At 71.7% G+C, this 57,671-nt stretch carries 36 protein-coding genes (1 of these 36 cut by a window edge); 9 read left to right on the top strand and 27 right to left on the bottom strand.

Going from position 1 to position 57,671, the window contains the following annotated elements:
• From ACZ4VK_RS28370 to ACZ4VK_RS28360, 3 genes are all read left to right on the top strand, one after another.
• Positions 1 to 1,357, top strand: the 3' portion of a protein-coding gene (locus ACZ4VK_RS28370; protein ID WP_468357872.1) for an AAA family ATPase. 1,397 nt of this gene lie to the left of the window's left edge; the window shows 1,357 of its 2,754 coding nt (coding positions 1,398-2,754); the start codon falls outside the window, past its left edge; it ends in the stop codon at positions 1,355 to 1,357.
• 145 nt (positions 1,358 to 1,502) lie between these two features.
• Positions 1,503 to 1,670, top strand: coding sequence for a hypothetical protein (locus ACZ4VK_RS28365; RefSeq protein ID WP_468358032.1), 168 nt, complete (start codon positions 1,503 to 1,505; stop codon positions 1,668 to 1,670).
• Between the two features lie 522 nt (positions 1,671 to 2,192).
• Positions 2,193 to 3,251: a helix-turn-helix transcriptional regulator gene (locus ACZ4VK_RS28360; RefSeq protein ID WP_468357869.1), complete on the top strand. Its 1,059-nt coding sequence runs from the start codon at positions 2,193 to 2,195 to the stop codon at positions 3,249 to 3,251.
• 42 nt (positions 3,252 to 3,293) lie between these two features.
• On the opposite strand, the gene ACZ4VK_RS28355 is transcribed toward ACZ4VK_RS28360, so the two are convergent.
• The gene (locus tag ACZ4VK_RS28355; RefSeq protein ID WP_468357866.1) at positions 3,294 to 4,271 is read right to left on the bottom strand and encodes an alpha/beta hydrolase; all 978 of its coding nucleotides are present in this window, start codon (positions 4,269 to 4,271) and stop codon (positions 3,294 to 3,296) included.
• Positions 4,272 to 4,616: 345 nt separating this feature from the next.
• On the opposite strand from ACZ4VK_RS28355, the gene ACZ4VK_RS28350 reads away from it, so the two are divergent.
• On the top strand, positions 4,617 to 5,639 hold the full coding sequence (locus ACZ4VK_RS28350; RefSeq protein WP_468357863.1) for a helix-turn-helix domain-containing protein: 1,023 nt from the start codon (positions 4,617 to 4,619) through the stop codon (positions 5,637 to 5,639).
• Between the two features lie 76 nt (positions 5,640 to 5,715).
• On the opposite strand, the gene ACZ4VK_RS28345 is transcribed toward ACZ4VK_RS28350, so the two are convergent.
• Positions 5,716 to 6,588 carry a helix-turn-helix domain-containing protein gene (locus ACZ4VK_RS28345; protein ID WP_468357860.1) on the bottom strand — a complete coding sequence of 291 codons (873 nt, stop codon included), beginning with the start codon at positions 6,586 to 6,588 and terminating at the stop codon, positions 5,716 to 5,718.
• A gap of 218 nt (positions 6,589 to 6,806) precedes the next feature.
• Here ACZ4VK_RS28345 and ACZ4VK_RS28340 point away from each other — a divergent pair, with 218 nt between their 5' ends.
• A complete protein-coding gene (locus ACZ4VK_RS28340) occupies positions 6,807 to 9,569 on the top strand; it encodes an ATP-binding protein (RefSeq protein WP_468357857.1) in 2,763 nt (920 codons plus the stop codon).
• Here ACZ4VK_RS28340 and ACZ4VK_RS28335 read toward each other — a convergent pair.
• The 21 genes from ACZ4VK_RS28335 to ACZ4VK_RS28235 form a co-directional block, all read right to left on the bottom strand.
• Complete coding sequence (locus ACZ4VK_RS28335) at positions 9,496 to 12,381, bottom strand: ATP-binding protein (protein ID WP_468357854.1); 2,886 nt, start codon at positions 12,379 to 12,381, stop codon at positions 9,496 to 9,498. The genes ACZ4VK_RS28340 and ACZ4VK_RS28335 overlap by 74 nt on opposite strands.
• 228 nt (positions 12,382 to 12,609) lie before the next feature.
• Entirely contained in the window at positions 12,610 to 13,446 is an 837-nt protein-coding gene (locus tag ACZ4VK_RS28330) for an alpha/beta fold hydrolase (RefSeq protein ID WP_468357851.1), read from the bottom strand.
• Positions 13,447 to 13,631: 185 nt separating this feature from the next.
• The gene (locus ACZ4VK_RS28325; RefSeq protein ID WP_468357848.1) at positions 13,632 to 14,357 is read right to left on the bottom strand and encodes an alpha/beta fold hydrolase; all 726 of its coding nucleotides are present in this window, start codon (positions 14,355 to 14,357) and stop codon (positions 13,632 to 13,634) included.
• 47 nt (positions 14,358 to 14,404) lie between these two features.
• Positions 14,405 to 14,719, bottom strand: a complete 315-nt coding sequence (locus ACZ4VK_RS28320; RefSeq protein ID WP_468357845.1) for a GNAT family N-acetyltransferase — start codon at positions 14,717 to 14,719, stop codon at positions 14,405 to 14,407.
• 46 nt (positions 14,720 to 14,765) lie between these two features.
• On the bottom strand, positions 14,766 to 15,491 hold the full coding sequence (locus tag ACZ4VK_RS28315; protein WP_468357842.1) for a GPR1/FUN34/YaaH family transporter: 726 nt from the start codon (positions 15,489 to 15,491) through the stop codon (positions 14,766 to 14,768).
• Between the two features lie 13 nt (positions 15,492 to 15,504).
• Positions 15,505 to 17,391, bottom strand: a complete 1,887-nt coding sequence (locus ACZ4VK_RS28310; protein ID WP_468357839.1) for an amidohydrolase — start codon at positions 17,389 to 17,391, stop codon at positions 15,505 to 15,507.
• The gene (locus ACZ4VK_RS28305) at positions 17,388 to 18,341 is read right to left on the bottom strand and encodes an alpha/beta hydrolase (RefSeq protein ID WP_468357836.1); all 954 of its coding nucleotides are present in this window, start codon (positions 18,339 to 18,341) and stop codon (positions 17,388 to 17,390) included. The genes ACZ4VK_RS28310 and ACZ4VK_RS28305 overlap by 4 nt, the downstream gene beginning before the upstream one ends.
• A gap of 120 nt (positions 18,342 to 18,461) precedes the next feature.
• Entirely contained in the window at positions 18,462 to 19,295 is an 834-nt protein-coding gene (locus ACZ4VK_RS28300) for an alpha/beta fold hydrolase (protein WP_468357833.1), read from the bottom strand.
• 150 nt (positions 19,296 to 19,445) lie between these two features.
• A complete protein-coding gene (locus ACZ4VK_RS28295) occupies positions 19,446 to 20,870 on the bottom strand; it encodes a dihydrolipoyl dehydrogenase family protein (RefSeq protein ID WP_468357830.1) in 1,425 nt (474 codons plus the stop codon).
• On the bottom strand, positions 20,870 to 21,454 hold the full coding sequence (locus tag ACZ4VK_RS28290) for a Dps family protein (RefSeq protein WP_468357827.1): 585 nt from the start codon (positions 21,452 to 21,454) through the stop codon (positions 20,870 to 20,872). The genes ACZ4VK_RS28295 and ACZ4VK_RS28290 overlap by 1 nt, the downstream gene beginning before the upstream one ends.
• 87 nt (positions 21,455 to 21,541) lie before the next feature.
• Positions 21,542 to 22,063, bottom strand: coding sequence for a DoxX family membrane protein (locus ACZ4VK_RS28285; protein ID WP_468357824.1), 522 nt, complete (start codon positions 22,061 to 22,063; stop codon positions 21,542 to 21,544).
• Between the two features lie 5 nt (positions 22,064 to 22,068).
• Positions 22,069 to 22,731 (bottom strand): hydrolase, encoded by a 663-nt coding sequence (locus ACZ4VK_RS28280; protein ID WP_468357821.1) that lies wholly within the window; start codon positions 22,729 to 22,731, stop codon positions 22,069 to 22,071.
• 719 nt (positions 22,732 to 23,450) lie between these two features.
• Positions 23,451 to 24,764 (bottom strand): TIGR02679 family protein, encoded by a 1,314-nt coding sequence (locus ACZ4VK_RS28275; RefSeq protein WP_468357818.1) that lies wholly within the window; start codon positions 24,762 to 24,764, stop codon positions 23,451 to 23,453.
• Positions 24,761 to 28,894, bottom strand: coding sequence for a TIGR02680 family protein (locus ACZ4VK_RS28270; protein ID WP_468357815.1), 4,134 nt, complete (start codon positions 28,892 to 28,894; stop codon positions 24,761 to 24,763). The genes ACZ4VK_RS28275 and ACZ4VK_RS28270 overlap by 4 nt, the downstream gene beginning before the upstream one ends.
• Positions 28,891 to 30,204 (bottom strand): TIGR02678 family protein, encoded by a 1,314-nt coding sequence (locus ACZ4VK_RS28265; RefSeq protein WP_468357812.1) that lies wholly within the window; start codon positions 30,202 to 30,204, stop codon positions 28,891 to 28,893. Before ACZ4VK_RS28265 ends, ACZ4VK_RS28270 begins: the two co-directional genes overlap by 4 nt.
• Complete coding sequence (locus tag ACZ4VK_RS28260; RefSeq protein WP_468357809.1) at positions 30,201 to 31,757, bottom strand: TIGR02677 family protein; 1,557 nt, start codon at positions 31,755 to 31,757, stop codon at positions 30,201 to 30,203. Before ACZ4VK_RS28260 ends, ACZ4VK_RS28265 begins: the two co-directional genes overlap by 4 nt.
• Before the next feature lie 117 nt (positions 31,758 to 31,874).
• Complete coding sequence (locus tag ACZ4VK_RS28255; protein ID WP_468357806.1) at positions 31,875 to 36,413, bottom strand: sacsin N-terminal ATP-binding-like domain-containing protein; 4,539 nt, start codon at positions 36,411 to 36,413, stop codon at positions 31,875 to 31,877.
• Positions 36,400 to 39,279, bottom strand: coding sequence for a pPIWI_RE module domain-containing protein (locus tag ACZ4VK_RS28250; RefSeq protein ID WP_468357803.1), 2,880 nt, complete (start codon positions 39,277 to 39,279; stop codon positions 36,400 to 36,402). The genes ACZ4VK_RS28255 and ACZ4VK_RS28250 overlap by 14 nt, the downstream gene beginning before the upstream one ends.
• A 54-nt stretch (positions 39,280 to 39,333) precedes the next feature.
• Positions 39,334 to 42,780 carry a pPIWI_RE_Z domain-containing protein gene (locus ACZ4VK_RS28245; RefSeq protein ID WP_468357800.1) on the bottom strand — a complete coding sequence of 1,149 codons (3,447 nt, stop codon included), beginning with the start codon at positions 42,778 to 42,780 and terminating at the stop codon, positions 39,334 to 39,336.
• Positions 42,773 to 43,969, bottom strand: coding sequence for a pPIWI_RE_Y domain-containing protein (locus ACZ4VK_RS28240; protein WP_468357797.1), 1,197 nt, complete (start codon positions 43,967 to 43,969; stop codon positions 42,773 to 42,775). The genes ACZ4VK_RS28245 and ACZ4VK_RS28240 overlap by 8 nt, the downstream gene beginning before the upstream one ends.
• Positions 43,966 to 45,387, bottom strand: coding sequence for a PD-(D/E)XK nuclease family protein (locus tag ACZ4VK_RS28235; protein WP_468357794.1), 1,422 nt, complete (start codon positions 45,385 to 45,387; stop codon positions 43,966 to 43,968). Before ACZ4VK_RS28235 ends, ACZ4VK_RS28240 begins: the two co-directional genes overlap by 4 nt.
• Positions 45,388 to 45,730: 343 nt before the next feature.
• Between ACZ4VK_RS28235 and ACZ4VK_RS28230 the strand changes: the two genes are divergently transcribed.
• The 4 genes from ACZ4VK_RS28230 to ACZ4VK_RS28215 are packed head-to-tail and all read left to right on the top strand — an operon-like array spanning position 45,731 to position 50,656.
• Entirely contained in the window at positions 45,731 to 46,630 is a 900-nt protein-coding gene (locus ACZ4VK_RS28230) for a hypothetical protein (RefSeq protein ID WP_468357791.1), read from the top strand.
• A gap of 53 nt (positions 46,631 to 46,683) precedes the next feature.
• Positions 46,684 to 47,808: a hypothetical protein gene (locus ACZ4VK_RS28225; protein ID WP_468357788.1), complete on the top strand. Its 1,125-nt coding sequence runs from the start codon at positions 46,684 to 46,686 to the stop codon at positions 47,806 to 47,808.
• Complete coding sequence (locus tag ACZ4VK_RS28220) at positions 47,805 to 49,316, top strand: hypothetical protein (RefSeq protein ID WP_468357785.1); 1,512 nt, start codon at positions 47,805 to 47,807, stop codon at positions 49,314 to 49,316. The genes ACZ4VK_RS28225 and ACZ4VK_RS28220 overlap by 4 nt, the downstream gene beginning before the upstream one ends.
• Entirely contained in the window at positions 49,313 to 50,656 is a 1,344-nt protein-coding gene (locus ACZ4VK_RS28215; RefSeq protein WP_468357782.1) for an AAA family ATPase, read from the top strand. The genes ACZ4VK_RS28220 and ACZ4VK_RS28215 overlap by 4 nt, the downstream gene beginning before the upstream one ends.
• A 79-nt stretch (positions 50,657 to 50,735) precedes the next feature.
• Here the strand turns inward: ACZ4VK_RS28215 and ACZ4VK_RS28210 are convergent, their stop codons facing one another.
• The 4 genes from ACZ4VK_RS28210 to ACZ4VK_RS28195 form a co-directional block, all read right to left on the bottom strand.
• Positions 50,736 to 51,839 (bottom strand): tyrosine-type recombinase/integrase, encoded by a 1,104-nt coding sequence (locus ACZ4VK_RS28210; protein WP_468357779.1) that lies wholly within the window; start codon positions 51,837 to 51,839, stop codon positions 50,736 to 50,738.
• 202 nt (positions 51,840 to 52,041) lie between these two features.
• Complete coding sequence (locus tag ACZ4VK_RS28205) at positions 52,042 to 55,350, bottom strand: hypothetical protein (RefSeq protein ID WP_468357776.1); 3,309 nt, start codon at positions 55,348 to 55,350, stop codon at positions 52,042 to 52,044.
• A gap of 95 nt (positions 55,351 to 55,445) precedes the next feature.
• Positions 55,446 to 55,766 (bottom strand): hypothetical protein, encoded by a 321-nt coding sequence (locus ACZ4VK_RS28200; protein ID WP_468357773.1) that lies wholly within the window; start codon positions 55,764 to 55,766, stop codon positions 55,446 to 55,448.
• A 402-nt stretch (positions 55,767 to 56,168) separates the two neighbouring features.
• On the bottom strand, positions 56,169 to 57,503 hold the full coding sequence (locus ACZ4VK_RS28195) for a class I SAM-dependent RNA methyltransferase (RefSeq protein ID WP_468357770.1): 1,335 nt from the start codon (positions 57,501 to 57,503) through the stop codon (positions 56,169 to 56,171).
• Positions 57,504 to 57,671 lie beyond the last annotated feature (168 nt).

The following is a 57,671-nucleotide window of genomic DNA, read 5'->3' as shown; positions in this document are numbered from 1 at the left end:
GACGCTCCTGCTGGGCGTCGCCGAAGCCACCGCGGCCGGGGCTCCGCACCTGGCCCTCAGCGCTCTGAGCACCGCCGCGACGTCCGTCTACAACTCCGGGTCGCCGTTCTACCGGGATGAGCTGCGGCGGATCGGCGATCTGCTCGGCAAGGACGACGATCCCGCCGCCCGCGCCTGGATCCGGGCGGTCATCGATCCCCATCGCGATCGGCCGTGTCTCGTACGGCACTTGGAGGAGGGACTTTCCGCGCTGTCGCACGAGGAATCACTCGGAACACTCACGGCGCTCGGCGGCACGTCCTGGATCCTGGACGACACCGAGCAGGCCGTGCGCATCCTGGGGCGGACCTTGGACGTCCTCCGGCGCGCCGGAAGCGCGGGCACGAACGCGACCGTCGCCCAGGCGCTCGCCCTCGCCCTGTTCGAGAGCGGATCGTGGACGGCGGCCGGGGAAGCGGCGGACGAGGCCTTCTGGATGGCGGCGGAAGCGGGAGCCGACAACGTGACCGTGGGCGCCCGCGTCCTCCGGGCCACGCTGAGCGCTCTGCAGGGCGACCACGCGGCGGCGCGGAAACAGGCGATGGAGGCCGTACGAGGCGTGGACCTGCGCAGATCCCTGAGCCTTCAGGTCCGCCACCGCCATGCGCTGGGCATGGCCGCGTTCGCCGCCGGTGACCACGCAGACGCCTACGAGCAACTGCGCGCGACCTTCACCCGCGACTTCCGCCCCGCTCCCGTCCACTACCACGCCTCCCTCTACTACCTGGGCGATCTGGCCGCCGCGGCGGTCCGCGCCGGGCGAACGGACGACGCGCGCACGGTCGTCGACGCCGTGGCACACCACCTGGAACCGGAAAGGTCCCCCCGGCTGGCCGCCGTCCTGCACCGGGCCGCTGCTCTGCTGACCGACACCGACGAAGCCGAAACCCACTTCCGCGCGGCCCTGGCCGACTCCACGACCGACTGCTGGCCGGTCGAAAAGGCATTCGCCCACCTCGACTTCGGCGAGTGGCTACGCCGGCGCCGCCGCACCGCCGAGGCCCGCCCGCACCTCAGCGCGGCGCTGGAGTGTTTCCAGCGCCTCGGCGCCCGCCCGTGGACCGACCGCACCGCTGCGGAACTCCGGGCCGCCGGAGCCCCGGGAGCCGCGACCGCGATCCCGGCGGGCGAGCTCACCGCGCAGGAACGACAGATCGCCGAACTGGCCGCCCAGGGCTTGACCAACCGCGACATCGCGGCTCGGCTCTACCTCTCGCCCCGGACCGTCGGCTACCACCTGCACAAGATCTTCCCCAAGCTCGGCATCCACTCCAGGGCCCAACTCCGCGACGCTCTCTCGCGGGATCCGCAGCGCTGACCGGGTGCCGCGCGAACGCCGTAGGGGTGGTGCGTCCGCGCGCCACCCCGCCTCTGCCCGGTCGCTCCTCGCGGACGGACTCCAGCGGCCCGCGGGGATCGGAGACGTGGTGGTCATCCCGTGACACCGGTCCCGTCCGGAGTCGATCCGCATCCTCCTCAGGACCCGTGCCGGGGCGGCGCTCCTCGCCGCCCCGGCCTCCGCGGTCATGGACTTCCTGCGCCGGTCCGACGCGCTGGTGCCGCCGGGCACCGAGCACCATCACATCGATCTGGACCGCATCGTCGACCGGCTCACGGCCGACAGCGAGTGAGACGCCGCCCGGGATGCCTGTGACACTGCGGGCACCTCGCGCCCCGCCTGGGGACCGCGCCACCCGATGAGTGCGTCCCGTCGGATGTGCGCGTCCTCTTCCCGGAGCCATCGCACCAGGCAGCCCGTCTCGCACGGCTGCTCTGAAGAACCGTCAACCTACTGATGCCTCTTGAGTACGCCGTTTGCCAGAGTGGGGGACGTGAGGGCCGCCTCGGGCGGCACGTCATGCACACGGAAGAGGCCTCATGTCCACCACTGAACCGGCGCTCGACGCGACCGCGAGCCCCCCGTCCCTCCGTGCACCCGGCCCGGCCGAGTGGCGGAAGGCCCTCGACGGCCTCCAGGGCGGCGACGCCCCGGTCGCGGACCCCGACGTGAAGGACCTGTCCTTCACGGGCGTGCCGTCGGGCAGGGTCTCGATCCGGTTATTCCGCCCCACCCGGGCACGAGGCCCGAGGGCCCGCGCCGCCGTCCGGCACGGCGGCGAACTCCTCCACGAAGCGCCGCACTCCCGCCGGCCATGTCCGACATCATCCGCAGCCGCGCCCGGCGATCGGAACCGGGCGCTTCCGATGGGGAGGCCCGTGTGCTGCTGGTCGATCTGAGAACCGTGGAACCTCGCGAGCGAGCGGACCTGTTTCATCACGCGCTGACGGATTCGCGGGTGCCGAACCACGTCGTCCACGAAGAGCCCGACACGGGCATCCACGCGCGCATGGAAGCGTGGCGGGTGGGCGACCTGGACTTCTTCTCCACCCGTAACTCGGGCTTCGAGGTGCGGCGGACCGAGCGGCACGTCCGCCACCATCGGAGCCATCCCATCGTCGCCGTGTCGCTTCAGCCCGAGGGTCTGCACCGCGCCGAAGTGGCAGGTCGAAGGCGGCTGTTGGGGCCGGACGACATCTGCGTCTTCCACGAGTTGTCGGCCCGGGCCTACGGCTGGTCCGGCGACGGGTCCTCCCAGGCCATCATGTTCGACATGGACCGCCTCGGCGTGCCGGTGGACACCGTGGTGAGGGCCTCCCTCCAGTTGCGCGCCAGCCCGCTGTACGACCTGGTCCTGCAGCACCTGCGCGGCGTGTGGCGCGATCCGGGCCGCCTGGAGGCCGATCCCGGCGCGCCGGCTCTCGCGAGTGCCACCACGGACCTGGTACGCGCGCTGCTCCTGTCGGCCGCGCACATCGAGGAGACCGTCGCGGTCACCACGGCCATGGACGACACGCTGCTCACCCGGGTCCTGGCCTACGCGCGCCGCCATCTGGCGGATCGCGAGCTCACGCCCGAGCGGATCGCGGCCGAGCACGCCGTCTCGGTGCGCGGGCTCTACCTCCTGCTCAGCAAGGCAGGCATCAGTCTGGAGCAGTGGCTGATCACGGAGCGGCTGACGAAGGCGCGGCAGATGCTGGCCTCCCCACGCTACGACCGTCTCACCGTCGCGGCGGTCGCCGCCCGGTGCGGGTTCCGCAGCCCGAGCCATTTCAGCCGTCGCTTCCAGGCGGCGTACGGAATGTCACCGAGCGAGTGGAAGCGGCAGCGGGGCAGCCTGTCCCTGGACGGTCCGGCGGCCGACGTGAAGTGACCGGCCCGGCGGTGCCGACAGGCCACCGGGCGTCCGGCGTGGTCAGACGGCGTGCAGGGCGGCGTACAGGGTGTCCGTCACCTGCACCCTGGCCGCCTGGGAGGCGTGCGTGTCGCGGAGCAGGTCGAACAGCACGAATCCGTGGATCGTCCCGTGGTAGCGCATCGACACGACCGGGACATCGGCGTCCCTCAGGTGCGCCGCGTACGCCTCGCCCTCGTCGCGGAGCACGTCGGCCTCGGCGACGAGGACGAGCGCCGGCGGCAGACCTCGGAGCCGGCGGATGGGCACGCGCAGCGGGGACACGGCGCCCTGCGTCCGGCTCTCCGGGTCCGGCGCGTACTGCTGCCAGTACTCGGACATGGCGGCGCGGGTCAGGAAGTACCCGTCCGCGAACTCACGGTGGGACGGGGTGTCCATCGCCGCGTCCGTCACCGGGCAGACCAGCACCTGGTGGCGGAAGCTCGGCCCGCCGCGATCCAGCGCCACCAGGGTGAGGGCGGCCGCGTGATGAGCGCCCGCGCTGGCACCGACGACCGCCATCCTGCTCCCGTCCAGCCCGCATTGCGTGCCGTGGCGGGCGATCCACTGGGCGACGGTGTGCGCCCGCTCGACGGCGCTCGGATGCCGACCGTCCTCCGGTACGTCGTACTCGGGGACGACCACGGCGGCGTCCGCTCCGAGGACGAGGTCCGTCACCAGGAAGCGGTGCGCGTAAGCGTCGGTCAGCATCCAGCCAAGACCGTGCAGGTACAGCACGACGGGGAGCTGTTCGTCGCTGCCGGCGGGGCGGAGGATCCGCACCCGGATCCGGCTGCCGTCGCTTCCCGGCAGGGCGAGCCACTCCTCCTCGACGTCGGGCTCCTCACCGCCGCCGCCGTCCCACAGGGCCGCCATGCGCGCCCGGGCCGCGGCGGCGTCACCCGTCGCGGACGTGGGGCACGCGTAAGCCGCGGCGAAGGCCCGCGCCCGTCGTTCGAGGACGGGCGTCGCCCGGTACTGCGGGACATCTGCTTCCAACGGAACTCCTGCGCGGGGGGCGGGTCGAGGGACGGCAGCGGAGCGGCTGCCCGTCCGCGGCCGGGCGGACAGGCATCCGGTGCCGGAAATTCGCCTGCCGGCACGCGCCACCCACCCTAGGGTCCCCCTGGCGGCGTACGGGCGGAGCCACCGTACTGACGCATGCCGCTGAGTGCACACTTCGGGTACCGCCCAGACCTTCGCCTCCCGTGCGCGGCGAGTGCAGTCAGATGACCTAACGCCTTCCCGACGCACCCCCGGAGCATGGAGGTGGTTCGTGAAGGGTGCGTCCGTTCCCCCTCTCGCGCACCACGCACCGATACGGGACGGCTGGAGGGAGTCCTCATGAGCGCTGCACCAGGAAGGGCCGTCATCCCCGGCACCCGGGCGACCGGCGATGTCGCAGGGGAGGTTTCGCGATGGCTGGCACCCGTCCTGGAGCGGACGCGGCAGGACCGGCCCGCGAGCGGTTCCGTGGCCCTGCGTCACTTCGGCTACCTGCGGCTGGTCATCTGCGAGTCGGGTCCGCTGCACCTCACCCGGGGCGAGGAGTCCGTCGCCCGGGACGCCGGGGACGCGATCGCCGTGCTGATTCCGCGGAGCGGGTCCGTGCGCCTGGTCCAGGACGGCCGTGGTACCCACGTGGAGAGCGGGCAGCTGGCGCTGATCGATCTGCGCCGGGCCTTCTCGGTCGAGCAACGGGAGCGAGCCCGGATCCTGTTCTTCCGCCTCCCGGCCCACGCCCTGCACGTGCCGGTGAGTGCCCTGCGCACCGTCACCGCCCGCCCCCTCGCCCTGACGGACGGAGTGACCGCGCTGCTGGCGCCCCTCCTCCTGGGCCTGGACGAGTCGGCCGCCCGGATGCCGGCCGCGGCGGGCGAGCGGCTCGGGGGCATCGTCACCGAGCTGGTGGCCGCCCTGGTCCACGAGTTCGCCGAGGCGACCGAGGCGGGGGACCCGTCCGATCGCACGGGCCGCCGTCAACTGATCGCCAGGATCCGGGAGCACATCGACCGGCATCTCGACGACCCCGACCTGTCCGTGGAGCGCATCGCCGCCGCGCACCTGGTCTCGGTCCGCTATCTGCACCGTCTCTTCGAGGGCGAGGACGTCACGGTGAGCCGGCTGATCCTGCGCCGGCGGGTCGAGGAGTGCGCCCGGGAGCTCGCCCGGCGGGCACGCGTGAACCCGTCCGTCTCCGTGGTGGCGTCCCGCTGGGGCTTCCGCAACGCGGCCCACTTCAGCCGCGCCTTCAAGGCCGTCCACGGGTACCCGCCGCAGGAGTGGCGGCGCCGGGTGGCCGGGGCCGGGTCCGCCGCGCTCACCGAACCGGGCCCGGCCGGCGTCGAGCCCCCGGCGGCAGCCTGAAGCAGGGCCCGCCTCGAAGGTCCCGTCGTGAAGGTCCCGTCGCCCCACGCGGGCGTCGGGACCTTCGTGTCACCCGTCAGCCGTCGGCGTTCCGGGGCTCCCAGGGCAGCCGGGTCCGGTCGTCCCGCCAGTCGCTGGGCGGGACGCCGTACGCCGCGCGGAAGCTGCGGCTGAAGTGCGTGGCACTCGCGAACCCCCAACGCCTCGCGACCGCGGCCACCGTGGTGTCGTTCGACCCCGGGCGACCGAGCTCCCGCCGCGCCTCCTCCAGACGGCGGTGCTGGATCCACCGGCCGATCGTGCTGCCATGGCTCTCGAAGAGCCTGTGGAGATAGCGCACCGAGATGTGCTGGGCCGCGGCGATCGACGCCGGGCTCAGTTCCCTGTCCCAGAGATGGGCGTCCACGTGGGACCGGATCCGTCGAATCAGGTCCTGGCGGTCCTGCCCGCGTTCCCGGGGACCGGAGTCGACCTCCTCGACAGCCAGCAGGGTCACGAACTCTGCCACGCCGCCGGCCAGATGGAGTGCCGTCCGGGGCGTGTACCCGGACGGGACGCCGACCAGTTCCCGCAGGAGGGGAACGAGCAGCGGCGCCACGGTGCCGCCGGCGAACGGGGCCCTCCGGCCGAGAGCCCGTGTCTGGGCGTCGGTGAGCGTCAGGGCGCGGCGCGGCATCCGCACCAGGTGCAGCTCGAAGGCCTCGGACTCATGGAGGGCGAAGCGTTCCGCCGGGTCGCATACGAAGAGCTCTCCCGCCCGGCAGGGTTCGACCGCGTCCCCGCGGATCAGGGTCGCCTCGCCGGAGGTGTGCAGGCCCAGCACCAGCTGCGGTTCGGCCGCGTCGTCGTCCGGCTCGCAGACGTAGGACTGTGCCGCGCCCCGGACCGTGCTCACCTGGAGGAAGCCGAGTGCGGTGCGGGTGGTGGCGGGTGCGAGTGTCAGGCGCATGGGACCCCCTGGTCGGAGCGTTCGTACGGGTGCCGGGAACGTTCCGGCGTCTGGCTCCGGGCGGCGCGCGGGTCCAGGGCGCTCAGCCTGGGGTGCTCGCGCCTGTGGGCAGAAGGCCGTTCGGCCCTCTCTGCGGACAGGGGCATGGGCCGTGCGCACGGGGGCATCGCGGCGGTGGCACGCTGGCCGGGCGGCAGCGGCACGAGGAGGCGATATCCGTGGAAAGCGGCCTGGGCGACACGGCACTGGTCGGGCGTCAGCGCGAGCGCACGCTGCTTGAGCGGTCCCTGGAGGGGGCACGCTCCTCGGCGGGCGGCTCGGCGACGGTGCTGCGCGGCGACGCCGGCATCGGGAAGACCGCCCTGCTGGACTGGACGGCCGAGCGCGCCGAGCACCGCGGCTTCACCGTCCTGCGGGCCAGGGGAAGCGAGGCGGAGGTCGGTATCGCCTTCGGAGCGCTGCACCAGGTGCTCGGTCCCCTGCTGGAGCGGACTCACGCGCTTCCCCCGCAGCAACGGGCCGCCCTGGAAAGGGCGCTGGGGCTGCGGGAAGGGCTGCCCTCGGGCGGTTTCATGGTCGGCGCGTCCGCCCTCGCCCTGCTCGCGAACGAGGCGCGCCGGCGACCCGTGCTCATCCTGGTGGACGACCTGCACTGGGTGGACTCCTCCAGTGCCGCCGTCTTCCTCTTCCTGTACCAGCGGATCACCGGCCTGCGGACGGTCATGGTGTGTTCGAGCCGCCCCGGCGACCCCGCGCTTGACGGCTGGCCCGCGCACCCCGTGGACGTCGAGGCGCTGTCGGGCGAGGAGTCACGGGCGCTGCTGCGGCGCTGGCACCCCGCGCTTGCGGCCGGCACCGCTCGACGGGTGATGGCCGAGGCCGCGGGCAATCCGCTGGCCCTGGCCGAGTTGCCCGGCCAGCTGGCGGGCGAGCACCGCAGGGGCATCGTGCCGCTGCCGGAGCGGCTGCCGCTCGGACAGCGGCTGGAGGCCCTGTACGTACGACGGCTGCGCGCGCTTCCCACGGAGGCGTCGAGGGTGCTGCTGCTCGCCGCCCTGGACACGGCCGGAGGCGCCATCCGGGAGCCCGCCTCCGGCCCGGACCGTGCGGAACGGGTCCTCGGGCCCATCGAGGCCGGCGGGCTGGCCGGCCTGGATCACGCCGGGCGACTGGTCTTCCGGCATCCGCTGGTGCGCAGCGCCGTGCTCGCCTCCGCCTCGCCGGCCCAGCTGCGGGCGGCCCATCGGACACTGGCGGGGCGGCTGGCCGAGGACGACCCGCGCCGGCTGCTGCACGAGGCCGCCGCTGTCGAGGGGCCTGCCGAACCGCTCGCCGCGCGGCTGCAGGAAGCCGGGACGCGCATCGCGCTGCGCGGTGGTGACGCGGAAGCCGCCCTGCTCCTTGACCGCGCGGCGGCCCTCAGCGCCGACTCCGAGGCGCGGGCGCGCCGGCTGACCTGGGCGGCCGTGATGTCGGCCCGGGGCGGGCGTCTCGCGTACGCCGCGCGACTGGTGGAGGAGCTCAGGCGCGGGCCGGTGCCGCAGGACATCGCCCCGCTGTTCGCCTACGCGGTCGTGTACGTCGACCAGAGCCACCATGTCGACTTCGCCTCGTCGTTCTCGCTGCTGCCGCGGGCCCTGGCCGCGCTGACCGCCCCCGGCGCGGTGGGTGTGCCGGGCTGCGGAGACCTCGTGGAGCAGATGTTCTTCAAGCTGCTGCTGGCGTCCACGTACACGGGCGACCCCCGGGGCTGGGAGACGCTGGAGCGGCATCGCGATCACGTCTCGGCGGCCGCCCGGCTGTGCCACCGCGCCTGGGCGGACCCGCCGCGCACCGCGCACGGCGCCGAGAAGGAACTGCGGGCGACCGTGGCGCGCATGACTGCCCGACAGGAGACGGGCAGCGCCTGGCTGCTGCTGTGGGCGGCCGCGGCGGTGGACGGCGCCGATCCGGATCTGTGGCGCCTGTTCAGCGGGGAGCACGCGTACGCGACTCAGGGTTCGATCGCGAAGGCGCAGTGCTACGCGGCGTTCCAGCACGGCCGTTGGGACGCGGCGGAGGACTGCCTGCGGAAGGCCGACGCCGCCGAGGAACTCGGCTATCACACCAACGCCCTGCTCTTCCGGCACTACTACGCGTACTTCCTGGCGGGCCGCGGCGACGAGCGGGGACTGCGGGAAGTGCGGGAGCGGATCGAGCCGACGGCGGCCCGGGCCCGGCTGCGGTTCGTCACGGACCATCTGGACCATCTGGAGGCGCTGGCCGCTCTGGCACACGGCCGGCACGAGGAGGCGTACGTGCGGCTGCGCCGCTTGACCGCTCCGGGCGAGCTGCCGGGCGAACCGACCTGGATCCACCTGCCGTTCTTCGATCTCGTGGTCGCCGCCCTGCGGTGCGGTCGCCGTGCGGAGGCGCGCGCGCAGGTCGCGGCGGCACGGGCGACCCGGATGGACGAGATCTCGGCCCACCACGCCTTCCTGCTGGCCGCGGCGACCGCGCTGGTGGCCGACGGCGACGAGGCGGACGCGGCGTACGCGGCGGCCTACGCGGTGCCGGGCTCCGGCCGGTGGGTCTTCGAACGGGCGCGGCTGCGGCTGGCCCACGGTGCGTGGCTGCGCCGCCGGGGGCGGCGGGCCGAGGCGGACGAGTTGCTGCACGCCGCGTTGCGCACCTTCCGCGAGCTGCGGGCCGCGCCGTGGGCGGAGCAGTGCCGGTCCGAACTGCGTGCCGTGGGCGGCCTGCCGGAGGACGCCCCGGCGGCCGAGGCCGGCGCGCTCACCGCCCAGGAGCTGCGCATCGCCCGGATGGTGGCCACCGGACTGACGAACAAGGAGGTCGGCGCCGCGCTGCACCTCTCGCCGCGGACGGTCGGATCGGCCCTCTACCGGATCTTCCCCAAACTGGGGATCACCTCACGGGCGGCCCTTGCCCGGGCGCTGTCGGTGCCGCCAGAGCGCGCGCCACTCCGGCACGGGTCGTGATGCCCAGCTTGGGGAAGATCCGGTAGAGGTGTGCGCCGATGGTACGGGGGGACAGCCCGAGCCGCTCGCCGATCTGTCGGTTGGTCAGGCCGTCGGCGGCCAGCGCGGCGATCCGCGACTCCTGTGCCGTGAGCAGCGGATGCGGCCCGGCCGGGGAGCCGGGCCGTGCGGTGCGCGCGACCGCCGCGTCGTGTTCCCGCGCGGCCTGTTCGGCCCAGGGGGTGGCCCCGAGGCGGGTGAAGCCGGCGAGCGCGGTGGCGCAGTGCGCGGCGGCGGCCTCGTCCCGGTGGTGTCGCCCCAGCCATCTGCCGTGCGCGAGCCGGGCCCTGGCCAGGAGAAAGGGCCGGTTGTCCGCGCCGGGCGCGGCGTACACGGCCGCGTAGCGCTGCTCCGCCTGCTCGTCGTCCGCGGCGAGCGCCTCGGCGACGGCGACGAGGAGGGCGTGGTGAGGCGCGACGCCGGCGATTCCGGCAGCCCGGACCGCCCGCAGATGGTGCCGGGCCTGGGCCCCGCGCCCGCTGTCGACGGCGGCCTGCACCCAGTCGACCAGCGAGAGGTGGAAGCCCGGGCTGCGGGACGGGACGACACCGGGCAGGGTGAGGGTCCGGGCGTGCTGCCAGGCCTCCTCGGCCCGGCCGTGGGCGAGGGCGCACGACAGCCTCAAGGCGGTCAGCCGCTCGGTGACGGCACGCAGCCGCCGGATGTCGGCCGACGCCCTGAGCGCGGCCTCCAGCTCGGCGAGCCCGGCCCGGTCGCCGCGGGCGGCCAGGACTTCGGCCACGTTCATCAGGAACAGTGTCTCGTTGAACACGTGCCCGCAGGCGGCCGAGGCCTCCGCCCCCTGGCGGGAGGCGGCGAGGCACGCGTCCCAGCGGCCGTGCAGGAAGTCGTCGTGGGCGCGGACGACATCGAGGAACGCCTGCGTGGCGTACGCGCGGGGCCGCGCGAAGCGGCTCCACAGCTCGTCGTGCTCGCCGACCACGTCCAGGGCGACGGCCGTCCACATCAGCAGCCAGGCGGCGGGGGTCTCCCGGTCCCGCGGCAGCGCGGCGATCTCCGCACGCAGCCGGTCCCGTACGTCGTGGACGGTGTCGTACGGCCCTGCCCAGGCGCGCCGGCACAGCACCGCCGGCTCGGACCTGTCCGCGACGCGGTGTTCGACGGCGTCCCACGCCCGCTCGTCCCCGGTGAACACGGCGACGACGACGAGCAGGAAGAACACCGCGTCGTGCAGGGACGCGAACGGCGATGCGGCCTCCGGCGCGGCCGTCTCGTCCAGGGCCCCGGGGAGCAGCTCGATCGCCCGTGTCGGGTCGCCGTCGAGCTGGAGCCGGGTGTAGGCGATGGCGAAGGCGTGCGCGGCGGCGGGTTCGGGCTTTCCCGGGCGGGCCTCGGCCTCGGCCTCGGCGGCGAGTTCCACCGCCAGGCGCAGGTGTCCGCTGCGTGCGGCGAGGGCGGTGGCCGCGACGAAGCGCGCCACCCGGCTCGCCGTGTCGGGGCTGAGGCCGGCCGCCCGCGCCATGGTGCGGGCCGCTTCCGTCTGCGCGCCCCCGGCGGCCATCCGGTCCGCTTCCTCGTGCACCAGCGCGGCGAGTTCGCCGTCGGTGCCGACGGCGGCGGCCGCCAGGTGCAGGATCCGTCGGGGACTCGTAGGGGGCAGGACGTCGGCGAGCAGCCGGTGTGCAGCCCGGCGTTCGGCGGGCAGGGCGAGGTGGACCAGACCGGCCCGCACCAGCGGATGGTGGAACTCCAGGCGGTCGGAGTCCGGATCGGCGTACGCCACCCCCGTGGCCTCGATGTGGCGCCGGAACTCCGGCCAGCCGGCGCCCTCCACGCGTTCCGCCGCGTCCCGCAGCACCGTGGCCTGTTGAGCGGAGGAGCCGCCGAGGGCAGCGGCCAGCAGCAGATGGCGGCTGCTGCCCGGCAGCGCGCTCAGCCGGTCCTCGTACAGGCGACCCAGGCGTTCTCCCAGGGGTAGTTCGCCGAACGGCCCGGTCATGCCGCTCGCCGACGGTTCCTCCAGGTGAGCGGGGTCCTCCGCGACCGCCGCGCGGATCCGTGCGGCCAGCTCGTGCAGCGCGAGCGGGTTGCCGCCGGCCGTGTGCAGCACCCGGCGGCGCGCTTCGTCGGGCAGCCACGGCTGGAGGGTGCGCAGGAGTCGTTCGGCCTGCTGCTCGTCGAGCGGCTCCAGGTCGATGACGCGTCCCGGCGTCCCCTCGGTGCCGTCTCCTTCGGCCGGGCCCGCGACCGGATCGTACGGGCCGGCGGCTGCCGTGTGCCGCGTCGCCCCGATCACGACGACGGGCAGCCGGGACAGGCGCGCCTGGACGTGTCCGAACACGGCGGCGCTGGACGGATCCGCCCACTGGAGGTCGTCCAGGAGCACGACGACGGGATGGCGCGCCGCGGCCTGGGCGAGCAGGGTCAGCGCGGCGCCGGCCACGGCGGGTCCCGCGGGGGGTGTGCCCTCTCGCAGACCCAACGCCTTGTCCAGCGCCTCGCGTTCGTCCTGACTGAGCGTCTGGACGTCGTCGAGCAGCGGCCAGAGCACCTGGTGCAGCGCGGCGTACGGCAGGCGCGACTCCGCTTCGGCGCCGGTCATCCGCAGCACGCGCAGCCCCGCCCGCCGGGCCGCCGCCTCGGCCGCCTTCAGGAGCGAGGTCCTCCCCATGCCGGGGTCGCCGCGCAACAGGAGGGAGGTGCCGGTGGACCGGATGTCCGCCAGCGCCGAGTCGATGACCGTGAGGTGCGCGTCCCGTCCTGTCAGGACTGGTACGGCCCTGTCGTCCTCGGGCATGCTCACGGCGCTCATGATCTCGTTCCCCGCCCTCCGCGCCGATCATCGCGGCCCCCGCCGTATCGTCCGGCCGCCTGATCAGTAGATCAGACGAGGAGAAAAGAGCGGGAATCGTGCGCGCTTGGGGCCCGCCCGACACGAGCGGTCGGTGAGCACGACCTTGCTGCAGCGCGGCAGCCGGGCCGGTTCCCCTGGCTGCCGCGCTGCCGTGCGCTCACTCCGTGCGAGCCGGCGGGGAGGGCGTCACTTCGCCAGGAAGGCGAGGAGCGCGGTGTTGACCTCCTCCGCGTGGGTCCACAGCAGGCCGTGCGGGGCGCCCTCGATCTCGACGTAGTCGGCGGAGGGCAGCGCCTTGTAGAAGGGGCGCGCAGTGCCCTCGGCGGGCAGGATGCGGTCGGCCGTGCCGTGCAGGACCAGGGCGGGCACGTCGATGGCGGGGATGTCGGCGCGGAAGTCGGTGTACCAGGTCGACGGCGCGGCGGAGGCGGCGAAGGAGCCGCCGCCGGCCGCGGTGTTCCAGCTGTTGCGGACCGCTTCCTCGCTGATCCGGGTACCAAGGTTCTCGTCGAGGTTGTAGAAGTCGTTGAAGAAGGCCGTGTAGTAGGCGTAGCGGTCGGCCTTGACAGCGGCGACGACTCCGTCGAAGAACTCCTTCGGGGCGACGCCGTCCGGGTTGTCGTCGGACTTGAGCAGGCAGGGCTCCAGGGAGGCCAGGAAGGCGACCTTGGCGACGCGGGCGGAGCCGTACGCGGAGACGTAGCGGGCGACCTCGCCGGTGCCCATGGAGAAGCCGACGAGGACGGCGTCGTTCAGGTCGAGGGTCTCCATCACGGTGTTCAGATCGGCCGCGAAGGTGTCGTAGTCGTAGCCGGTCGTCGGCTGGGAGGACTGCCCGAAGCCGCGGCGGTCATACGTGATCACGCGGTATCCGGCGTCGAGCAGCGCGGCGCTCTGGCGTTCCCAGGAGTGGCCGTCGAGCGGGAAGCCGTGGATGAGGACGACCGGCTGACCGGCGCCGTGGTCCTCGTAGTAGAGATCGATGGGGGTGGTGTTCTCCTGGCCCACGGTGATGTACGGCATGGGTGCTTCCTCGTTTCGCAGTGGATGGTCCGTGACTTGGTGCGGTACGGAACGCCCCGACGCTACGGTCGGGGACGGACCGCCGTTTGTCGTGCCACGCACGACGTCTTGCCCAGGAGTGCAGCGTCCTCACGAGCGGCGGTCGGCACCGCGCCGCGCCGCGCCGGACGTGCCCTGGCTGTGCGTCAGGGGGCGGTGGACCGGACCGCCTCCTGGATCAGTTCGGCCACGGCCTTGGGCTGGGAGAGCATGACCAGGTGCGACGAGTCGACCTCGACGGTGGTCATTCCGGCCCGCTCGTAGCCATAGCGCTCCACGTCCGGGTTGATGGTCCGGTCGGACGTGGCGACCAGACCCCACGAGGGCTTGGTCTTCCAGGCCGCGACCGGCGCCGTCTCTGCGAAGGCCCGTGCGGCCAGGGGGCGCTGGGAGACGGCCAGAACCGCGGCGAGCCCGGGGTCGACGTCCGCGGCGAAGATCGCGGGGAACCTGTCGGCCTCCACCGACACGTCGGTGCCGTTCTCGGCGGAGCCGGGCACCGGGAACGGGGTGTAGACGAGCGCGTCGGCGAGACCGGAGTCGGGGAAGCGGCCCTGCAGCTCGCCCAGGCTCTCGCCCTCCTCCAGCGCGTAGCCCGCGAGGTACACCAGGGCGCGGACGTTGTCCTCCGTGCCGGCGAGGGTGATGACGGCACCGCCGTAGGAGTGGCCCACCAGGATCACGGGGCCTTCGACGGCACGGACGACCGAGGCGATGTAGGCGGCGTCGTCGATCAGGCTGCGGTTGGGCACCGCCGGAGCCACCACGTCCAGGCCGGCGGCGGTCAGTTCGGGGATGACGCGGGCGAAGCTGGAGGCGTCGGCGAAGGCGCCGTGGACCAGCACGACGGTGGGGCGGGCGTGTCGGGGCATGGGTGAACTCCTCGGTGAACGGGTGGGGAAGGTGGTCAGGGGTCGGTTCACAGGCCGAAGCGGGCGCGGCGCCCCTCGGGCACCAGGTCGGCGTACTCGGGGTGCTTGCCGATCCAGCCGCGGATGAAGGGGCAGTACGGCAGGACGCGCAGGCCGCGGTCCCGGGCGTCGTCGAGGGCGCCGCGGGCGAGCAGCCCGCCCAGGCCCTGGCCGCCGAAGCGGGGATCGATCTCGGTGTGGATGAAGGCGATCTCGCCCTCCGAGAGGTGGTACTCGGCGAAGCCGGCGGTCTCGGTGGCGTCGTCGCCGGCGAGGATCTCGTACCGGGACTTCTCGGGCCGGTCGATGGCCTGGGGTGCCATGGGCGCTCCTGTCGGGTTGCGGTGATACGGGGGCCGGTGGCCAGGGTCAGAGCGTGCGGCGCACGCCCGCCTGGCGTTCCAGGTTGCGGAGCTGGACGCCGAGGTCGCCCTCCACGGCGAGGTGGGCGGGGCCGCTGCGGCCGATGGGCAGGACCTGCTCGCCGCGCATGTCCTCGAGCATCAGGGCGAACGCCGTGTACATCGCGACGAGCGCCACCACGAGGCCGAGCGCCCCGGACGTGCGCGTCAGCCATTCGGCCCCGGTGACGCCCGCGAGGCCGGTGGCCGCCCAGCGGGGCAGGGAGACCGCGAGGACGAGCCACAGCGCCCGCTTGGGCCCGGTCACGGCGGTCATCAGCGCGCCGAAGCAGAGGAGCGCCAGGTTGAAGACGCCGAGGACCTTCGGGCCGTCGGCCGCGCCGCTGAGCATGATGAGCGCGTAGGGCAGCCAGCTGCCGGCGAAGACCGCCATCAGGGTCGCCGCGATCACGTCACGGGCGCCGAAGGCCAGGTAGCTGACCAGGAGTTGGAGGACGAAGGCCGGCAGCACCGTGAGCGCGACGGCGGCACGGGCCTCCTCCCCGAGGATCCCGAGCTGGAGGCATCCCGTCATCACGGACGCGAGGGCGATCGTGAAGAAGCCGAGCGGCATGGGCGAGGCGATGGGGCGCAGGTTGATCCGGGTCATCGACCGGAGGTCCGGCTCGAAGTGGCGCCCGGGCGGAGCCGCCGGGGCGTCGTCTCCATCGGCGGCCGGGGAGGCTGTACTCATCGTGTGGTCTCTCTCAGTGTGCGAAGCAGGGGTCGACGAACGACGGCTGTGCGTCGGGGACGGAGCCGCGCGCGACGCGCCACCGGCGGTGCTGCTCGGACTCGGCGACGGCCTCGGCCACCAGCGATGCCTGACGGGCACCGCTCTGGTAGCCGCCGAAGCGGGCCACGGGGCTCCACTCGGGGCTGACCGGCGGAACGGACTCGTCGAGGCCCTCGTACTCCGCGGTCGCGTAGACGATCCGGCCGCCGACGACGGTGAGGACGGACTCGATGTCGGGAATGACGTCCTCGGGCACGGTGAGGAAGTCGTCGGAGAGGATCGCGAGGTCGCCGTAGCAGCCCTCCCGCAGGGTTCCCTTGACGTCCTGCTCGCCGGTGAGCCGCGCGCCGCCCCGGGTGTAGAGGCCGAGGGCGGTCTCCCGGTCGATCAGGTTCCCGGCCGGGTAGAGCGCGGTGCCGCCGACGGTGCGCCCGGTGACCAGCCAGTGGAGCGCGACCCACGGGTTGTACGAGGAGACGCGGGTCGCGTCGGTTCCGGCGGCGACGGGCAGGCCTCGGTCGAGCATGGCCCGGACCGGCGGGGTGTGGGCGGCCGCCTCGGCACCGTAGCGGTCGAGGAACGCGGCGCCCTGGAAGGACATCCGGTTCTGGACCGAGACGGCGCCGCCGAGGGCGGCGATCCGGTCGAGGCTGCCGGCCGAGACCGTCTCCGCGTGGTCGAAGAGCCAGCGGTTGCCGCCGGGGAAGAGCCCCTCCGCGGCGAGCTTCTCGAAGACGGACAGGTCGCGGCGGATCGTCTCGTCGTAGGTCGCGTGGAGCCTGAATCCCCAGCCGTTCTCGAGCAGGAGTCGTACGGCGCTCTCGAACTCGGTCTCGTAGCCCGCGGCGAGCTCGGGCCGGGGCTCGGAGAAGTTCTCGAAGTCGGCGGCGGCCCAGGTCAGGTTCTCGCCCGCGCCGTTCAGCCGGAGCCACTCGTCCCCGTCCCCGGGCTTGACCATCTCGGTCCAGCGCTTGAGGTCGGCGAGCTCCTGCCCGGCCGTCTGCGGGAAGAGGTGGTAGGCGATCCGGAGCGTCAACTCCCCCGATCTGGCGAGGTCGACGACCGTGGCGTAGTTGTCGGGGAAGTTCTGGAACCCGCCGGCGGCGTCGACGGCGGACGTCAGCCCGAAGCGGTTCAGCTCGCGCAGGAAGTGGCGCGTCGACGTCCGTTTGTCGGCCTCGTCGAGGGCCGGCGCCTTCGCCAGCGTCGAGTAGAGGATGAGCGCGCTCGGCGCCGCGAGCAGCACACCGTTGGGTTCGCCGTCCCGGCCCCGGACGATCTGCCCGCCGCGCGGATCGGGGGTGTCGCGGGTGAATCCGGCGGCCTTGACGGCGGCCCGGTTCATCAGCGCGGACTGGTAGAGGTGCAGGACGAAGACGGGGGTGTCGGGGGCGGCGGCGTTCAGCTCGGCGACGGTCGGCATCCTGCGCTCGGCGAACTGTTCGGCGGTCCAGCCGCCGACGACGCGGATCCACTGCCCCTTGGGCGTGCGGCCGGCCTGCTCGCGCAGCATCGCCAGGGCCTGGCGGAGACTGCGTACGCCGTCCCAGCGCAGCTCCAGGACGTAGTTGAGGCCGCCCCGGATGACGTGGAGGTGGGAGTCGTTCAGGCCGGGGATCACCCGGCGGCCGAGCGCGTCGACGACCTTGGTGCCGGGCCCGACGAGGTGGGCGAGGTCGTGGTCGTCGCCGAGGGCCGCGACCCGGCCGTCGCGGATCGCGACGGAGCGGGCCTCGGGACGGTCGGGGTCACCCGTGAACACCTTGGCGTTGCGGACGAGGAGATCGGCGTGTTCGTGCTCCCGCCGCGGGGCGGGGACGAGGCCCGCCACCGGCATGCTGGTCGACGGCCCGGTCATGCGAGCGCCTTGCGGAGGATGTCGGTGGCGAGACCGATGGCGAGGTCCGCGGCCCACGTGTCGCGCAGCGCGTTCAGCATCACGAAGTCGTGGATGGTGCCCTGGACGCGCAGGGCGGTGACGTGGACGCCGGCGGCACGGAGCTTCGCCGCGTACGCCTCTCCCTCGTCGCGCAGGACGTCGGCCTCGGCGGTGATGACCAGGGCGGGCGGCAGGCCGGTGAGCTGTTCCGTGGAGGCGCGCAGCGGCGAGGCGGTGATCTGGGCGCGCTCGGCCTCCTCGGTCGTGTACTGGTCCCAGAACCACTTCATGGCGTCGCGGCGCAGGAAGTAGCCCTCGGCGAAGGCGTGGTACGACTCGGTGTCGAAGCTCGCGTCCGTGACCGGGTAGAAGAGGACCTGCTGGACGAGCGTGACGTCGCCGCGCTGCTTGGCCATAAGGGTGAGGGCTGCGCTCATGTTGCCGCCGACCGAGTCGCCCGCGACGGCGATCCGGGTGCCGTCGAGGTCCTTGTGGTGGCCCTCGCGGGCGATCCACTGGGCGACGCTGTAGTTCTGCTCGATGGCGACGGGGTAGCGCGCCTCGGGCGAGAGGTCGTACTCGGGGAAGACCACGGCCGCCCGGGTGCCGACGGCGAGTTCGCGGACCAGCCGGTCGTGGGTGTGGGCGTTGCCGAAGACCCAGCCCGCGCCGTGGATGTAGAGGATGACGGGGAGCGGGCCGGTGGCGCCGCGGGGGCGGACGATCCGGGCGCGGACGTCGCCGGTCGGGCCGCCGTGGACGGTGATCCACTCCTCGTCGACCTCGGGCAGGGGCACGCCCTCGCCGCTCTGGACGTCGTCCACGGCCTTGCGGCCTTCGGCGACGGGGATCTGGTAGAGGTACGGCGGCTGGGCGGTGGCGTCGGCGAACGCCTGGGCGGCGGGTTCGAGGACCGGACGGCTGTTCATGAGGGGCTCTCCTTCGGGAGGCACGGGAGTACGGGAGGTACGGGAGTACGGGAGGCACGGGAGTACGGGAGGCACGGGAGTACGGGAGGCACGGGAGTACGGGAGGTACGGGTCGGGGGCTCAGCGGCTCGCCCGCGCGGCGGCGAGGATCACGTGCGTGACCACGGCCGGGCGGGAGACGGCCACGGCGTGCGACGCGTCCACCTCGGTGACGTGCGAGCCGGCGCGCCGGGCCATCCACCGTTGGGCGGCCGGAGGGATGTTCTTGTCGGCGGTGGCGATCAGCGCCCAGGACGGGATCGTCCTCCAGGCCGTCTCGCCGGCCCCTTCCTCCAGCGCGGCGGTGGCGACCGGGCGCTGGGTCGCGGCCATGACGGCCGCGTCGGTGGTGGGGACGTCGGCGGCGAACTGCCGGTGGAACCTGGTCCGTTCGATGACGAGCTCGGTTCCGGTGCCACCGCCGGGCAGCGGGTACGACTGCGGGTGCACGGTGTCGCCGAGGGTGGAGCCGGGGAACCTGGCGGCGAGTTCGGCCGCGCTCTCGCCCTTGGCCGGGGTGAACGCGGCGATGTAGACGAGGGCCTTCACCCGGCTGTCGCCCACCGCGGCGCCGCTGATGACGGCGCCGCCGTAGGAGTGGCCGACCAGGACGACGGGTCCGTCGACGACGGCCAGCACGCTGCGCAGGTAGGCGGTGTCCTCAGCGAGACCGCGCAGCGGGTTGGCGGGGGCCAGGACGGGGTAGCCGGTGTGCTGCAGCCGCCGGATCGTGCCGCGCCAGCTGGAAGCGTCCGCGAACGCTCCGTGGACCAGGACGATCGTGGGCTTGGGATCGTGCCGGTCGGCGCCGGCGGGGGCGGGGGCCGGGCGGCCCGCGGGTCCGGCGCCGACCAGAGCGGCCAGCGTCGCGGGCAGGGCGAGGCCGAGGGCGAGGGTGCGCCTCGTGGGATGCATGGGTGGGTGATTCCTTGTCGGGTGGTGAGACGTTCGGGTGGGCTCGGTCGGGCGGGATGGTGCGGCGATCGGGCGGGATGGTGCGGAGGTCGCACCGAGCGGGTGCGGAGGTCGGACCGAGCGGGTGCGGAGGTCGACGGGGGGCTCGCCTCAGAGGCCGTACGCCTCCAGGAGCCGGAGCCAGACCTCGCTCACCGTCGGGAAGGCGGGCACGGCATGCCACAGCCGCTCCAGGGGGACCTCGCCCACGACGGCCACGGTGGCCGTGTGGATGAGCTCGGTCGCCATCGGGCCGGTGAGCGTGCAGCCGACGACGACCCCTCGGGTCTCGTCGACGACGAGCTTGGCGAGGCCGCGGTAGTCGTCCGCGTGGAGCGCGGCACCGGCGACGTCGTCGACGCGGTACTCCACCGTGCGTACCGCGAGACCCGCTGCCCGTGCCGCGTGTTCCGTGAGGCCGACGCTCGCGACCTCGGGACGGGTGAAGACGGCCTGCGGGACGGCGAAACGGTCGGCCTCCGCGCTCCACGGCTGCCGGCCGCCGGTGACGGCCGGGCGCCCGGCGGCTCGCTCGGCGATCGCCGCCGCGCAGGCACGGGCCTGGTACTTGGCCATGTGGGTCAGCGGCGCACGGCGGTTGACGTCGCCGACGGCGTAGAGCCAGTCGCCCTCGACCGCGGTGACCCGGCAGGTGTCGTCGACCGGGAGCCAGTCACCCGCCGGCAGTCCGACGGAGTCCAGGCCGAGGTCCGAGGTCCGCGGGCGCCGTCCGACGGCGGCGAGGACCTCGTCGCAGACGAGGGTGGTGCCGTCGTCGGTGTCCACGGTCACCGTGCGGGTGGCGTCGTCGCGGGCGACCCGGACGGCCGACACCCCGAAGCGGACGGTGACGCCCAGATCGCTCAGCCCCCGGGTGACTTCTTCGCCCGCGCACGGCTCCCAGCCGGTCAGCAGGGCCTGATCGCGGACCAGCAGGGTGACGGAGGAGGCGAGCGAGCGCCACGCGGTGGCCATCTCGCAGGCCACCACTCCCCCGCCGATGACGACGAGCCGCTCGGGCACCGCGTCGGCCGTGGTGGCCTGCCGGTTGGTCCACACACCGATCCGGTCGATGCCCTCGACCGGCGGAAGGGCGGGTTCCGTGCCGGTGCAGACCACGACCGCGCGCCGGGCCCGCAGCGTACGGACCCTGCCGTCGGCCCCCGTCACCTCCACCCGGCGCTCACCGGCGAGCCGCCCGTGCCCCCGTACCAGAGCGATGCCCGCACCGCCGAGCCAGTCGACCTGGCCGGTGTCGTCGCCGCGCCCGGTGAAGCGGTCGCGGCGGGCCAGCACCCGCGCCGGATCGACGGCCCCCGTGACCGCCTGCCGGGCCCCGTCGACCGATCGGGCCTCCGCCCGGACGGCGCCGGGTCGCAGCAGGGCCTTGCTGGGCACGCAGGCACGGTAGGAGCACTCGCCGCCGACGGCGTCGGCCTCGACGACGACGGCGGTCAGGCCGGACCGCACGAGCCGGTCGGCGACGACCTCTCCGCCCGGTCCACCGCCGACCACGACGACGTCGTACGTGTCCATCAGCCGCGCACCAGAGGGGTGTCGACGAGGTGCTCGGCCAGGAACCACACCTGCGCCTCGCCGGTACGGATGACATCGGAGACGAGCAGGTCGGCGCTGCCCTCGTCGCCCTCCCCGGAGATCCGGGCGGCGGCATCCCGGGCGTCGATCAGGATCCGCTCGTGGGCGTCGAGGAGCCGCGACAGCATGACGGGCACCGGCTCGACGCCGTCCGGCGGCCGGGGGATCCCCGTCAGCTCGGCGACGTGGCGCGGGTCTCCCACGGCGACGCCGCCGAGGCTCTGGATCCGCTCGGCCAGCGCGTCCACGATGGCCAGTTGGGCCTCCGCGTGCTTGTCCAGCATGAGGTGGAGCGAGTAGAAGGTCGCACCACGCATCAGCCAGTGGTGCTTCTTGTAGAGGGAGTAGAGGATCTGCGTGTCGGCGAGGACGCGGTTCAGCCGCTGGCAGGCGTACATGCGGGTGTCGTGGCCGAGGCCGATCGGCAGCTGCTTGAGCGTGCCGAACGACTGGGTCTCGGCGCCCTTCTGGTGCAGCAGCGGCTGGCCGCCGCCGTGCGGGGGTGTCGCGATCGTGGTTTCCATCGGTACTCCTGGTGAGGAAAGAGGGGGTCGGTCCGGCCGCCCGAGCGGGGGCGCGGGGCGGCCGGACCCGGTCTCCGTGGCTCGCGCTCAGCGCCCGCCGCGGGCGGCGGTCCGCGAAGCCGCCGGCGCCGGCCGGTGCAGGACGAGCCGGGTGAGGAGCCCGCTGCCGAGACCGGCCACGAGCGCGAGGGCCGCCCACCACAGGGGGTACGACGTGAGGCCGAAGGCCGCGTCGAGGGACCAGGCGCCGGGGCCGGTGGCGGCGAGGGCGGCGGCGGTGCCGATGAGGACGAGCGGGTACTCGTACCCGTCGTTCTGCGCCCAGAGCCCGTGGCGCCACTTCACGGTGAGCGCGACCGTCATGACCCCGACGACGCCGGTCGCGGCGAGCGGGGTCAGGAGGCCGCCGGCGAGCAGCAGACCCGATCCGATCTGACCGCCGCCCGCCGCCAGCGCGGTGAGGGCCCCGCCCCGGAAGCCGTCGGCGCGGAACTCCTCGGTGCCGCCCTTCAGTCCCCTGCCGCCCAGGTGCGAACTGATCTTCTGCACACCATGACCGGCGACGAGCAGTCCCACCAGCAGTCGCAGGATCAGAATGCCGGTGTCCACGGAGGTCAGCCGGCCGCGTGCGCGCCGATGACGCTCTGCGCGTACACGACACCCAGGCCGTACGCGCCCGCGTGGGCCTTCACTATCTCCATCACGGCGGGGTACGTCTCCTGACGCGCCCAGTCGCGCTGGAGCTCCAGGAGCACCTGGACCCAGGTCACCGGGACGGCGCCGGCGGCGATCATCCGCTGCAGCGCGTGCTCGTGGGCGGCCGGGCTGACGCCGCCGGACGCGTCGGAGACGACGTACACCTCGTATCCCTGCTCCAGCGCCGAGAGCGCGGGCAGCACCAGGCAGACCTCGGTCCACAGGCCGGAGAGGATGATCTTCTTGCGCCCGGTCGCCCTGACCGCCGCGACGAGCGCCTCGTCCTCCCAGGCGTTCATGGTCGTGCGGTCGATGACCTCGTTCTTGGGAAAGACCTCGGCGAGCTGCGGCATCAGGGGCCCGGAGAACGACTCGGCGGCGACCGTGGTCAGGACGGCCGGCACGTCGAAGGCCTGGGCCGCCTTGGCGAGACCCACGGTGCTGTTGATGATCGCGGCGCGGTCACCGCTGCCGGTGCCGAAGAACATCTGCGGCTGGTGGTCCACGAAGAGCATGACCGCGTTGTCGGGGGTGAGCAGATCCTTGCTCGGGGCGGCCTGCACCTTGGCGATGTCGAACATGAGGGGATGTCCTTTCGGAACGACGGTTGTCGCGCCCGCCACGTCCGCGGCAGGCACATCCCGAAAGTACGAGCGGCACGACCGGCCGACTTTGCTCCCTGTGCCCAGGAGTTGGCACGACAGCGCACTACCAGCGCGGCAGCCCCGCCCACGAGCAGCCGGCCGACACCCGGGCCGGGGGCGACTCCGTCACGCCACGCGTCGGCGGATTCCCGGGCCGGCGCTCCTCATGCAGCGATCTACGCAGGGCAGGCGAAGCCGCAGAACGCAGACGTCTCGCCGAGATCGAAGCGGCACGCCAGAAGCGCATCCCCTGGGAAGCCGCCATAGAAGAAGCACGCGTCCAGTACGCCGAGGCATGCCGTGTCGGACACTTCGAGGCGCAGGAAGCGGCAGGACACCTCGCCACCCGACTCGCGGGTACGTGAGCCCGCGCGCACCCGAGTCGAGACCATGCCGCCAGGAGCGCCCTCCGTGCGTCAAACGTGCGTCGAATATGCGTCAGGAGATCGCCCCAACGCACGTAACGCCCATCACGCACACTCAGAGAAACGGCAGGTCAGGCGTCATTCTTCACCGGCTCCAGGATCGCGACGCACTCGACGTGGTGGGTCATCGGGAACAGGTCACGCGAAACAGCAGTCGACATAGCCGCAGGTCAGCACCGGTATATGGCTCCTCTGGGCGCCCCTTCGGTCGCGTGGAGCGTCAAATGAGCGTCACGAACAGCCAGTGGGGTGCTCCTGGCAAGCCGCAGCAGCGAGATCTTCCAACAGCACATCGGCTACCAGCTCCTCGACCACGGCGATGTCGTGCTCCGCCATGGCTTCGGCCAACTCGGCATCCCACGGTGCTCCGGTGATGCGCCTCGGTCGAGGACCGTGCGCGTTGCGGACGATCGCGGATCGGTAGTCTGCCGCCGTCATGCGCCAGGGGTGCGCCCCTGTCTTCTCCATGACGTATGCGGCAATGCGGATGCCTTCGCCGTCGAAGTCACCGTGGTAACGGAGAGCAGCGCCTTGGTCCGCGAGAAGGCGCAGGAGCTGGATAGCTGCGCTGTTGGGCCAGCCGGACGTGCAGACAAGCGGTGGGCAGTTGGAGCCGAAGCGACGGAGGGCGAGGGCCAAGATACTGGGGTTCTCCACTACGTGGATGGCGAGTGGGGCAGGGGCGGCGGGCAGGGTGAGCTCACCCGGGCTCCTGACCTGGGCGAGGGTCAGGCTGGCGGCCTGGCCGGCCTCGGTGCACAGGCGGGCCACACGGGCGAGAAGGCCGTCGCCAATAGGGCGCAGTCCGCCGGCGATGACGGTGGCGGATAGCTCGTCGTCGGCGACGCCAGCACGGGACCACAGGGCGCGCCGTTCCCCTGCGGACTGCGGCGGTGCAATGTCGTACAGAGTTGCCAGGGCACGCAGGACGAGGGTGGAGACGGGTGTGCCGTCGTCGAGAGCGTGCGCGTGGCCGTTCAGGACTCGGGCGGCGAAGACCGGCAGGGGTTCGGCCTGGCCAGGTAGCTCGGCGAGTACTTTGAGCGCGTCGATGAGCAGCGTACGGGTGCGTTCCGTCGAACCACCGACCAGTCCTGCGGCTCGACAGGACGCGGCCCAGTCGGCGAGCACCGGCTGCGCCCGTACCGTGTCGTGACCAGCCAGCCAGGCCCACAGACCGGCGCGTTCGTCCTCCTGGCGGCGGCGTTCACCGGCTCTGTCGCCGAGTGGGCCGATGAGTTCGGCGACGACTTCTCGTACGGTGCGGCCGGAGAGCTCGGTGACGGCCTCCTCCAGGCGGGCCAGGGCGACGGAGGGCCGGGGGTCCGGCAGGCGGTCCAGGCCGAGGAGATCTGCGAGGGCTTCGCGCTGGGTCTCGTCCAGCAGTCCGAGGCGTACGCGTGTGACGGGGCGGCCGGAGGAGAGACGGTCGTGGACCGTCTGCCAGACGGGATGGAGTTCGGGGCGGCGAAGGGTCGCATCGCCCGACGCGAGATGCTCCCGAGAGGTCGTCCCGGCGGACACGGGGTGGTCTCGCAAGGTCATCCTTCCTCCATTCCGGTGCCGTTCCAGACGAAGCGCGCGCTGGTGACGGCGTCGTCTCCGTCGGTCAGGAGTTGGTGGACGGCGATGCCGGGCAGCTCCCTGTAGTTTCCCCACTCGTGGTCGGAGGTGATCATGAGGTCCAGGTCGAGTGCGGTGAGCAGGGCGAAGACCTGTCCGCGGTTGACGGTGTCGACGCCTACGAAGACCTCGTCGAGGAGGATCGGGCGGGGGGCCAGGGGCACGTCCTCGTAGTGGGCGGCGACGGCGGCGAACAGGGGCAGGTGCAGTGCGATTGCTTTCTCCCCGCCGGAGAGCGCGCCGTGCAGCCGCTTGGTCAGGGGCTGCCAGCCGCTCCCGTCCGCCCGGTCGAGGCGGACGGTGAAGGTGTGCCAGGCGGTGTAGTCAAGCACCTCGCCGAGGTGCTCCTCCCAGCTCGCGGCCGTGTCGCTGCCCTTGGCCTCCTCGATGCGGGCACGGAAGAAGGCGTGCAGGGCCTCCCGGTCGGACTCGGTGACCCGACCGGGGTCCTTCAGGAGCAGTTGGCGGGCGGTGCGGGTGCTGTCAGGGAGGTCCGGGCGGACGTCCCAGACGAGCTGGACGGCGACGTTGGAAGCGGTACGGACCCGCTCCAGGTGCCCGTTCATGCGCGCGACGAGTTCGCCGGCCCGGCGGATGCGGGCGGCGAGGTGGCGGCGGATGTCACCGGTGAGGATCTGGTCGAAGAGGCGCCGTTCGGCGGTGCTGATGTCGTCGCGGCTGCGGTCGCGCTCCTGGGTGAGCGCGGCGAGCAGACCGGTCGCCCCGACGCGGACGCCCTCCAGGGTGGCGGTGAAGAGCTGGACGTCGTCGTCGGGCTCCAGCTCCAGGTCGGCACGGACCCCAAGATGCCGGCGGGCCTCGTGGACCGACTCGGAGAGGCGAGTGGCTGCGTCGCCGAGGTGGCGCGGGGCGTATGGGATCTGGGGCCATCGAGCCGCCATGGCGCGCGCGGCCTCCAGAGTGGCCTTGGTACCGTCCCCGGCGTCGAGTTCGGGTACGACGCCCGCGTCCTCGGCCAGACCCACCAGACACAGGTGCCGGAACCGCCGCGCCGCGCCATCGCGGGCCTCGACTGCCTTCTCCTGCCGGTCGGCGTCCTGGCCACTGGTGGCCCTCAGCTCTCCGATGCGGCCTTCCAGGCCCAGGAGGAGCTCGGCTGCCTGGCGGGCTTCCTTGCCGCAGCGGACCCGTTCGGCACGGGTCTCCGCAACGCGCGCGACGATCTGCCGGTAGTCCGCGCCGACCGTCTCCTCCACCGCCTTCAGACGTGCCGTCAGACCAGCCGCCTTCGCTTCCGCAGCGGCCGCGTCGGCGGTCTGCTTCTGGGCGAGAAGGCGTGACCGGTCCGCCCGTGCAGCCGTCTCCCTAGCCCTTTCAGCGGCCGCGGTCGCGTCGATGCGGGCGTCCGTCCAGGCATCGGCGAGGTCGCGGAACCTCTCCACGTCGCGGCCGAGTTCGCGCAGTCGGTCGCGGTCCGTGGGCAGTCCGTGTTCGGCGGCCCTGCGGCTCAGCATGCGCAGCGCGCCGGCCACGTCACCCTCGCGTGCGGCCAGATGCTCGGTCGCGTCGCGCACGGCGTCGTCCCGGGCGGCCGCCTTCTCCTCGGCCCGGTCCCAGTCCCGTCGGCAGGCGTCGAGTTCCCGGTGGTCGGGCCGGGCGGTGCGGTCGTCCGCCAGCCGGGCGGCGCGGGCGGCGAGTTCCCGCAGCCGGTCGGCGAGGGTGGCCAGGGAGGCGTCCTTCTCGGCGATCAGCTCGGTCAGTTCGGCGATTTCACGCTGCTTGGCCCGCTGCCGGGCGAGGGCGCCGATATGGGCGGGCTCCGGCTTGCACCAGGAACCCGTGGCCGGTGCGAGGCGCCAGGCGCCGTCGGAGGAGACTGCCGCAGGGTGCCCGCCGGGCAGGGTGGTGCCATACGCGATGCCGGCGAGGATGCGGGTCACGGTGCCGGCCGGTACGGGAATGTCCTCCTCGGGCCTCAGCACGTCCAGCAGGCTGGAGCCGGGGGCGGTCGTGGCGAGGCCGACCTCGACACGGGTGTCGTGCCCAGGGAGGGTGAGCCCTTCGGATGCGCTCACCCATGCGTCCAGGAGGCCTGACGCCTCCAGTGCCGCTTCCACCGCGGCCTGTACGGGGAGCGGGACGTCCTCGTGGAAGGCGATCAGCCGCCACAGCGGCGCGCCCGCCGCAGCCGTGCGGACGGTGGTGCGGGTGGGTGGAGCGACGGGCTGGAGATCGGTCTCGCCGCTGAGCTTGCGCCTCCGCGCGTCGAGCAGGTCCCGTTCCTGCTCCAACCCCTTTTGTGCGGTGCGGACTCCGGCCCGTTCCATGGTGATCTCCTGGTCCAGCGGTCGTGCGACCGTTTCGACCAGCTCACGCACATCTGCCTCGACGGCCGCCCTGGCGGCCAGTTCATCGAGGTCGGGGATGCGCAGTTCCGTGCAGTCCCGGGCCCAGGCGAGCAGCCGTTCCGCCTGGGCGGCGAGGGCGTTGTCTCCGGCGGCGGCGGCCGCGTCGCGGTGGGCGATCGCGTCCGTAAGCCGGGTGCGGGCCTCGTCCAGCAGGCCCTCGGCGGTACCCCGGTCGCGTACCGCCCGGTCGTGGGCGTCGATCGCGTCGGTGATGTTGGCGACCTGCTCCCGTCGGGCGATGACCGCGCCCCGGAGCAGACGACGTGCGGCGGTGCCAGGAGCATCGGACCGCCTGCTCCCCGTCCTGACCGGGGTGTTCGCCGTCCCGTTGCCGAGGGACTTCACCTCCCCTTCCGCGTCCAGAATCGTCTTCACCTCGTGGTGAATGGACTCCATGCCTGCGGCCCGGGCCGAGCGGTGTGCCTCGTCCGCGGTCGCGCGGGCGTGCTCGTCGCGCGAGCGGGCGTGTCCCGCGACCTCGTCGGCGTGCTTCCGGTCCTCCTCCGCCTCAGCCTCGGCGGACCGGGCGGCGGTACGCAGCTCCGCGGCGGCCGCGGCCTGTTCCTCGGTGCCGCGGCGGAGCCGGTCGAGCTCCTCCCCCTTCTGGTAGGCGTCGCTCTCCCGAAGCCCTTCGACGATCTCGTCCAAGGCGTGCGCCCGCAGTTCCAGCTCCTCTCGCAGGGCCAGGGCCGAGGCGCGCTCCTCGCACGCCTTCTCGTACTCCTCGGCGCTGACGCGGGCGTCCCGGGTGAGGTCGTCCATCTCGGTGGTCGCAGAGATCAGCACTGCCGCACCGGCCCGCAGGACCCGACGGGCGTAGGCGCGCTGCCGGGAGGCGACGTTCTCGGCGGCCGTCACCTCGGCGTCGAGCCGGTCGAGGTGGTCCCGCTGCCGGTCCAGGCGCTCGAAGCCCTCGGCGAGCTCGGTGATCTCTCCTTCGCCGAGCGGGGGCAGTGCTCGGGACAGCAGGGTGGACAGGAGGGAGGGGTCGAGCCGTTCGGACAGCTTGGGCTGGCGGAGCTGGAGCAAGGCGGAGAGCAGGGACTCGTACCGCTGCTCACCCATGCCCGCGAAGAGTTCGCGCCGCACAGTGGTGCGGTAGTCGGTGGCTGACGGATGCACCTCGCCGCGGTCGCGCAGGGCTTCGGTGAGGGCCGCCTTGGTCAGGGGCTGTCCGGTGTCGTTGACGAGGTGGACCCCGTCGGGGTGGGCGATCCGGGCAGTGGTGGTGAAGTAGTCGGCGTGCGCCGTGGTGATGTGCACGCTCGCGTGCAGGCGGGCTCCGCAGCCGAACCAGTGCTCAGTGCCGTCGTCTCCGACGCGGCGGAACTCCATCCACACGTACCCCACACGGGTCTTGCCGGACGCTCCCTGGCCGAGCAGGTTCCAGTGCATCGTGCGCTCCGAACCGCCGAACGTGGAGAGGCGGTTGGGGCGGAGGCTGGCGTCGAAGAGGAAGGGGAGCAGCAGTTCCAGGGCCTTGGACTTGCCAGTGCCGTTTTGACCGCGCAGCAGCAGGCGACCCTGGTGGAAGGTGAAGGTCTCGTCGTAGTAGCGCCAGACGTTGAGGATGCCCGCGCGATGGGGCTGCCAGCGTCCACGGCCGGTGTCCGCCTCGTGAACGGGCGACGGCTCGATGGGCTCCTCGGGCCGTCGCTGGAGGGGAAGTTCCGTCACGCTCACTGCTTGTCTCCTTCTCCGGCGCCACCGGCGGCGGTCACGGCTAGCGGATCGTTCTTCGGGACTGGGCCGGTGGTCTCCGTCAGGCGATAGCGGTACGCGGCCGGTCGCGCGACGACGCGGTCTCGGGCCCTGCCTACCAGGCCGACGTCGAGCAGGATCCGTACGGCGTCGTCGGCAAGGCGGGCCGGTCCTTCTTCCGACTGGTACGCCTTGGCCCAGCCCGGGAAGCGGCGCAGCAGCTCCGCTCCGGCCTCGGCCAGCTGTTCGAGCAGCAGGCCCGCGGGCGTGGCGCAGAGCGGTGCTAGGAGGAGTAACGCGGCGACTCGGGCGGTGGAGGTGTCGTCGGGGAAGCGGACGTCGGTGGCGATGGCGTCCGGGTCGACGAGTAGAAAGCCCTCCGCCCGTTCCTCCAGGAGGAAACCGGCCTGTTCGACAGAGCGGCGCAGGATCTGGCGTCCGGTCAAAGAGGTGACGTAAGCGAGCTCGTCTTCGGCGAGGTCGGCTCGGTAGAGCACGGGGTCGTCGAAGAGGCGGCGCAGCACCGAGTGGCGCAGCCGCAGGTTGCGCTGGGCATCCGTGGTCGCGGCGGTCTCGGCGTGCGTGTCGTCGGCCGTCCCGTCAGCAGAAGCGCCTCCGTAGCGGCGCTCCCTGACCAGGCCGGCGAGGAGGTCCTCGAACCGCGCGGGCACCTCTTCCGGGGGCACGGCGAGCCGGGAGGCGCCGACCGGCGCAGCGGGCAGCCGCATGAGCAACGTGTTGTCCACGCGATAGAGGACCTTCGCCTCCGCGGAGTCGACGTACGTCTCGGTCGTGCCGTCCACAACACGCAGCACGTCGTACGACTCCAGCAGCTTCAGGACGTCAACGAACGCCATGCGCTCCGGCCGGTGGACCGGGTCGAACCCCGCCAGCGCGCGGTCGGCCGCCATGGCCTGGACGACGCGGTCGGCGAGCATGCCGATGGTCGTCATCGGCATCGACAGCAGCTCCGCGGCGGTCACGCACAACAGGACGTACCGTCGGCGGTCGAACGGGGCCCGGCCGGAACGCGCCCGGCGAGCGGGACGGGAGCCGTCGGGGTTGACGCGGACCTTGGTGAGGCGGGCGTAGCCCCGGCGGGGCTCCACGACCAGATTCCAGCCGCAGGTGTAGTCGAACCAACGAGCCAGCGGGTCACGGCGGCGGCGCACAAGATCGAAACCGGTCGGGTCGGCTGCCTCGGTGAGCAGCGGGCGGGCCAGAAAGAGGCGGATGGCACGGGCGACCTCCTCCCGTTCGGCGGAGGCCAGTTGGTTGGCGAGGGTGCTCATCCTGCGGCCTCCTGCCCCGTGGCGGCGCGGACTGCCGGGAAGGCGATCGCCCCGCCCACGGCCGTGACGTGGATGACGTAGTCCGGTCCTGCCATCGTCCCCTGCACGGTACGCAGTACGGCGGTGCGCCCGTCGGGGGGCGGCGACAGCACCACCTCCGCCCGGCCGTCGCCGGTCGTGGCCCGTCGCCGGCCACCCGCGTCCGGCCGGGCGGCCAGCGCCCGGCCCAGCAGGTCGAGGAGGCGGTCGAAGGCCGCGGGGTCGAGGGTGCTGAAGGAGGAGAGCCGTACCGGGCCGTCCGTCTCCAGCGCCTGCCAGGCGCGTGCCAGCTCCGCTCTCTCCGCCCGGGCCCGCTCGGCGCGTGCCGCCCTGACCGCCGCAACGTCCCGCACCGTGGCCGTACGAGTGAAGCGTTCGGTCCGTCCGCTGGTCCTCAGGAGGGCCGACACCTGTACCGGCGGCACCTCGGACCAGGAGTGGGACGAGGGGATCAGCTCCGGGTCCGGGTGGGCGAGGTGGGCATGGCGGGCCGGGCCAAGGCCGAAGGCGGCCGACCACAGCCGGTGCAGGTCCTCCTCGTCGGGAGCCGCAGCGAACCAGCGCGCGAGCTCCCGGAAGTCCTGTACGGCGCTGGAGGGGCGGCGCCGGGACTCGTTGATCCGCTCCAGCACCTGCAGGAGGGAGACGATGGCACGCCGGGCGATGTCGTGCAGCTGCTCGATCCGGGGGCGCGCCCCGTCGTCCGGCAGGAACCAGGCCCTCAGCCCCGCCCAGCGCGCCCGCCGGCTCTCCAGCCAGCCGGCTGCCGGGTCCTCTCCCGGGGCCGGAGGCAGCTCGGCACCGCGCAGGGCCCGCTCACGCAGCACCGCGATGCCCCGCTCCTCCACGCGGGCCACGGCGGCGGCCACCGTCTCGCCGCGCCGGTCGAGATTGACCAGGAACTCCTGGAGATACGCGACGGTGGCGGCCTTCACCTCACGGAACACGTCCAGATCCACTCCTTCGGCGCGAAGGAGCCTCTGCAACTGGCCGTTGAAGGCCCTGGTGTTCTCCACCAGGCCCTCCAGATGGCCCTCCAGCTCCCGCAGGGTGCTGAAGATCCGTCGGTCGGCCGCGGAAGGTTCGCCGGACAGGACGGTCAGCTCGTCGAGCCGGTCGGCGATCGCCTCCAGCACCGCGGTCTGCAGCGCCCCTGTGGAGGCCAGCACCTCCAGGGCGTGTCGCACCCCGGCGAGCGCGGCCTCGCCCCGGCGGGTCAGTGAGTAGTGCAGGTTGCGCCGCTCGTACTCTTCGGCCGTGCGGTAGTTCTGGGCGTGGTTGTGAACCACGTCAAGGAGTTCCCACTTCACCAGCCGTTTCAGCGTCTCGTGCAGTTCCTCGTCCTCGAGGTCCGAGACCCAGCCCACCGCACGCAGCCGCTCCCGTACGCCGTCGAGCCCGAGCGCGGTCTCCAGGTGCTCGCCGGCCACCCCGAAAGCCTCGAGCACGGCCCCGTTCAGGTCGGCCGTCTCCCCCGTGGTGAACCGGAACATCTCCGGCGGAACCCTGCGCATGCTGGTACATCCCCTCCGCCGCCACCCCTGCGGCACTTCGGCGCCCACGTTAAGGGGCGGTCCGAAATTACGTTCTCGGGTCGCTGTCATCATTCTCATGGCAGTCACGGCCGAGGATTACTCCGTGCTCTCGAACGGGTAGACAAGGCTCTGCGCGCCCCGGATGCCGGAGACGAGTACGTTGCTGCTCGGACGGTAGGGCAGGTGCTTCAACGGCTCCAGGATGATCCGTACGGTGACCGGTGCGGCTCCGGCCTCCAAACCGGAGACGACCACAAGGAAGAAATCGTCGCTTTCGATCGCCCGCTGGAACTCCGCAGGGGTGAGCTGGATCGTGTCCGGCTCGGCACCGCCGTACGTCTTGAGTTCGTAGAACCGGGCCAGCTCGTCCACTGCGTCCGCCCCCAAACCGTGCTGAGCCCTCAGGTCACGCAGCTCGGTCTCGTCCAGCGCCAGAGCCCGGCGTACGAGGTCCAGTGCCGCCTTCTCCTGCTCCACGGCCGTATAGGGACGTGCGGCGGTGCGCTGCTGGGGGACGGCCGAGCCGGACCGGGGCTGGGGCAGGCCGGCCGGGCCCTTCTTCGGGGCGGTGCCCGTCGCGGGCCCGGCCCCGGATTGCGGTGCCGTGAGGTTTCCCCGGTCCACGACGAGACGGAGGGTGGCGGGATCCACCAGTCGGCGGAACGAAGCGGGGGGCCGCACGGCCGGGACGGAGGGGTCCCGGCCGTGCGGGATCGCGGGTAGTGCGGGCGCCCGGCCACTGATCGTCGACGGGGCTCCCGCAACCGGACGCCTTTCCCGTCCGTTCGTCCGGCCGCGTCGGTCCGCCTCTTCCCGCATCTCCATGAGCCGACGATCGCGTTCGGCGACGGCGGCTTCCTGTTCACGGCGGACCTGATCCTCCGCGAGGCTAAGGTCCACGGCGGCGCGGCCCCGCTCCGCCCGGTCACACGCGGCGGTCCAGGCAAGGGCCGCCGCCCTGCGGTGTCCAGGGAACTTGGTGGCGATCGAAGCACCGCCCGCAGAGGGCCGGTTCACCGCTGACAGGTCACGGACGTACAGGGTGCTGGAAGCCCAGTCGACACCGGCGTCGACGGATACTTCCACCGGAGTACCGGACAGTTCCACCCGGCAGATCAGGTCCGGTGCCACGCTCACCGTGAGTGCCGCGAGTCCGTCCCAGGAGCCGTCCAGGCCGCGGGCCACCTCCGGGGCGTTGCGTTGCAGGTCCTCGCGCAGATGGGTGACAGCCGCGCGGACCAGGTCCGTCGCGTCCGGATCGTGCGAAGCGACAATGGAGCTGTGCACACTGAGTTGCTCCACCCCGATCCACGTGAGGCGCAGGGCCCCGGCCAGTGGACGGAACTGATCCAGCTCTGCTCCCGGCCGCCACACGGCGTGGTCACGGCCCAAGCCGTCGGCGACCATGGGGTCCTCGACCGCGTACACAGGCCGCTTGCTAAGCCATCCCTTGCTCGTGACCAGGGGAAGTCTTCCCAGCCGCCCGGCTGTCAGCTCCTCCGACCGGACGGCAGAGGGGCGACGGAGCATCTTCAGGGTCTCCAGGACTACCGATTGAGTGGTTCCCTCCGGAACGTTCCGTCGCTCCCTCCTGTCCTGCTGCGCCAACTCCCTGATCACCTTCACAGCGTCGTCGACGGTCGGCCGACGCGCCCCGAGCCGCGTCCAGAACGCCTCGCCACCAGTGAACACGGGAGCGAAGGCCCGTGACGCTCCGAACAGTGGCTCGCCGATGAGGCACTCGCCCGGGCGCCGCCAGCCGGAGTTCGTGAGGACCAGCCCTTCGCCTGTGGTGAAGGCACGAAGGACTTCGCTGAACGGCATCTCTCCCGATCCGCCCGAAGTCCCCCTTCCGGTGGCGCGCTCGGCCAGGGCTTCGTAGACGATCATTGCGGCGGGGGCGTTTCGTTCAGCCCCGTCCTTCTCCTCACGACGGAGCCGCCGCAGGCACTCGACGAGATCGCGGGTACGGGCGTCTCCGACGACGTCCAGGGCTCGGAGTACCTCGGTACGCCGCCGTGCCTGCTCCTGGATGTCCGGATGCAGGAATTGGGCGTCCCCGTAGACGGCCACGGTGCCCGCGGTGCGGGTACGGAGCCGGAAGGGGCTGGACGGAGTGCCGTTCCGATCGTCCAGCCAGGCCACCTCGCGTAGTTGCCAGAGCCATAGGGCGGCCGTCCGCCCTCGGTCGTGCCATGTGTGGTAGTCGAAAGCCGCGCCGACCTCGGCATGTTCGGAGAAGCGACTCCATGAGCGGCCGAGTACGTGGAGAAGCGCGGCCGCCCTGCGTCGGCGACGTGCAGAGTCGTCGTCCTTCGCGATATCGGTTGCCACGGCATACAGGTCGGGGCAGTCGTAATCGTTGAGGGTGTAGGTCGCGCGAAGAGCCTCCAGCGCTTCCGTGCGCGCCTTCGAACCCGAGGCGAAGGCTGAGGGAAGTCCTCTGGCGCCTCGTTCGAACCGCGAGTGCTGTCCAGGATGACTGCGCGGCCGGGGAGCCGTCTCGGCACCAAGCAACCGGAGAAATCTCAGGGCTCCGATGCTGCCGCCTTGCAACACCTTGGCGTAACGCGATCGCAGCCACGCCGGGCCGGAAGTCGAGCCGGCGGCGAAGGCGAAGCTCTCGTCGTGCTCGGCGCTGTCCAGCCCGGACGGAAGATAGGCCCGGGCGGGTGCGATCTCCACGTCCTCCCGTGCTCCGTCGGTGGTGTAGCGGTGGCCTTGGAGCCGCACTGCCAGCCCGACCTTCCTGCCCCACAGCTCACGGCGGCTCTCCGGTACGTGTGCGAAACCGTCCCGCAGCGCCACGAGCTGCTCATCCGTGAGGACAAGCCCAGCTCCACCTCGCGCACCCCCGAAGTCTGCGAGACGCTGAATCACCGCTGCCGGGTCGTCGTCGTTGAGCAGTACCCCTTGCTTGCCGAGCCATTCCCGGACCGACCGCGCGTCGTCGGTGTCGGCCAGAAAGTCCGGGTGGATCTCACGGGTGAGCCCCAGTTCGACTCCCAGCCCACGAGGAGTGGCGGCGAACAGCACGGGTACAGAGCCGCGCATGCCGTACTGCGTACCGGAACTGTCCACGAGCCAATCACGTGACGACAGGAGGCCGCTCCAGCCCGCTTCGATGACTCGCGCGACCAGTCGGACCGTCGCTCGTGGTGATCGGCTCCCGTCGCCAAGGAGGTCCAGCGTGTCGTACACCTCGACCCGGGCCGGTGCGCCGACACCGTTCTCCTCCCAATCCGACAACACCTCCCGCCACCTGCCGTCCGGGTCTCGCATCGCTCCGGGCAGCGCGGCGTGCACATCAGCCAGACGGGCGACCTCCTCCTCGGTCACGGCACCTTCGAGTTCTTCGTCCTCCACGGCAAGCGACTCGAGATCGAGGAGACCCTCCCCCGGGACCTCCAGGAGCAGCTTCGCGGACACCAGACGCCGGGCGTGGTCGAGCAACCGCTGTTCCATCACAGCAGCCGGATTGCGCCCGTCACGGACGTGATCCGGCAGGGGAACAGCACTCCAGGCGTTCACCGGATCCTGCCGGAACTGCCGCAGAACGGCTGCCGTCCACAGATCGGCCACCAATGGAACGAGCGCACGGTTCCACGGGGTTTCGTCGAGCGCCTGCCGGCTGGCGAGCGGGTCGAACTGCGCACTCGTCCAGAGGGCCGGCCCGATCTCCTGAACCGGCAGACCGACGTGGATCCGTCCGGGACCGCCGTGTCCGAGCGGGAGGGCGACGGCGAGAGTCGTGGTGGGTCCGGCAGCCTTGTGCGCCCTGTCGATGCCCGGGGGACTGGGCACAGTGGTACGGCACACCAGCCATCGAGTCCCAGTGGCCGCACGGGCGAGGTGGGTCCCCACCTCTGCCGGTCCACCACCGACCTCGGCCTCGAAGCCGGGTCCGGGCTCCCGGGATAGAGCGAGCCGGTGCCGGACGCCGCCCTGGGTATCCAGGTGCGTGACGTCGGATACGTGGTCGAGGAAGAGCAGCGCGCCGGAGGTCCAGGCAGCGAGCCACCCGTCGACGCTCTCCGCGTCGAGCGCACCGGGTGCAAAGGGAACGCGGAGCACGGTCCAGGCGTCGTCCGCGAACCAGTCCGGTACGACGAGCGGTTCGGCGACGGAGACATAGGGATCGCCGATGCGCACCCGGTAGTGGCCACTGTGCACTTCCAGATGGGGAGAAAGCGACTGCAGCGTCATCAGCCCGATGCCGAACCGCCCTGTGGATTCGGCTTCGTCCGCCTTGCTGGACAGCCACGGCATGGCCAGGGCCACTACGTCCGGCAACCGCACCGGGGCACCGTTATGGGCAACGAGAAGGTCTCGCTCCCTGGTGAGGATGCGCACTTCTGAGGCGCCGAGATCCTCCGAGTTCTGCACGATCTCGGACAGGCCCTGCAGTGGATCACTCGAAAGGTTGCCCGCGTGGTCCCGGGTCCGGCCGAAGGCGTGGCGAACCATCCCGGGCAGTGTCGCGAACCGTTTGCCCAGGTGCTCGACGGCTGCGGCCGTCGCTTCACCGCCCTCCGGCTCCGGTACGGCGTTCGCGTCCCGCATTTCCTCCTGATCGAAGATGCGGTCGGCGAACCCGACGGCCCGCGCGGCCGCCTTCGTGTCACGCGTTCCCATGTGCCTGGTCCTCGTCGTCCTCATCGGTGTCGAAGTCGAATGCGAGCTGCCCTGGGCCGTCTTCGACGCCGGTCCCTGCGACCGGCCCCGCCGTCGGGTCCACCGCCTCCTCCTCGTCGTGCGGCAGTGCGTACTCGTCCGCGAGCCGTGCGAGGTGGAGAGCGAGCGGCAGGCCGAGCACGTCCCGGTAGTCGTCCTTGCAGATGCGCTGTTGGTGGACGAACGCGGCCCATGCCTCGGGGTCGTCTCCAGGCTGAAGGCAGGCCAGGGTGAGCTCCAGTAGCTCGGGGTTCCACGCGTTCACCGTCGGCCGGTAGGCGCTCCGGCCAGCGGGGTTGACGTGAGGGGTCAGCTTCGCGTCGTCGTTCGTCAACTTCGTCTGCGTGCTCGCCTTGTCCGCCGTGCTGTAGAAGACACGGCCGGGGGTTCCGGGCTCGTCGGGCACCCACAGTCCCATGCCGAAGCCGCCCCGCTGTTGCCCGGCCAACTCTTCCTCGCGCTCCTCCCGTTCCGCCCACCACTGGGGCGTCTCGTCACGGCCGCTGTCAGCGACTCTGACGACCCGGAGGTGCTTGCCGTAGAGACCGATTCGCTGCGCGGGGCCCCCGTCGAGGCCGATCCGATCCACCTCGAGCCCGCCGTTGGTGAGCCACGGCCAGCGCTTGCGCACGTCTTGTGCGTGGGCCAGGACCAGGGTCGGCGTGCCGCGCAGACTCGCCAGGGTCCTCCTGATGAAGGCTGCCGTGACTGCCGACTGCTGCGCCGAGGTCCTCAGATCATTCCCCCGCACTCGTCCGGTCAGGATCCGGAGCAGGTCCGGGTAGGGCATCCACTCCGAGGCGTCCGCGGTCCGTCCGAGAACACACGGTGCGTCCGGCCGGAGCAGCACGGCGATCGGGGTGAACTGTGCCCTGCCCGTGGGACCGTCGATCCGGCGCTCGACCAGATGGAAGGCCACCTGGTTCAGTCCGGAAGGGATGCGATCGCCGAGAGTGTGCTGGGGTACCAGGCGCATCCCGGTCTGCCGAAGGCCGTCCGCCCAGGCCGCTTCGGCCCGCAGGGCGGCGTCCTTCTCGGCGTCAGCCTTGTCCATCGCGGTGTCCAGGGGGCGGATGAACTGGGTGACCAAACCTGCGTCCGCGCACCCGAGCCGGATCGCGTACTTGGGGTCGGTACGCCTCGCGGGACCTTGGAACGCTTCGCTTCCTTCCAGCTCGACAAGGGCGATCCGAGCCCCGGGTACCTGCTCCCTCAGGCGGGTCATCGCTTCGGCGACCCGTCCGCGCCGCTCACGGATGGCCTGGTCGTGGTCCTGTCCCGCGCGCGGCGGCCGGTCCTCCGCTCCGAGAGGGGATCCCAACTCACCCAGCGGGTGGGCGTGGAGCCGCACGGTGAGCTCCTCGGCCTCCCATACCCATGTCTCCGGTCCTTGTTCCCGCCGAAATTCTGTGAGCCCGAGCGCGCTCTCAGCGGTGGCGGCGAGCCGGTCCCGCTGGTCGTCGGTCTGGTGAACCAGGAAGCCGACGAGGTCGGTGCCGTCCAGCGTCGCGGCGAGCGCCGCGCGTCGCACCCGTGCGTTGTCCGCAGCGGTCCGTTCCGTCCGCTCCAGGAGGGCGGCGAGCTCTTCGGTGGTGGCGTTCTTGGGCATGGAGGGCCGCTTCGTGAGCTGTCTGACAGGCGGGCGACCATACCGGCTGCGCTGGAGCTTCGGGGCGGGGACGAACTCGGGGGCCAGCACTTGCTCGGCCCACTCGATGAGCCGGCGGCGTTCGCTGGGCATCAGTCCGGTCCCGATGGGGTGTCTGCCCATGGCGGCCTGGTGACCGACCGCCAGCCTGATGCCGTCCTTCCCGTCCCCGATCCAGTGGTCGGCCTCCTTGACCAGTCGATCCACCGACGGGAGACCGTCGAGCGCGGCGACGGCGGCGAGCATGCCGCTGGGGCCGCCCTGCCTCCAATCCGTGGTGCCGTTGCGCCACTGCAGCATGGCAACCGAGAGTCGCCGAGATACCGGTGCGTCCGGCACGAGCGAGATCTCTGGCAGTAGATAGACCGAGACACCCTTACGGAAAGGCATCCAGACCTTTCCGGTGACGAACCGGCGGATTCCCGCGCTGAGATGAATCCGAGGAACCGGCGAGAACGGGACGGTGCGCACGCCGACGCGGAGGGTGGCCGCGTAGTACGACTGCTTGCGCTCGCCGCCCCTACCCGTGGGCCGGTATTCGATCGGCGGCCACGACATCAGTTCCGCGCTGCTGCTTCCGGCGTCGTACCCCCCGCCGACGCCGGCGACCTGGTGGAAGGTGAGCTGCCGACCTCCGTGCTCGTAGGCACCCTGACGTGCGATGCGTGCGGCCAGTTCGTCGGGGAGCAGTCGGTACACCAGACGGGTGGGCTTGGCGGTGCCACCGGGAGAAGGCTGCTGTTCGAGCAGGTCGATGGTGTCTGCGCGCCAGGTCAGGCTTCCGGTGTCCAGCTCGCGGAAGCACTCCGCGAGCAGACGCCGTGCACCCGGATCATCGGAATCGCGGGGGAGATTCCTGAGCCAGGTGGCGGCGTAGAGGTTGGTCACCGGGGCGGGAAACGGCTCGGCGCAGTAAAGCCAGGGGGAGTCCGTTCCGAATGTGGCGTTGGACGCTACGGTGACGACGTCCGGGGCGGTGGTACGGATCAGCTGGTTGATCTCCCGGGTGGGGATGCGGCGTGGACCGTGCCATCGGCCCTCTGGCCGGCCATGGTCACGCAGCTGGCCGAGCGGCTCCTCCCAGTGAGCGGGCAGCGAGAGGGTGTGCCGTAGGACGGGGAAAGGCCCCTGCGTCGGGTCAGGCATGTACGAGGCGGTCCGTACGTGCTGGTACGCCATCTTGTGAGTCTCCTCAGATCGGAGGAAGGTGTGGGGCGACGGGCAGCCGCGGTTTCAGCCCATGTGGACGAGGGCGCGATAGAGCGGCTCGTACAGTTCGCGGACGAGCGACTTGTCGATCGGAGAAGGTTCCGGTGGAGCTTCGGCACCTTGAGCGACGATGCCGGGCTCGTCGAAGTAGGGGGCCAGCACGGCGCGCATGCTCGCCAGCAGGCTGGTGCCCGGGGTGTCGGCAGCCTCGAATCCCGCCTCGCGGGGTGAGAAGGCCGCGTCCACGAAGGCCACCCTGGCAGGCACACCACCGCGTACGAGGCGGCCGATCACCTGCCACATCACGACCAGCTGGTCCCAGGTGAAGGCGACCTTCTCGTCGTCCCGGAGGCTGGACCAGGCCATTCGGCGGGTGAGGTACCGGTTCCACTGGCGGCGGGCGCGACTACGGAACCCGATGGCGGCCTGGTGCGGCGTGGCAGCCGCGAGCGTCGCCTGTGTGAAGACCCTTCCGGCGTCCCGGAGCTGGCGTACCGCCCAATCGTTGATCGATTGGATGGCGAGGGCGATGTCGTCGGGCCGAGGGTGGGGCCGGGCGAGGAAGTAGACGCTGCCGATCGCCGCCTTGCCCGTGCTCAGCACGATGTTGTGCCCTCGTTCCACCGCGAGCAGCGGCGCGACCAGGAGTTCGCCGCCGGTCTTCGCGAAGGAATGCACGTCGCCTCGGGTGAGGGTGCGCACCGCGGGGTCCTCCGGCAGCCGGGCCCAGGCGGTGTCGGCGTCCGCGTCGTCCGAGACGAGCTGGACGACACGGCCGTTCCACTCGGGGATCCCGTTGAGGTACTCGGCCGCGCGCCGCGCCTCGTCGTAGCTGCCGACGAGGAGCAGGATGCGGCGCCGATCCTGGTCAGGGATCTCGTCCAGCTCGGTGTCGAGCATGCTCGATGCGCCGGGCAGGCTGAGGTCAGGAACCGCGAGCTGCCGGAGCATCTCGACGAGCGCCTGGGGCCGCTCCTTCGGGGGGCAGCCCGACAGCCGCAGGGGCCGCGGCCCTTCGCTGCCCGGCCAGTGGAGGAACTCCTTGCGGAACTCGGTGCCGAGGACGGCCTCGACCTCCTCGTCCCGCGGGCGAAGCACGGCTCCCACATCGGCGTGCAGGTGGTACCGGCTGGAGGTGCCGGCCCAGCTGGTCGCGGACATGAGCAGAACGTGGGGGGCGGGTCGGCTGTCCACCCGACACAGGTCGCCCATTCTCATGAGGAGTTCGCGCCCCACACCGTTGCAGTGGAAGAAGCGCAGCTCACCGCTGCGGTCGCCGTCGCGCTCCGAGTCCGTGAGACGAAACTGGAAGCCGAGGACGTTGCCCATCGGTGATTCGGGGATGACCGCCTCGTAGTCCTTCGGAGGTCTGCGGGAAAGGACGTTCGACGCGTTCTCCAGGTGGAGTGCGGCCTCGACGCGCGGCCACAGGATGGTCATGAAGTCGAGTCTGCTGTGGAGCGCGGCGAGGAGCAGGGTGAACTCGAAGCGTCGGGCCTGTACGTCGATCCGGTCGAGGACTCCGGAGTCGTAGCCCACGACAGCAGTGAGGGTGGAGCGGAGCCGTTCCCGGGTGCGGGCGCCCTGGGGGGCGTGGAGCAGTTCGAGGGCCAGGTGGACGAAGGTGTTGACCAGGGGGGTCACCTGGTCGCCGTTACCAGTGCTCTCGTGCTCGTGCAGGGGGTCGTCCCGGAAACGCAGCAACGCTTCGTCCAGCAGCCGTGCCGCGGACGGTGGTTGGTCGCCCGCGTCCCGCCCGGGGAACCAGCTGTCGATCAGCAGGTTGTGCAGGGTGAACGCGCTGAAGTAGTCGACGCTGATCCACTGCCGCAGCTCCCCGTCCTTGACCAGGAGCGAATAGAGCCGGTCGGTGGCGGCACCCACGGTGTTGACGGCGTTCGTCCAGTCGTCGACGTCGCGTTCGGACAGCTGGAGTCGCCCGTCTCGGGCCATCTGCTGGAACTTGTGGACGGCGACCTCGTCGAACCATGAGTTCGGGTAGGTGCCGACGAGGGTGCTGGCCGGGGCGAACACGGTGTCGAGCTGCATCTGCACGCGGTCCGCCTCATCGACGATGATCAGGTCGCTGAGTCGGCAGGCGAGTTCCAGGTAACGGATCTGCTCGTCGTGCTGGTGCTGTGGCACGGAGCTGTGCACCAGCCCAGCGGGGGTCGCAACCCAGACGCGGGCATCGACGAGGTCCCGGGCGCCGCGATGTCTCGGACAGCGGTTCCACAACGGGCACAGCTTCCGCTGAGGCTTGGGGCGCGGCCTTCGGCCGGCCGGGTTCTCCGCTTCGACCAGTGGATCGTCTGGGGTCTCTTCCTGGTCCACAGCCGGGTACAGCCCGAGGCACGGGGCTTCCCTGATGCCGAGGGGCCTGCGTGCCTCCATGCCGCGCAGCACGTCCACGGGGCAGGCACTGCTCAAGTACGCGAAGCCGGGGTGGTCGTGTCCCAGCATGGTGTCGGCGCCCGCCACCGCGGTGCGGCGGTGCAGGCGTCCGATGTTCCGCTCTCGCGTGGAGTGGCCGAGGATGGGTGCCGCCGCTACCCCGAGCCGCTTGAACAGCTCGACGACGGCCAGGGTTTCGGCGACGTCGCCGACGACCAGGGTGACACGGCGCGACGTCCGGGTGACCAGGTGGTAGGTGAGGATGTCGCGGAGGGTCGACTTGCCCGCACCGACCATGCCGACCATGTGGAGCAGCTGGTCGATCCTGAGGCGCTCGCCACGCGTGAACCGGCCGACGGCCTCGTCCCGGACGAGTAACCGGACACGGCTCAGTCGACCGCGCCATCCACTTCGGGAGCCGCCGATGACCTCCTCCTTCGCGTCCATGGCTGCGGCCGCCGACTCGAGTTCTTCCCAGGTCACATCTACGGGTTCCCCGCGCCCGGCGGGTGCCGCGTCGAGGGCGTGCGACCTGGGGAGGGCGCCGAGCAGCAGGTCGTCGGTGATCTCGACCGAGTGGAGCCGGTCCTGGGCCCGGAAGGTGTGCTCGCCCGATCCAGCGAGCGGAACACGGCGGGTCGCGAACTCGGGTCCTGTGGTGAGCAGCTCTTCGAACACTTCGAAACGACGCGCTGCCCGGGCGGGTACGCGTCGACGCGGGACCGCGTCGACGCTTTCGAGGTCGTATCCGCGCAGCTGCTGCGGCACGCGTAGGTATGCCTCCAGCGCCTCAGACCAAGCGTGTCCGCGTCTGAGGACCCACAGGTGGTGGCGGGCGCGCAGGATGCGCAGCCGCTGTTCGTCGGAGCGGACGTCCCCGAGCGCTTCGCTGTGGGGGTATCCGCCGAGGAGGGGCCACACGTCGAGTGCGGCGCGCGTGGGCGCCACGCTCTGCAGCAGATAGAGGCCCAGTTCGACGTCGAGGAGATCGGCGACCCGGAACGCACCGAGGCCATCCGGCCATACATCGGTGAGCTGGCGGGAGCAACGACGGTGCCAGCTGCTGCGATCACGCATGGTGGTCTCCTTGGCGGCGAGGGGATCCGGCGGCGTCCGTCCGGTCGGCGATCTGCTCGGCCACGAGACGCAGGAAGGTCCGGTCGTCGAGCAGGGTGATGTTCCCTGCCAGATCTTCGGGAAGATTTCGGCGGAACTGTCGTCCGTACGCCTCGTTCTCGCGGAATCGATAGCGGGGCACGACCAGGAAGGCTCGCTCGAAGGGCGGGTCGGTCCGGAAGCGGGTGAGTGTGCGTGCGAGCAAAACCGGGTTCACCCGGTCCTTGACGTCCACGGCCCAGTACCGGCCTCCCGGCAGCGGGACGCGCAAGTCGTACGCGTCGAACTGGGGCCACATCTCGGCGTCGATGCCGAAGCGTCTCTTGAGGGTTGCCCCGATGTCGTTCTCTGCCAGGCCCGGACTGGTGACGAACATCCGCAGGGGGCGGCTGAGCTGGTGGAGCCCGCTGCGGTCGGGACGTACCGGAACGAGGACAGCGGCGGTGACGTCACGGCGGCAGCGGTCCAGCTCGCAGCGGTGACCTCCGCCGGGCAGTGGCACCATCAGGCAGCGGCAGCGTCCGCACTGCTGGTACCCGCCGTCGCGTCGATAGGTCGCAGGGACGGGTTCGTAGCACTGTCTGATGACGTGGTGGAGCAGGAGTCCGCACTCCGGGTCCCCACCGAGCAGGGCGAGCTCCGCGCCGGTGAGTACGGGCCGGGTGGTCAGCAGGGACCGGAAGGCGGTGTACGCCGCAGGATCGCCTGCTGCCCGGCATACGGTGAGTGCCTCTAGCATGCGCTGGTTCTCGAAGATCTCTGCGGCGGGGTCCGCCGCATCCACCTCCCACTCGAGGCACAGCTGGTGCGGCAGTCTCGTCTGGGGATCCACGAGCGTGCCGGCGGCCCCAAGGGCTTCGGGAGGCAGGTCCAGCGGCCAGCACGTCAGCGGTCGTTCGCAGGCCCAGCGCACCATCTCGGGAATGCTGCCCGGCGGTTCGACTCCGTGTCGCAGGCAGTGCAGGACGAGTCGGTTGTAGGCGTTCTGGACCTGGGCCGGATAGATCGGGTGGGGCACGCCGCGCTGCCGGGACAGACGGACCAGCGCACTGGCGATCTCCCGGAGCAGGGGTTCGTCCGAGCCCGCGGACGGTCGGGAAACCAGGCCGGATCGGGCTGCCCCGGAGTTCGGTGGGGTCTGGGTGATCACGCCTTCTCCTCCGCGTCGGCAGGGGCTTGGGCGCTCGGGCACCACCGCGAGACCGGGCACTGGTGGCAGTGCCGGCCCGGTCGTGCCTCCCACGCACGGTCCTCGCGCCAGGGGCCGGCGTACCGTCGGAGCACCGCTCGCGCCTTGGCCAGGCGCTCCGCGTCCATCGGGTCGATGACGTGGGGGTCGGATCCATCGGGACGGAGGACCTCCAGTTCCACCCTCGATCCGGAGGGGTCACCGCCCAGCTCCCCCTGGGCAAGCAGGACGACGGCCAGGGCGAGCTGCGGATACGCGTCCAACGGATCCTTGCCGATGCGAGCAGGAGTGCGGGTGGTCTTGAGCTCCCGCCATACCCAGGAACCGTCCTCCCTGTAGAGCAGATCGGGTTTGGCCACGACCAGCGCCTGGGCCGCCGTGTCGTGAAACACCCGGGTCGGTTCGCATTCGACCCGCTCGATGGCCTCGGGAAGCTGGAAGGGGCACGAGTCCACATGCTGCAGGAGCATGGCGCGGCCCGTCTCCGCCTCCTCGTCCGGGACCCTCCACCGGTCGGCGGTCCAGTTCTCCCCCGGCGGGGGCATGTCGCCGCGCGTGCAGGGAATGGGGCCGGTGCGGCGGTGGAGCGTCTCGACCCAACCGTGCACGGCCTGGCCGAGCTTGGCCGCGTCGCTGTACTCGCCGGTTTTCGGCAGGTGCAGAGAGCGCAGCAGGGCCTGCGCCGGGCAGGCGGCGTGGTACCTGAGGTCACTGATGGACACCTTCCGCAGCGGTAACCGGCGGGAGGGCAGTGCCAGTACCCCCGGAGACCGGGACACCGCCTCACACCCGGTGAACTGCTTGCAGTCGAAGCAGGCCGCACCGGGGCGCTCCGGACCGCCCCTGACCACATTCCTCACGTGGGGGTCGCCGTGCGCCTCGTAGTACGCCTTGGCCTCCTCCGCAGTTCCGTCGAACTGAACGGTCCGCGATCCGTCGCCCAGGCCGATCTCGATGATCCTGACCCTCGCGACGGGCCCGGGAGAGCCGTGGATCACGAACTCCTGGTTCCAGCGGCGCGGCCACGCCGCGTCGGCTCCGAACGCCGCGGTGTACGCGGCGACCGCGATCTCACCCCGGCTCGACGCACGGGCGTCCCCGTGTCTCAGCCGCCGGTACTCGCGCACCTTGCCGTCGGCCGACTGGTAGCGGCGCCACCATGCGTAGAGCTCCCAGCGCCGGCCATTGTCCTTGCGTACCGCCCAGTACGGCTGGACGGGCACGAAGGCATCCGGCCCCTGGCTCGTGTACTGCCGCACCGCGTGCTCCACGTAGGTCCGGTGCCCCTCGTGCAGAGCAGGCCGGTGGCCGGACAGGGCTCCGAGCGCCTCGTCCACCGTGGCGCCGCCGAACTCGATCTGGTCCAGCGCTGCGCACACGGGACCGAGCGTGAAGGTCTCGTGCTCTCCCCTGGGAAGCTGCGAGGGCACCCGCGCCCGAAGTCCTGGCCGAGCCTTCGCCGCGTCGCGGGCCGGGCAGACGTGCGGCTCGTCCGCTCCCCCTCCTGTGCCCGGCCCGATCCGGACCGGTCCCTCGTCCCCCGTCATCCACTGCGGCACACGCCACGGCACGTCGTACGTCATGTCGTTCCCCCTCCCGGCCGAAGCACGGAGTCAGGCCGGCCGTCGTGAACTCCGAGGCCGTGCCGCCGAGCGTAGCGCACAACTTTGGAACTCTTTGGAGAACCTTGGAAATCAAAGGGATCGACGGTACAGTGCGCCCATGACCGCATCGCTGGAGGAGCTCGAGGAACGCCTGTCGCGCCTTCGCGCCCTCCTGCGAGAGGCTCGACGCGCCCGCGACGACGCGGCCACCGTCCGCATCCGCGCCGAACTGCGCGAGGCGGAGGCCGCGTGGGAGCGAGCCCTCGACGCCGAGGAGGCAGAGGGAGCCGCGCCATCTGCCGCGGCCCCTTCCTCACCCGCCGGAACCTCGACACCTGCCACCACCGCCTGGACCGCATCCTCGTTCCGGCTCCAGGCCCACGGGAAGCAGTCCACCCACGGCGCCGTCCCGGTCCGCGAGCAGGTACACCAGGCGCTCACCCTGCTCGGCGCTCCCGCGTCGCCCAAGCTGATCTCATCCGTATACCAGGCCTTCTTCACCGAGCCGCTGGTCGCGACGAAACTCGCCTCCCTCCGCCGGGACGAGGAAAGGTCCTTCACCGCACAGGGCTACGCCCGCCCCTACTACATCTGTGCCGCCCTCACCCACGACCGGCTCACACCCGCCCGCGGTCTCCTCGCCGTATCTGTCTGGCCCCTGGAGCAGCGCATCGTCGGCCCGCTGAGCCCGCGTGCCGACTTCCTTGTCCACGCCATCGGCACCGCCGAGCAGATCCTGCGACTCGACGTTGCCGGACACGCACCCTCCGGCGCGGCCCGCCAACTGCTGCGCCGTTTCGCGCTCAACATCCCCGGTGCGTACGACGATGATGAAATCGACCCCGAACGCGTGATCTCCGCAGCACGCACGGAGGCCGCAGTGCACCAGGAGGCGGACTACTCCCTGCGTCTCACGACCGCCGACCGCGCACGCGGCCAACTCACAGAAGTACAGCAACTCTTCGGGGCCCCGCCCCTGCACGATGCCCTGCGTGGTTCAGCCGGCTTCACCATCTGACCGACTACCGGATCCCTCCGGTGCCGCCACAGAATTCCGCGTAAGAAGAGAAGATGCCTCCGCAGCACCCCTCTGTTCCCTCTCCGGGAAGGCTCGCCGTCCTGCGCGGACCGCGGCCCCCGCAGGAGTACACGGCACGCAAGATCACCGCCCTCACGGCCAACCCGGCCTGCTCCCGCCGCGCCGTACTCGACGCAGCGGGCGTGGACAAGGCGTTGCTCGCCCAACGTCTGGGCCATGAGCCGCGTTTCGGCCAGTCCCCCTTCGCGATCCGGCGCGAGCAGAGCTTCGAGGCCCTGGTCAAATGGGGCGGCTACGCGGAGCTCATCCGCCTGCTCCGGGAGCAACTCGATGTCCCCGTCGAGGAAGCCGCGGTAGCCGATCTGACCGAGGTGGGCGGCGACGCTTCACTCGCAGTGCGGGCGGGCGAGAGTCGGCGGCTTCTGAACCGCCTGGCGGCTGGCACCGACGAGCGGCTGATCCTGGACCGTCCCGTCCTGACCCTGGAGGTCGCCGGTCAGACCGCCCACGTGATACCTCAAGCCCTCAGCCACCGCGCCGGCGGACAGTTCTACGTGGTGGAGATCCGCTCCTTCCCGGCCATCGACGGCCAGGCGAACCCCTCGTCGGTCGCCCAAACCACGAAACAGGCCGCGGTCAGCGTCCTCGCCCTGCGGCAGACGTTCACCGAACTCGGCCTCGATCCCAAGGCGATCGCCCACAGATTCCTTCTCATCTGCCCGAAGGACTTCTCCAACCGGCCCTACGGAAAGCTGATCGACCTCCGCCAGGAACTCGACGCCCTGCGGTTCCAGTTATCGCGTCTGCGCCGGGCCGAAGACCTGGCCCACGCCCTCTCTCCCGACGCGACGCTCGACACCGAACGACCGAAGGCCGAGATCGACGCCACGATGCGGGAGCTGGACGCCAGCTTCACCCCCGACTGCCTCTCGTTCTGCGAGATGTCCCGCTACTGCCGGGACGAGGCCACTGACTGCGCCTACCCGGCCCGGCTGGGTGGAGTGGTACGCAACAGTCTTCCCGGCATCGACTCCACCCGGACCGCCCTCCGCCACCTCGACGGCACCAGCGCCCCGGGCCCCGCCGAGGAGGCGGTCATCATCCGGCTGCGGGCCGCCGAACGACTCCGTCGACTGCGTGGAGGTGCGACCACGTGAGCGTCATCGCCACGGTGGCCGCCCTGCGGGCATCCACGTCGGAATACGCCGAGCGGCTGACGACCGTGCGCCACGAGCATGTGGACGACACCCCGTTCGTCCTCATCCCGCTCACCCTCGCCGGCGAGGCCTGCGCGCCACTCGCCGCTCTCGCCGGGACGGATCCCGACCACCCGGTGCTTCTGACGGTTCGCCGCCCCCACGACCGAACCGAGCGCTTCGGCTTCGTCGAGAGCCTCGCGGACCTCCTCCTGCCCTACTTCGAGGAATGCCGCGCCGCGCCGAAGGAGCCGTACACGGTCGGGCGCGGCAAGGACAAGGAGGAGCGGGAGCGCCCCCTACGCGCACCCCAGCTCCTCGTCCCGAACGCTGGGGGGATCACGTACGTCCGGCTGCTGGGCCGTCTGACCCGGCTGCGCTCGACAGACGGTCCGCATGCCGTCTCCCCATCCGTACCCCTGCTCGGAAAGTGGCTGACCTGGTTCGCCGACCGGGCCGAGTTCCCGGATTCCGCCCTGCTCCAGGCCATGACGCGGTCCCTCTCTGCCCACTGGGCCACTGGGCAGAGCCCCACCGAGAACGCGAGCCTGGCGTCCCTGCTCGGCTGGATCGATCCCCCCGCCGGACGCACCGGGGCCGAGACCGCCCGGGAGCGCGAAGACCCCGCGGCGTGGCCGCCCGCCGGGCCGACGACCGACCCGGTCTTCGACCGCACGCTCGACGAACTGATCACGAAGTACGACGGCGCAATCGGAGAGCGGGCGCGGGACGCCGCCGCTCGCACTATCGACCGCGAGCTGCACGCCCAGATGCTGCCGACCTGGCAGCTGATGTGGCACGGCGTCCGCCTGTTGCGCGAGCTTCCCGCAGGGGACCACGTCGCCGAACGGCGGGCATACGACCGGCGTCTGTTCGGCGAGTACGCGACCTATCTGGACGACGACGGGCGCCCACAGGCCCGCCGCGATCACGCGGTGGGGGCAGCCCGCCGCCTCGCCCGTATGGAGGAGGCCCAGGAGCGGTACGACGCCGAGCGCGCGTATGACGATCCGCTGGTGATGGCGGAGTACGAACTGACGGGCGAGGCGTTCACTGGCGTGGTCACGGCCCGGGAGGAAGAGCGCACCATCCCCGGGGCGCGGCCCGGATCCCCGCTGTGGCGCCCGACAATCACCGTGCACTGCGAAATTCCCGTGTCCATGGCGGTGGGGACGGCGGTCAAGTCCCCGGCAAGACCGAGGCAGAAGGCCGAGATCCTAGACATCGCCCCCGACGGAGCCGGGTCCGCCGTGCTGATCCAGCTGAACGGTGGCTTCGGCAACAAGCGCAAGCCGCCCGCGCCTGAGGGGACCATGGCCGACCTCGGCGAGACGATCACCTTCACGTCGATCGATCCCAAGAACATGCCGTCCTCGCTCCCGGCTGAGGAGGACACCCCCTGGACCCACGGCGGTCCGCCACAGCCGTACGAACCCACCGACGAGGACGCGGAAGAGGTCTGGGAATGACAGCCACTCCGGAACCCGACAGCGACACGTCACCCGGTGCCCTCGCCGACCGGGCGGTCGCCGACGTGCTGTCCGGCCTGGACTCGGTCGCCGGACGCGGCATCGTGGTGGACTCTCCACCGGGCGCGGGAAAGTCCACGCTGGTCAAGCGCGCCACCGGCCACCTGACATCGGCCGGCCATCAGGTGATGATCGTCGCGCAAACCAACGAACAGGTCGACGACCTGGTCGACAACATCGCCCGGGAGTACCCTGCTCTTCCCCTCGGGCGCCTGCACGCGAACGACTTCCGTCTTCCCGAGCGCGTGAGCCGGCATGCGAATGTACGGGGCAGTAACGAGGCAGACGCCCTCCGCGAGCTGGCGGTCGTGGTCTCCACCGCCAAAAAGTGGTCGTACGTCAAACCTGAGAAGTGTGCTCCATGGCGCTGGGCCATCGTGGACGAGGCCTACCAGATGCGGTCGGACGCGCTGCTGGCGACGGCGCCACTGTTCTCCGAAGAGGACTCACAAGTCCTCTTCGTCGGCGATCCCGGGCAGTTGGACCCCTTCGCCACAGTGGACACCGACCGCTGGCAGGGACTGACCTGGGATCCGCTACGCAACGCCGTCGACGTGGCGCTGGCGCACAACTCCGACCTGCTGCGGCACGAACTGCCGGTCTCCTGGCGGCTGCCGGAAATGGCAGCTCCTCTCGTACAGAGGGCGTTCTATCCCTTCTACTCCTTCATCTCCGGTACCAAGGCGGCTGACCGCGTCCTCGCCTACGGCACCGCACCTCACCGTGCAACACCGTCGGACGCCGTCCTCGCCTGCGCGGCCGGGTCGGGCTGGGGTCTGCTGGAGCTTCCGGCTCGGCACACTCTCGACGATGACCCCGAGGTGGCCGAAGCCCTGGCAGAAACGGCGGCCCGGTTGCTGGAGCGAGGGGCGCTGGTGAACGGAGAGCCGCTCACCGAGTCCCGCATCGCGATCGGAGCTGCCCGTACGATCCAGGCGGACTCGGTACGGTCGCGACTGGAGAAGCGGGGTCTCACGGGCATCACCGTGGACACCGCCAACCGTCTCCAGGGCCGCGAGTTCGACGTCACACTGGTCTGGCACCCGCTCTCCGGCCGTCAGGATGCCTCCGCCTTCCATCTGGAGACCGGCCGCCTGTGCGTCCTGCTCTCCCGCCACCGCTTCGCCTGCATCGTCGTGGCCCGCGCCGGCATCACCGACCTCTTGGACCGACATCCCCGCAGCAGCCCGGTCTACCTCGACGTACCACCGAAGTTCCCGGACGGGTGGCGGGCGCACCAAGTGGTCATGGACTATCTGGAGAACCAGGCTCGTCCATAGCTGTAGGCCGCCCTTCATCTCGCCCTGTACGCAGGGCGCAGCGCGCATCCGACGCACGCCAGTGGACAGGACGAGTTGTCTACGCTGCAAAGGTCAGCGGGACGTCCAAACGCTCCCAAGCTGCCAGCACTGCCTTGTGCGCGTCCGGCTGCAGGTGGGCGTAGCGCCGGGTGGTCTGGAAGCTCTCGTGGCCGAGGAGGTGCTGGACCTCGTAGAGCGAGACTCCCTTCTGGACGAGCCACGAGGCGCAGGTTTGCCGCATGGAGTGCGGCACGGAGAGTTGCTCCCCGTCGATGTCGAAGTAGTGGGCGTTCTCGATGGCTGGCCACCAGGTCTGGCGGCGCCAGTTGCCGTCGTCGAGGCGACGACCAGCGCGGCCCTTGGTGACGGTGGTGAAGCCCAGGGCGTCACGGTCGAGCAGGTGGATGTGCTGTTCGAGCGCGTCCAGGACGTGTGGCGGGAGCGGGACCTCCCGGCGGCTCCTCGAACTCTTGGGGTACTCCTTGATGCCGCTCTTGGTGTTGACCTCCACCACGAACAAGCGGGAACGGCGCTGGTCGATCCGATGGCGATGCAGGCCGGCAAGTTCGCCCCAGCGCAGGCCCGTGTAGAAGCCGAGCAGGCACATGGTGCGCCACGGGGCCGGAAGCTCGTCGACGATGCTCTGCGCCTGGTCGAGGGTGAACCACTGGGGCGGCTTGATCGCGATCTGCGGCAGGTCGATGGTCCGGCAGGGGCTGACCGCGATGACATCGTCGTCGACGGCCGCACGCATGATGGACGACAGCAGGTTGTACGCCCTCTTGATCGCCGAGGCGCCAACCCCCTTCTCGACCAGTCCGCGAATCCAGCTCTGGACGTCCATGCGGGTGACGGCCCGCATCTCCCAGTCGGCCCAGTGGGGCAGCACGTGGTTCTTGATGCTGGAGGCGTCGCCACGCAGCGTGTGGGGCTCGACGACGCGGGCCTGCCACCAGCGGGCGTGCCACTCGCGAAACGCCATCTCGTCAGCTCGCGGGTCCCGCAGACTTCCGCGGGGGAACTCGGTCTCCATCTCGGTACCCCAGGCGCGGCCCTGGGCCTTGAGGGGAAACGACTCGCTGAACCGGTCTCCAGCCCGGTTGCGGACGGTCGCCTGCCATTTGCCGGACTTCAGCCTCCGGAGATACGTGGTTCCGTTCACCGTAGCGTTCTGCAGATCACGCCAGGAGACGCCAGCACGGATCTCGCAGAACATCCGGTCTGGATGACGTGATGGTCTGGCGCTGGGCCGCCCGGTGACAGCCTGCGGTATCAGCGGAGCCAGCAACTCTCACTCCCGGTCGGTGACTATATGACGGCGTATCCCCCGTGATCCACGACAAGATGATCTTTGCAGGCAGAATCTAGCTGTCCCCCCGCACGAGGTCTGCCAGGAAGGGCAGGTGTTCCGGCACCACATCGGCGATCTCTTCGGTCACCTGCTCCCACGGGCTCCAGCACAGCGCCTCGATCAGCACGAGGCGTCCCTGCGAGCAGGGGCCGAGCGACTGGGCGATCGCTGCGAGGGCTTTGCCACGGTGCTTGGGTATGGCGAGGGCGTCGGCCAGGGCGCGGGCCGCCGTGCGGGCACCCACCCGGCAGAGCGCCTTGACGACGGTCGGCGTGGCCGCCTCGCGCAGGGCAGGGGTGCTGATCTCCTCCAGCAGCGCGGCGGCACGGGTGACGTCCCCCGTCGCTGCGACGCCCGCCGCGAGGTGGCCGAGGGCGGGCTCGTCCCCTTGCCTGTCGAAGATCAGCTCTGCTGTGGCCAGATCACCGGTGTCCACGAGCTTTTTCACGACACCGGTGAGGATCTCGTCGACCGCGTCCTTCGGCAGGCCGTCCTCCAGCCCGAGTACCGCGTCGATATCTCCCGCCGCGAGGAGGGCATCGGCGGCGGCGTACGTGTCCCAGCGTCGGCGGGAGGGGCTGTCGGCAGTGGCTGCCAGGCCGAGGATCTCCTGAGCGAGCTCTGCCGCTCCGTCCGGTTTCCCGGTGCGGCCGAATGCCTGGGCCGCCCGTCGCAGGCCCTCGGCGCGCTCGGCAGGATCTGCCAGGGTCCGGCTCTCGTGGATTACGCGGCGCAGGAGTTCGTACCCCTCTGCGGGGCGACTCGTGCGGTGCAGGCCCTCGGCTACCTCGGCGAGGTCGAGGACGCGTGCGTAACTGGCGGACGCGTCGGCGGCTTGTTCGGCGCGGTGGATGAGGCGGGCCGCGTCGCCCGGCCGCCCGGACCGGCCGGCTGCGACGGCCAGCTTGATGAGGGTGTGCACCCCGCGCCCCCGACCCCTCCGCACCACGTTCGTCGCCCACTTGACCACGGCGTGGGCGTGTTCCTCCTGGGCCGCCCTCAGCAGGAAGTCGGCGGTGTCGGCCGACAGCGCCATCTGCCAGTGGAGGTAGGGCACCTCGTCGGTGGCGTCGCGGGCTTGCCGGGCCAGGCGCAGCGTTAGCGCCGGGTCACGGGACTCCGCCGTCATCCTGCCGACGGTGTTGAGGACGCGCGCCCGGTAGAGGGGTTCCGCAATGCTGTCGGCAAGCTCCAGGGCCCGGTCGAGGTCACCGGTTTCCGCGGCCGCGATGCCGATCTCGAGCAGGCCGTCCTCCGGATCGTTCAGGAAGCGGCTGACCAGGTCGGTCGCCTGCTGGTGGTGCCCGGTCGCCTCCAGGCCCGCGGCGACGAGGGGGTAGACCCAGTCCACGCCGTCGGGGTCGTCGATGTCCGCCGCCAGCCGGGCCGACATCACGGCGAACTCGGCGGCCTGCGGGGCGAGCCCCGGTGCCGTGGACATCCCGCGGGCGAACAGAGCGAGGTACTGCGCACGCCGGACGGGGTCACTGGAGCCGGCCGAACGGGACACGACACGCTCCGCCAGCGCCAGGGCCCGGCGATGCTCACCGAGCCGGGAGAGCGCGGCGGTCAGCGAGGCGCCCAGGGCGCTCCGGGAGACGGTGTTGGGCACCGCCATGACCGCGTCGACGGCTTCCATCGCCCAGGGAACCGCATCGGCGCCCGGGGTCCCGGCCTCCTCCTGAGCCGCTGCGGCGTTCCTCGCCACCCCGGCCAGGGCCCCGACGGCGGCGACGAAAGCCTCCGCCCTGCTCTCCGGGTCGCTGATGCGGCGGGCCGGCCTCAGGGCTTCGACGGGCCGACCGGAGTCCGCCAGGCCCTTGGCGATCGCTTCCAGGAAGCGGTCCCGGTCCTCGGTGCTGTCCGCTCCGTCGAGCAAAGCGGCCGCCTGATCCGTGCGTCCGGCGGCGGCCAGGGCGCCGGCGATGGCGCTCAGGGCAGCCACCCGGTCCCACGCGTCGCGCCGCGACTCGGCCAGATGAACGGCGCGCGCCGGGTGCCCGAGCCGGGCCCACAGGGCGATCAGGCCGGAGGAGAGAGATGCCGTCCGATCGTGCAGCCCGTCCCGCGCGGTGGCGAGCCGCAGGGCCACGGATACGTCCTGATCGCGGCGGCGCCGGCCGTCCGCGAGCACCAGGTCGAACGCGGACGACACTGCGCTGAGCGCCTCCAGGTCCGCCCCGGACGCTCGCCACAGCCGCTCCTGCCACCGGGTATCGCAGGCGAGCGCCACCAGCCTGGCAGCGTCCCTCTGGTCACGCAGCAATCGGGTGTAGCCGCGCAGTAGGTACCCAGGTGTCCTCTCCGGCCACCCGGCGTGCCGGTAGGAGTCCGCCCACTGGTGCAGACGACTGTGGTGGGCTGCCACTTCCTGGTCCGTGATCAGTTCCGCCGTGGCGCGCCGGATCTCCTCGTGCGCGAAGAGAAGGACGTGCGGACCGGCGGACGTCCAGTGCCCGGAGCGTCGGCGGAAGCTGCGGCCGTTCACTGCGGACAACTCGCGCTCGACCAGTCGCGCCGGGCTCCCGGTCAGCTCCGCGAAGTCGGGCGCGCTTAACCCGCCTCCGGCCGCGACGGTCAGAGCGGCCAGGTCCCAGCCCAGCCCGCCGCCGTCTCGCAGTCGCAGCAGATCCCGCTCCGCGTCCTCGCGCGCCGCGCGGGCGTGCGGGGAAGGCCCCAGACGGTGGTCGATCCGCGTACTGCGCAGGGGGTGGTCCGCGGGCACGTCCCCCGGTACCGGCGGATGGGGCCGGCAGGCGACGAGGATCCGCATGCCGTGCGGGGGAACGCGTGGCAGCAGCGCCGCGATGCTGTGGCCGTCGGGACCGGCGGTCACACCGCGGTCCTCGTCCAGCCCATCCAGCACGAGCACGAGCCGTCGGCCGCGCGCCGCGCACCCCTGTGCGGCCCGGTGCAGCGCGAGCAACATCTGCTCGTCGCGCGTGGCGGGGGTGCTCAGCGGCTCCGCCTCGCCCAGCATGGCGTACACCTGCCGCTGGACGACCTCGCAGAAGGCCGCGGCGTCGTTCTGTGCGGCCATGCGGGAGGTGATGAAGAACGACACGACATCGACGCCGGGTGGAGGGTGCAGGACGAAGTGCGCCAGCAGGGCGGACTTTCCCGCCCACGCCGGGGCCACCCAGCGCCAGTAGCTGGCGCTGGGACAGTCCGCGGGGACATCGTGCGCGCTGAAGGCGGCCAGCTGGGCGAGTTCGCTTTCACGCCCCTGGAAGTCCGTGGCGGCGAGGGCCTGTTCCACCTGCAGGAGATAGCCGGAGACGGCGGCGCGCCCGGCGAACACCTGCACGGAGCTGTCAATCACCACGCCACTGTTGGCGAAGGCTCCGGCTCCCTCAGCGGAGGATCCACCCGACTTGCGCACCGCGGCGCGGCTGCGGAACAACATCGGATGCGCCGCTACTCCTGCCCCCGGTAACCGGTATTCGCGCTGCCACCGTCCGCCCGCGCGTCACCAGTCTCCCCGACGGAGACCACACCGTCGGACGGGGAGGCGACGGCACCCGTGTTGGCGTCCCCGCCGCCGGTGGCCGTGGCACTCCCGGTCCTGGACACCTGTACGGACGCACTCCCGGACGGGGCCAGCAGCGCGCAGACGCCGACCCCCAAGGCGGCCACGCCGACCATCGCGGAGACCACGCCAGCCACCTGGTTCGCCCGGTCCCAGCTCAGCAGCGACAGCGCACCGGCGACAATCGCCAGGACCAGAACCGTCGTCACCAAGACGGCGCGCCGGTCACCCCGCACAACCACCCTCTCTGCCCCCTTACGCCCGGTCGAGGCGGAACCGCACCGAGCCCGGTATGGCCCACGCCGCATGCCGAGCCCCACCATACGGCCAGGCCAACATCGCCATGTGGGAAAGCCGTGGAGGAGAGCCCTGGAGGGCAATGGCGCCCCGGACAACATGTCCGCACGGCCCACCACAAGGCCGAGAGCGTCGGTCGGCGCTGGGAGCCCCCTAGGATTTTTCTGGTACTTCCAGATGCATTAAGGGGCCCCTGACCTGTCCAACGTGCGCCTGACACCCCATCAGGATGGGCGCCAAATGAGCGTCACGAGCGTCAAGACATCGCCCGCAACGCCCACACCGCGCATACAGCCCACCCACAAAACCGCAGGTCAGGCGTCCTTCTTCACCGGCTCAAGGATCGCCACGCACTCCACATGGTGCGTCATCGGGAACAGGTCGAACGCCCTCAGCGTCCGCACCTTGTAGCCGCGCTCCGCGAAGTACGCCAGGTCTCGGGACAAGGCCGCCGGGTCGCAGGCCACGTAGGCGATGCGGCGGGCGCCGAGGCCGGCGAGGTGGTGGACCGTCTGCTTGCCGGCGCCGGCGCGCGGGGGGTCCAGGACGATCAGGTCGACCTCGGTGATGCCCGTGCGCGGGAGGACCGATTCGACCTTGCCCTGTTCGATGCGGACGCGCGGGAAGTCGGCCAGGTTGTGGCGGGCGTCCTCCACCGCGCGCTTGCCGGACTCGATGCCGAGGACCGCGCCCTGGTCGCCGACGCGGTCGGCGAGGGCGCCCGCGAAGAGGCCGACGCCGCAGTAGAGGTCGAGGGCCGTCTCGCCCTTGCGGGGCGTCAGGCCCTGCATCACGGCGAGCATCAGGGTGTCGGCGGCCTTCGGGTGGACCTGCCAGAAGCCGCCGCTGCCGACGCGGTGGGTGCGTCCGTCGGCCCGCTCGCGGACGAAGGCGCGGCCGTGGACGCGGTGGACTCCGCCGTCCTTCTCGTCGACGCGGAGGACGGAGACCGGCTTGTCCAGTTCCACCAGCGGAAGGCGGCCGCCGGGCTTCGGGGTCAGGATGACCTGGCGGTCGTTCGAGCCGGAGGCGGCGATGGCCTCGACCGAGGCCATGCCCTCCCAGGTGCGCTTCTCGATGCCGAGCTCCGAGACGCCCTGGGCGGCGATCATGCAGTGGTCGATGATCTCGACCTCGTGGGAGCGGTGCTTGCGCAGACCGGCGTGGCCCTCGGCGTCGACGGCGTACTGGACGCGGGTGCGCCACTGCGGGACCTCGCCCGGCGGGAGCTTGTCGCCCTCGGCGGGCATGACCGTGCCGTCCCAGCCGGCCTCCTCGGGGGTGAGTCCGGCGAGCCGCTGGAGCTGCTCGGCGATGACCTCGCCCTTGAGGCGGCGCTGGGCGCCGGGCTTGGCGTGCTGCCAGTCGCAGCCGCCGCACTTGCCGGGTCCCGCGAAGGGGCAGGGCGCCTCGACGCGGTCCTTGGACGGGTCGAGGATCGTGATCGCGTCGGCGCGCAGGAAGCGGGAGGTCTCCTCGCCCTCGGTGACGCGGGCGATGACCTTCTCGCCGGGCAGGGCGTGGCGGACGAAGAGGACGCGGCCCTCCTCGGTGCGGGCGATGCAGTGGCCGCCGTGGGCCACCGGGCCGACCTCGACCTCGTACTCCTCCCCGATGAGCGACGACTCAGGCGCGTTCGCGTTCTGCATGGCGGGGAGACTCCAGAGAGTGAGAGAGGTGGAGCATGAGAGAGGTGGGGGGGCGCCCCCCCGCCCCCCCCCCCACCAACAACCAGTGAGGGGGGGGAGCCCCCCCCCCCCCCGGGCCCGCCGGGGTCGGGTAGGGAGTGGTCCCCGGCGCCGCCCGCCCGCCCCCCC

Source organism: Streptomyces sp. NPDC028711, from assembly GCF_055565415.1.
The sequence above is the reverse complement of the archived record's forward strand: the minus strand, read 5'-3'. Positions and strand labels throughout refer to the sequence as shown.

Excerpts from the sequence above, each read along its gene's own strand:
- ACZ4VK_RS28360 (WP_468357869.1), top strand. The coding sequence starts at position 2,193 with ATGTCCGACATCATCCGCAGCCGCGCCCGGCGATCGGAACCGGGCGCT.
- ACZ4VK_RS28350 (WP_468357863.1), top strand. The coding sequence starts at position 4,617 with ATGAGCGCTGCACCAGGAAGGGCCGTCATCCCCGGCACCCGGGCGACC.
- ACZ4VK_RS28345 (WP_468357860.1), bottom strand. The coding sequence starts at position 6,588 with ATGCGCCTGACACTCGCACCCGCCACCACCCGCACCGCACTCGGCTTC.
- ACZ4VK_RS28335 (WP_468357854.1), bottom strand. The coding sequence starts at position 12,381 with ATGAGCGCCGTGAGCATGCCCGAGGACGACAGGGCCGTACCAGTCCTG.
- ACZ4VK_RS28330 (WP_468357851.1), bottom strand. The coding sequence starts at position 13,446 with ATGCCGTACATCACCGTGGGCCAGGAGAACACCACCCCCATCGATCTC.
- ACZ4VK_RS28325 (WP_468357848.1), bottom strand. The coding sequence starts at position 14,357 with ATGCCCCGACACGCCCGCCCCACCGTCGTGCTGGTCCACGGCGCCTTC.
- ACZ4VK_RS28320 (WP_468357845.1), bottom strand. The coding sequence starts at position 14,719 with ATGGCACCCCAGGCCATCGACCGGCCCGAGAAGTCCCGGTACGAGATC.
- ACZ4VK_RS28315 (WP_468357842.1), bottom strand. The coding sequence starts at position 15,491 with ATGAGTACAGCCTCCCCGGCCGCCGATGGAGACGACGCCCCGGCGGCT.
- ACZ4VK_RS28310 (WP_468357839.1), bottom strand. The coding sequence starts at position 17,391 with ATGACCGGGCCGTCGACCAGCATGCCGGTGGCGGGCCTCGTCCCCGCC.
- ACZ4VK_RS28305 (WP_468357836.1), bottom strand. The coding sequence starts at position 18,341 with ATGAACAGCCGTCCGGTCCTCGAACCCGCCGCCCAGGCGTTCGCCGAC.
- ACZ4VK_RS28300 (WP_468357833.1), bottom strand. The coding sequence starts at position 19,295 with ATGCATCCCACGAGGCGCACCCTCGCCCTCGGCCTCGCCCTGCCCGCG.
- ACZ4VK_RS28295 (WP_468357830.1), bottom strand. The coding sequence starts at position 20,870 with ATGGACACGTACGACGTCGTCGTGGTCGGCGGTGGACCGGGCGGAGAG.
- ACZ4VK_RS28290 (WP_468357827.1), bottom strand. The coding sequence starts at position 21,454 with ATGGAAACCACGATCGCGACACCCCCGCACGGCGGCGGCCAGCCGCTG.
- ACZ4VK_RS28280 (WP_468357821.1), bottom strand. The coding sequence starts at position 22,731 with ATGTTCGACATCGCCAAGGTGCAGGCCGCCCCGAGCAAGGATCTGCTC.
- ACZ4VK_RS28275 (WP_468357818.1), bottom strand. The coding sequence starts at position 24,764 with ATGACCTTGCGAGACCACCCCGTGTCCGCCGGGACGACCTCTCGGGAG.
- ACZ4VK_RS28265 (WP_468357812.1), bottom strand. The coding sequence starts at position 30,204 with ATGAGCACCCTCGCCAACCAACTGGCCTCCGCCGAACGGGAGGAGGTC.
- ACZ4VK_RS28260 (WP_468357809.1), bottom strand. The coding sequence starts at position 31,757 with ATGCGCAGGGTTCCGCCGGAGATGTTCCGGTTCACCACGGGGGAGACG.
- ACZ4VK_RS28255 (WP_468357806.1), bottom strand. The coding sequence starts at position 36,413 with ATGGGAACGCGTGACACGAAGGCGGCCGCGCGGGCCGTCGGGTTCGCC.
- ACZ4VK_RS28250 (WP_468357803.1), bottom strand. The coding sequence starts at position 39,279 with ATGGCGTACCAGCACGTACGGACCGCCTCGTACATGCCTGACCCGACG.
- ACZ4VK_RS28245 (WP_468357800.1), bottom strand. The coding sequence starts at position 42,780 with ATGCGTGATCGCAGCAGCTGGCACCGTCGTTGCTCCCGCCAGCTCACC.
- ACZ4VK_RS28230 (WP_468357791.1), top strand. The coding sequence starts at position 45,731 with ATGACCGCATCGCTGGAGGAGCTCGAGGAACGCCTGTCGCGCCTTCGC.
- ACZ4VK_RS28225 (WP_468357788.1), top strand. The coding sequence starts at position 46,684 with ATGCCTCCGCAGCACCCCTCTGTTCCCTCTCCGGGAAGGCTCGCCGTC.
- ACZ4VK_RS28215 (WP_468357782.1), top strand. The coding sequence starts at position 49,313 with ATGACAGCCACTCCGGAACCCGACAGCGACACGTCACCCGGTGCCCTC.
- ACZ4VK_RS28195 (WP_468357770.1), bottom strand. The coding sequence starts at position 57,503 with ATGCAGAACGCGAACGCGCCTGAGTCGTCGCTCATCGGGGAGGAGTAC.